The organism is Kitasatospora sp. NPDC004289 (assembly GCF_053602875.1).
Genome location: NZ_JBSGEL010000045.1, coordinates 1 through 57,102, shown reverse-complemented (window position 1 = coordinate 57,102; position 57,102 = coordinate 1). Strand labels below are relative to the sequence as shown.

The window sequence follows — 57,102 nt, the reverse complement described above, 5'->3', positions numbered from 1 at the left end:
CGGCCATCGCGTCCAGGAGCAGGGCGCCGGTCTCGCTCCCCGGGCTGGCGGCCAGGCCGGCCACCACCGACTCCCGCTCGGGGCGGCCCCGGGCCAGCGAGCGGGCCAGCGGCTCGGCCCCGCCGTCCAGGATCGCCACCGCCCACTTCTTGGTCAGGAGCAGGTCGCCCAGGAAGCGGGACTCGCGGTGCAGCGAGAGCGCGACCAGCGGCGGGTCGAGCGAGACCGAGGTCAGCGAGTTGAGCGTCACCGCGTCGTGGCGGCGGGTGCCGTCGCGGTCGGCGTAGGTGGTCGCGACGCAGACCCCGGTGGCGAAGTCGCGCATCACGCCGCGCAGATCGGGTGACATGGCGGGTGCTCCTCTCCCGTCGTCTCAGACGGCCTGGGGGTGGGTGAAGACCCGGTCGGGGTCGTAGCGGCGCTTGACCTCCTGGAGACGGGCCAGGTTGGGGCCGTGGTAGGCGGCCAGGGCCTGGCCGGGGGGCAGGTCGGGGTCGGCGAAGTTGAGGTAGGAGGCGTCCCGGGCGTGTTCGCCCATCGCGGCGTGCAGGTCGGTGAGCCAGTCGAGGTTGGCCCGCCGCAGCTCCTCCGGGTCCTCAGGGCTCCAGGAGGTGTCCATGGAGACCAGGAAGAGCACGTCCCGGTGCGGGAAGGCGGTCTCGGTGACCGGCACCCGGTTGATCGCCCCGCCCCAGGTGAACAGGGCCACGCCGGCCCCGTCCGGGTTCCCGCTGCCGGGCCACTTCTGCAGCGCCGTCAGCACGGTATCGATGGCGGCCCGCCCGATCGGCTCGGTCACCGTCCTGGTGCGGACGGCGAACGGGTCGCCGGAGGTCTCGTGGTGCAGGAAGTCCTTCGCCTCCCAGTAGCCCATGTCCTCCACCAGCACCCGCTCGGGTTCGGCCGCGGCCAGCACCGGGGCGAGCAGCTCGCGCAGCTCGCTCGCCGGGCCCAGGTGCTGGCCGATCACGGAGACCGAACCGCCGTCCGCCCCGGTGCGGTTGACCCCGATCCGGGCGGCGAACTCGTCCGGCGCGGCGGCCATGATCCGCTGCATCACCGTCAGCACCACCGGCGCGTCCGCCAGCGGCCAGAGCAGCAGGCAGGTGGAGCTGGGCACGGTGGGGCGGGCCTGGAAGGTGAAGGAGGTGTTGACCCCGAAGGTGCCGCCGCCCCCGCCCTTGCAGGCCCAGAACAGGTCGGGGTGCTCGGTCTCGTTGCACCGCACCAAGGAGCCATCGGCCAGCACCAGTTCGGTCTCCACCAGGGAGTCGCAGGTGAGCCCGAAGGCCCGGGAGACGGCGGCCACGCCGCCGCCCAGGGTCAGGCCGCCGATGCCGACCTGGTCGGAGTTGCCGAGCGGCACCGCCAGGTCGTGGCGCTGGAGCTCGGCGTAGAGGTCACCGGAGCGCACTCCCCCGCCGACGGTCACCAACTCCCGCTCCCGGTCCACCCGGACGGTGTCCAGCCCCTGGAGGTCGAGCACCAGGCCGCCGGCGGTGGTGCCCCGGCCCGAGTAGCCGTGCCCGCCGCCGCGGGCCACCACCGGCAGCCCCTCGGCGCGGGCCCAGGCGATGCCCCGGGCCACGTCGGCGACGCTGCCGACCGAGAGCACCCCGGCGGGGACCACCTCGGCGTAGCGGCGGTTGAAGGCGGAGCTGCGCTCCTCGAAGCCCTCCTCGCCGGGCAGCCGGACCGCTCCGTCCACCCGGGCCCGCAGTGCCTCCCAGTCAGGCATCGTCCTCGCCCCCGTCCGCTCCGCCCGGGTTCCCGCCGGCGCCGGTGACCTCGGTCAGGAAGGAGGTGCCGCTCTGCGCGTGCGGGCCGTAGCGCTCCCACTCCTCGCGGATCAGCAGGTCCCCGCCCGGGCCGGTGTAGGGGGTGTTGACGGTCCGTCCGGCGATCACCTCGCCGTCGTCCAGCACCATCGTGTAGGCCAGCTCCAGGACGCCGTCCGGCCCGCAGACCCCGGCCACGTTGCCCCGGCGGACCGGGCCGCCGGCGAAGTCGGCCCAGACCAGGTCGTCCTCCTGGTGGTAGCGGGCCACCACCCCGTCCGCGGACTCCAGCTTGCGGAACTGCCGTCCGTCGTAGTCGATCCTCATGACCGCGCCTCCACCGCGTCGGTGTCCAGCAGGCCGGCCGGCATCTCCAGCACCGCGTCGATCCCCTTCCGGGCCAGCGGCTCGGCGTCCAGCTCCACGGCGGCCAGGGCGGCCTCCAGCCGCTCCTCGCACTCCTCGGGGCCGTCCGCCGTGCAGACCACGAAGGAGTACCGGGCCAGGTAGCCGCCGGGCGGCAGCCGCAGCTCGGTGCCCGGGGAGACCATCGGCTCGGCGCCGGCCAGCCCCGGCAGCGCGCCCGGCATCCGCACCTCCCGCACCGTGCAGTCCTCGGCCGGGTAGCCGAAGCGGATGCCCGCCACGCCCCGGTGACGCGGGGTCAGGTCGGAGCGCACCCCGAGGGCGGTCTCCACCAGCACCTCGCCCGGGTCGATCCCGGTGGCCAGCCTGCCCAGGTAGGGGATCAGGTCCCCGCCGAGCCGGCCGTTGACCTCGATCACCACCGGGCCGTACGGGGTGAGCTTGAGCTCGGCGTGGGTCATGCCGTCCTCCACCCCCAGCACCTGGTGGGTCTTGGCCAGCACGTCCAGCAGCACCTGGTCCTGGAGCAGCGGGTCGTCCGCGTCCACCAGGTGGCCGAGCTCCTCGAAGTACGGGTGCAGCCCGGTCCGCTTGCGGGCGACCACCACCGCGCGGTACTCGCCGCGCTGCACCACGCCGTCCACGCTGATCTCCGGCCCGCCGGCGTAGCCCTCGACCATCGCCCCGCCCCGGTACGGCTCGTCGCCGACCATCCCGGCGTTGGCGGCGACCAGGTACGCCTCGTCCAACCGGCCCTCGTCCGGCGCCAGGACGACGCCCATCGAGGCGCCGAGCGCGCGCGGTTTGACCACCACGGGGTAGCCGATGGCGGCCGCGGCGGCCCGGGCCGCCTCCGGGGTGTCGACCAGCTCGAAGCCGGGCTGCGGGAGTCCGGCCGCGGTCAGCAGGGTGCGGGTGGTGTGCTTGTCGCGGCAGCCGACCACCCCGGCCAGGCCGAGGCCGGGCAGGCCGAACTCGGCGGCCAGTTCGGCGGTGGGCATCACCAGCGGCTCGTCGTAGCAGAGGATGCCCTCCACCCTCCGCCGTGCGGCGATCTCCCGTGCGGCGGCCTTGAGTTGCCCGTGGTCGAAGACGTTGACCACGGTGATCTCGTCGAAGTACGGGGTCTGCCAGGTCGGGTGCAGGTTGTTCACCAGCACCAGTTTCAGGCCGAGTTCGGCGGCCCGGCGGGCGGCCGATTCGATCAGGTACTCGCGGTAGTACCGCAGACCGCTGCCGATCACCAGCAGCACGCGGTCCTCGTCACCGCTCATGGCGTCTCCTCTCGGTGCGGGGATGGGCTCTCGTGGGATTCGGGCTCCTCCAGCGCCGCCACGATCCGGTCGGCGACCAGGGGGGCGGTGCGGAAGCCGTCGCCCCCGCTGGCCGTCCTGGCCCAGGTGCCGGGGCCGATCCGGACCAGGTGGGCGGCGCCGGTGCCGGCGTCCACCAGGTAGTGGCAGCGCTTGACCGCCAGCACCTGGTAGCGGTCGGGTTCGGTGAGGATCGGCTCGGCCAACACCTGCTCGGCCCACCGGACTTCCTCCTCCGGGGTGCCCTCGGTGGCCAGCTCGGCCTCCCGGCAGACGGCCGCCGAGCTGACCTTGAGCAGCGTCCCGTCGCCGGGCGGCAGCAGCCAGGCCAGGCCCTCGCTGCCGATCCTCCCGACGCCGGGGGTGCGCTCCCAGGCCGCCGCGAGCTCCTCGGGCGGCTTGAGGTAGACCAGGGTCTGACGGTGCAGCAGCATCGGCAGGTCGACCAGGTCCTTGGACCACGGGCCGGTGGCGATCAGGGTCAGGTCCCCGGTCAGGGTGCGGGCGTCGGGCAGGTGCACCTCCCCGGTCCGCGGGTCGACGGCCTTGACCTCCTGCCAGGGCATCAGGGTGACGCCCGGACGGGCGGCCAGCCAGCGGGCCACCGCCTGGAGCGCGTGGTCGGCCAGCAGCACCCCGCCGTGGTGCTCCCGCACGCCCACCGTCCCCTCGGGGAAGCGGACGTGCGGCAGCTGCCCGGGCTCCAGCAGGCTGACCGGCAGCCCGGCCTCCGCGGCGACCGCCGCGACCTGCTCCGCCTCCTCCGCCGGCCAGGCCGTGACCATCCCCACCCGGCGGTAGAACCGGGTGCCCAGCATCGCCTCCAGGGCCAGCCAGCGCCGGTGGGCGACGGCGGTGCGCCGGGAGGCCGCCGGATCGGCCGGGTCCAGCGCGCGGACGGCCCGGTGCTGGTCGAAGGAGGTGGAGCCGGGGTTGGGGATGGCGCCCCGGTCGATGACGGTGACCCGGTGGCCGGCCAGGGAGCACCGCACCGCGGTCAGCAGGCCGGTCACCCCGGCGCCGACCACCAGCACCCGGCGGCTCTCGGCCGCCACCTCAGTCGCCCCCGACCGGGATCCGCGGCAGCGGACGGACCGTCACCTCGGTGGTGGTGTCCGGCCCGCCGACGGCCAGGGAGTCCAGTGCCCCGCCCGCCACCGCCTCCGCCGCCAGGTCCACCAGGACCGGCGCCGCGCAGCGCAGCACCGTGCGCACCTGGTGCGCGAAGTCGCCCGCCCGCCGCTCCGTCACCTCCCAGCGGTCCAGCCGGCCGAGCTGCTCGGCCAGGGTCTCGGCCGCCCGGTTGAGGCTGAAGCCCTCGGTGTCGTACGCGGCGGCGAACCGGGCGGTGATCCGGTCGGCTGCCCGGCGCGAGGCCGCCGAGACCGGCAGGGTGCGCCCGGCGAGCGCGGCGTCCTTCTCGACGATCCGGTTCCACGGCGCGACCAGACGGGCACCGGTGACGGCGGCCAGCTGCTCCCAGCCGAAGTTGGTGCGCTGGTACTCGGGGCTGGTGGCGGCCAGGTGGTAGCGGCCGACGTCCCGGGGCAGCCGGTCGGCCAGCTCCTGCCCCCAGACCAGGTGGCCCCGGCTGGTGGAGAACTTCTGGTGGTCCAGCTCGTAGAACTCGTTGGTGACGAAGCGCGCGGGCAGCGCGTAGCGGCCCTCCAGCGCCATCAGCATGGCCACGCCCGCGACGGCGAACGGGAAGGTGTTGTCGAAGCCGAGGAAGTAGACCACCTCCGTCTCCGCCTCCGGCCACCACAACTGGTCGTCGGCCTGCAGCACTTCGCCTCGCCGCTCGGCGCCGAGCGCGGTGGTGTACATCGACCAGGCCATGGTCTCCGCGTTCGGGTTGATCACCTGACCGGGCACCTCGGGGAACGGCGCGGGGATGCCCCAGGCCCCCGGATAGGTCACCGGGAAGTCCGGCAGCGGGGCGGCCAGCATCTCCCGGACGGCCTGCGCCATGTGCGGGCGCAGGGCGGCGCCGGTCCGCTCGAAGTACTCCCGCAGCCGCTCCCGGTACTGCTCCAACGGCAGCACCAGCACCGGGAGTTCGCGCAGCTCCAGCTCCTCCTGCGGGTCCTCGGTGGAGCGCGGGTCGATCAGGTCCCCGGCGGCCAGCGGGTGGCCGCAGCTCTCGCAGAGCCCGGCGCAGCCCTCGGTGAGGCAGACCGGGCAGCCGCCCTTCACGAAGCCGTCGACCAGGTACTCGCCGGTGCTCGGCCGGTAGGGGAAGCGCACCGGCTTCAACTCCAGCTTCCCGGCGGCGTGCAGGCGGCCGTGGAAGTCCAGCACCAGTTTGGTGAAGCGCTCCTCGTCCCGGCTGAAGCCGTCCACCGCGATGCCCAGGGCGGCCAGGGTGGCCTCGATCCTGGCGGTGGAGTCGGCCACCAGGTGCTCGGGCTCGGTGCCCAGGCGGCGGGCGGTGGTGACCACGAAGGTGGAGGTGTCCTGGGCGCCGGTGCCGAGCACGGCCTCGCGGCCGGCGGCCCGCTGATGGCGGGTGAAGACGTCGGCGGCCAGGAAGGGCCCGGCCAGGTGGCCGAGGTGCAGGTCGCCGTTGGCGGTCGGCGCGGGCGAGACCACGGCGATCCGGCCGCGCCGCTGACCGGCCGTCACGACGCCGCCCCCGCCCCGGCGTCCGCCCCTGCCGCGGCTCCCAGGTGACGGGCCAGGAAGTCGGCCGCCATCGGGGCGTCCCACCAGATGCCGTAGTACTCGAAGTCGGCGTCCGAGCGGTTGACCACCCGGTGGGTGGAGCCCGGCGGCAGGTGGACGATGTCGCCCGCCTTGAACTCGCGCTCCGCCCCGTCCACCTCCAGGGCGCCGTCGCCGCTGAGCGCGATGAAGATCTCGTACTCGTGGTGGCTGTGCGGATCGGAGGCGCCGCCCGCTCTGACCACGCACCAGGCGCCCTCGAACGGGGAGTTGAGCGGGGCCCAGGGCTTGAGCCGCTCGCCCTCGATGCCGTAGGCCGGGGTCAGGTTGGCCCGGTCCAGTCTGCGGATCTCCGGCTCCATCAGTTGCCTCCGATCGTGGCGGCGACGCTGCGCCGGTCGAGCAGGTCGGTGGTGATCTCGTGGGAGCGCTGGGCCAGCACGCTGAGCAGCGAGTCCGAGATCCCGTGGGTGGCCTCGTTGAAGCCCTGGAGGTAGAGGCCGCCGCGTCCGGCGCCGGTGCCGAGCTCCACCCGGTAGCGGCGGTTGACCTCGACCTCCTCGACGCCGAGCCGTCCGGCCAGCTGACGGACCATCGCGGGCATCCGCTGGTCGTAGCCGGTGCCGAGCAGCACCAGGTCGCAGCGGAGCGGCTCGACCTTGCCGGTGCGGCGGTCGCGCAGCTCCAGCACCACCTCGCCGTCCTCCTCGCGGGCGGCCACCACCTCGGTCATCGGGCGGACGGCGGAGCGCGGGGTGCCGTCGAGCTTCTGGCGGTAGAGCATCGCGTAGGTGTCGTCGAGGAAGGGCGCGGCCAGGCCCGCGTAGTTGGTCAGCCGCAGCTCGTCCAGGATCTGCTTCCTGGCCCCCGGGTCGGTGTCGTGGAACTCGTCGACGAAGGACGGGAAGAAGAGCTCGTTGACGAACTTGCTGGTCTGGTAGTTCATCAGGCCGATCGAGCGGTGCACCAGGGTCGGGGTGCTCAGCGGCAGGTCGTCGTGGACCGCGACGAACATCTCCGCGGCGCTCTGCGCGGCGCCTATCACCACCACCCTGGCCGGCCGGTCCACCGGGTGGCGGGCTATCCGGGTGGCGTACTGGGAGCTGTGGATCACCCGGTCGGCCGGCAGGCCGGCGAAGACCTCGGGCACGTGGGCGTCCCGGCCGGTGCCGACCACCAGGTCACGGGCGTCCACCGTGTCGCCGTCGGCCAGCGTGACCCGCCAGCCGGCCACGGTGCCGTCGTCGGCCAGGCGCGGCGCGACGGAGGTGGCCGCGGCGTTGTGCCGCACCCGGACGTGGTCCAGGGAGTTCGCCACCCACTCCAGGTAGTCGGAGAGTTCGCGGCGGTAGGGGTTGAAGGTGCCGAGGTTGACGAACTCGTCCAGCCGGCCCTGCTGGTGGAGGAAGGCCAGGAAGGAGAAGCGGCTCTGCGGGTTGCGGAGGGTGACCAGGTCCTTGAGGAAGGAGACCTGGCTGCGGGCGAACGGCAGCAGCAGGTTGCGCTGCCACTTCACGTCCGGGTGCTGCTCCAGGATGAGGGTGCCGGAGGCCAGCCCGGCCGAGCCGGACTCCTCGATCGCCACGGCCAGTGCCAGGTTGGAGGGCCCGGCGCCGATCGCCAGCACCTCGACCTCGTGGTCGGTCATGCTCTGTCACCACCTCACTGCTCGTCCCGCCGCCCGTGGGGAAGCGGTTGGGGTGAACCGCCGTCCGGTGTCCGGGCGGTTCGTTGGGACGAGTGAAGCGAGGGGCGGAATTGGTCGGCAGCCTTGTCCGGGAGCGCCGATCAACCCCGCCGGAGCGGGAGTTGATCGGCCGGCGGCGCCTGGTGCCCGCTCAGAGCCTCGACGCGATCGCGGTGGCCAGCGTGACGAGGCCGGTGCGGATCCGGGCGGAGCTCTCGTCGGGCACCCCCTTGTCGGCGAGCGGGTCGAAGGCGTAGTTGACGGCGAAGTTCACCGAGCCCTTACGCACGTACAGGTGGGCACCGATCTTGGCCTGGTCGTACAGGGCCAGGTCACCCACGCCGGGCACCGGCGTCCCGGGCTTGGTGGCCTGGCTGACCTCGTAGGGCAGCAGGTTGACGATGACGAACCGGCCCTTGGCAGCATACCGGTAGCTGCACTGCGTGAGGCTGGGCAAGGGAGTGTCGTCCCGCTGCCCCTCGACCACCTGCCCGAGGAGCGCCCCGACCTCCTCCTTCGTCGCCAACGCGCAGACGTCCAGCGCCGGTTTCGTGGGTTCGGCCTGCGCGGACCCGCCGGTGCTCCCCGCACAGCCGCTCAGCGCGACCAGGAGCACCAGCCCCAGCACCCCCCGCGGCGAGCCCTTCCGCACCGACTTCCCAGACCACACCATGACCGGCCCCTCCCGCCCGTTCCGTCGTCGCGGCGCTCCGGGCACAGAAGGCCTTCACCAAGAGCGACATGACGATCCGTCAGATGCGAGCCAGCGTAGTACGGCCACTGAACCGTTTCTTTCAGATCACCGGATCGTTGGATCGCGACGCGCCGGAGTCCGAGAACGTCATGGCTCGCATCCGCACCCACCTGCGAAGGCGCCGCACCACCCTCAGCCCCTGGGGCTGCCGGCCCAGGGCATCTCCGTCGACCCGGACGCCGTGAATCCGGTGGCGCCCCACTCGGCGCCCCAATCCCTGCCGGTCCAGTCACGGCGGGGCGACCAGAGCGGCCGGGGCGTTGCGGGGCCCCACACCGCGGGGTCCGCACGCACCAGGAGTTCCGCCTCGGCGGCGTACCCACCCGTCAGCACGGTCACCAGGAAGTCCGCGAAGCCACCGCCGAAGTGATCGAGCCGGTCCTCGAAGAACACCGTCACCGGCCACTTGTCGGGATCCGGTCCGATCGTCCGCCAACAGCACTGGTCGTGGTTGCTGTTCCAGCCCCAGGGCAGCAGGCCGCCCGGGTCCGGGAAGATCGGCGTGGGGCCCGGTTGCCCCCACCGGTGTTCCTCGCCCTCGACCTGATCGCGAAAGCTGATATCGGTGTCGTAGCGCCACCAGGCCAGACCACTCGGTTCGATGCCGTGCGATTCCGCTGTCGGGGTGTCCACACCCCACTCGCCATTCAGCACCACCCCGCCGTACAGGTCGATGAACGCTCGGTAATCCGAGGGAAGTTGGACACCCATCTCAACGGGTGCCAGCTCCCACGGAACCCGGGCCGGGACGTAGAGCGGCTCCCCCATGATCGCCCGAAGTCGATCCCACGCCTCCGTCATCCCCTTGCCTTCCTGCCGACCAGTCGGACACGCCGTTGCGCACCCTAGAGGACGACTCGGACAGGCAGCTCATGAAGGTGGTGGTTCCTGAGGCTCGACGATCCGGAAGAGAGGGCCTAACCCGACGCCGGGCGGATCTGCGGGAAGGGGCGGGTGCGGCGGGGCAGCAGGTTGTGCGCCGGGTCGCGGTCCAGGACGAAGGCGCGGACCAGCGGGTCGAGCCGGTGGCCGCCGGGGCGTTCGCCGTGCCGGAGCACGCCGGCCTCCACCAGCTCCTGCACCGGCTCCTCGTGCTCCGCCAGCAGCGGCTCCTGGGCCCAGAGTTCGCGCACCGGGATCCGGGCCAGGCGGTCGAGCAGTTCGGCCGCGGCGGTGCCGAGGGCGAGGTGGGCGGAGTTGAGCGACTCCCGCATGGAGAGGTCCCCGACGGCCAACCAGTCCAGCAGCGCGGCCGGTTCGGCCAGTCGTGCCACCGCCCAGCGCAGCGGCAGCTCGGGGCGGGGCAGCAGTTTGCGGGTGGCGATGTCCAGGGCCAGCGGGAGGTCGCCGCAGAGCTCCGCCAGCCGGTCGGCGGCGATCGGATCGGCCCCGGCCCGCTCCGGCAGCACGGCGGCGATCAGGCGCAGCGACTCGGCGCGGTCCAGCGGGTCCAGTCGCAGCCGCCGGACGTCGCGCAGGCCGAGCAGGGCGGAGCGGCTGACGACCAGGGTGGTGCTGGTCGCGCTGTCGGTGAGCAGCGGCCGCACCTGGCGCTCGCAGTGCACGTTCTCCAGCAGCACCAGCACCCGGCGGCGGGCGATCAACGAGCGGTAGAGCGCCGCGCGTTGGTCGGCCGCCACGGGGACCCGCGGCCACTCGACGCCGAGCGCGGCCAGGAAGGAGCCGAGCAGTCCGGACAGGTCGTAGTCCTGCTCGGCCAGCGGCCCGAGGTCGGCGTAGAGCTGACCGTCCACCATGGCGGGGGCCAGGTCGTGCGCGTGCCGCAGCGCCAGCCCGCTCTTGCCGACCCCGACCGGCCCGCTGATCACCACCGGGCTCCCGCCGGGGCCGCCGAGCCGTCCGAGCTCGGCCTCGCGACCGACCAACCCGTGCGGGCGGAGCGGTAGTTGGACGGGCACGGACGGGCCGCCGGGCGGCGCCGCGTGGTCCGGGGCCACCGGCAGCACGTACGGGCTCGCGCCTGCGGCCTCGTCCGCGCCCGTTCCGGGCAGGTCGGTACGCTCCCGCCCGGGCGCCCGGCCGTTCATCCACGAGGTCAACCCGGAGGCGCCGGGCTCCTCCTGCACCGCGTCGGCGGGTGCCGCCGGCCGGCTGCCGATCACCGGCACGCCGCCCCGCGCCGCGGCCTCCAGCCAGCGCCGCCGCCACTCCTCCCGCTCGCCGCCGCAGGCGGCGACGTAGGCCAGCGCGACCTGGAGGGTGGGCAGGCGGTGTCCGTTCGCCGCGCTGGAGAGCACCGAGGCGGAGTACATGGCGGTGCGCGCCATGTCCCGGTAGGTCGGGCTGCCCGCCTCGGTACGCAGACGGCGGAGCCGGTCGGCGAACTCCGCCACCGCTCCGCCCGAGGCGTCCACCGGTCTCTCGGGTCTCCCCATGTGCCCATCCCCTTCCCTCGTCCTGATCAAGGAGGAAGTACGCAGACGGGGGAGTGGACCGCCGGGTGTCTCCCCGCGGTCCACTCCCCCGTGTGTCGGTGCGTCAGGCGGCGTTCGCCCCCCGCATGCCCAGGTGGGCGCAGAGCGCGGCCACCAGGCCGACGACCCCGCAGACCCACCAGATCCCGTTCCCGAGCGTGCTCCAGGCGAGCACCCCCAGGGTCGGGCCGAGCGCCAGCCCGACCCCGAACCCGGCCTGGTGCGCCGCGATGTAACGGGCCTTCACCGCCGCCGGGTAGGTGGCCGGGTGGGCGAACATCGTCGGCCCGCTGATCATCACGCCGAACACGAACACCACCGTGCAGAGCACGATCGTCACCGCGGAGCCGAACGGCAGGCCGTACCCGGCCACCCCGAGGGCCATCAGCGCGGTGCCGACGCCGCCCGCCAGGTACGGCGGCCAGCGCTTCACGTAGCTGGTGAGCTTGAGCTCGCAGCTGATCAGGATCACCGAGGAGGCGGTCAGCACCGTGCTGTAGAGCGCGGTCGGGTGCCCCTCGGAGCTGATCTTCAGCGGCAGCGCCACCGTGTACTGGACGTAGATCACCGAGCCCAGCAGCACCGAGGCGAGGAAGGCCAGGTACTTGCGGTCGCGCAGCAGCGTCCCGTAGCCGCCCTTCGGCCCCTTCTCCTCCTCGTCCTCGTCCACCGGCGCCGCCACCTTCGGCAGCAGGGTGAGCGCGAGCAGCGCGTAGACCAGTGCGGTGGCCGCGTCCAGGTAGAACAGCAGGTCCCAGTCGAGCAGGATCAGCCCGGCCGCGATCAGCGGGCTGAGCGCGGCGCCGCCGTTCAGGGCGATCCGCATCATCGAGAAGCCCATCACCCGGTGCTCGGCCGGGATCAGGTCGCTCAGCAGCACCGAGGCCGCCGGGCGGTAGCTCTGGGTGGCCAGGCCGGCCAGCGCCACGGCCACCAGCAGCAGCGGGAACCGGCCCGCACCGCTGAGGGTCGGGATCAGCACCAGGATCACCGCCGAGGTGGCCATCGCCCCGGTGATGGTGGCCCTGGGGCCGTACCGCTGGACCAGTTCGCCGCCCAGGATGGTGCCGAGCACCGCTCCGACGCTGTAGGCGGTCAGGGCCAGTCCGGCGTGCCCGACCGACAGCCCACGGGCCGTCAGGTAGAGCACCAGGAAGGTCTGGACGAAGGCGCCCATCTGGTTGATCAGGACACCGCCCAGCAGGTACCGGACGGAGACCGGCGTCTGCCGCAGCGTGGCGAACACCCCCGGTGGGGGTGGTGCCGGTTTCGTCGTGCCGCTCTCGGCCGTGGTGGTCACTGGCTCGTCCTCGCTCCCTGCCGGCTGTGCTCGGATGTGGTGCGCGGGCGGGCGGCTCCCTGGCCACCCACCCGCCTCAACTTCCGGTCATTGCAGCGGAGTCGGCGATTGACCGACAGGGTTGACCGGCCCGGCCGATCAACCCTGCCGATCAACCCGGTCATCCAACCCGGTCGTCCACCGGGCCGCCGGCCGGCCGGCCGTCAGCCGGGTCAGCGGCTGAAGGCGCCGTTCACCGTGCCGAAGTCCAGCGCCCCGGCCAGCTCGTTGTAGCTGCCGTGGGTCACCAGCTCCTCGGCCGCGCGCTGCGCCAGCGTGTACGCGGCCTGCGCCACGGCGGTGCCCACGCTCACCCGGCGGACCCCGGCGGCCTCGAACTCGGCCACCGTCGGCGCCCCCGGCCCGGCCATCACGTTGACCGGGAGCGGCTGGCCCTCGACCAGCTCCGCGATCACCGCGAGGTCCAGCAGCCCCGGTACGAAGAGGCCGTCCGCCCCGGCCTCGGCGTAGACGGCGGCCCGAGCCAGCACGTCGTCCGCGCGGCCCGCCTCCTCACCGATCCCGAACAGGAACACGTCGGTGCGCAGGTTCACCACCAGCTCCGGCAGCCCGGCCCGCTCGGCCGCCGCGCGGGCCGCCCGGATCCGCTCGGCCTGCTCCTCGGCGGAGAACAGCGTGAAATCCGGCTTGGAGTCCTCCAGGTTGATCCCGACCGCACCGGCCGCGATCACCGCCTCCACGGTGGCCGCCACGTCCTCCGGCGCGGGCCCGTACCCACCCTCGACGTCCGCCGTCACCGGCAGCTCCACCGCCGCCGCGATCCGGCGCACCTGCTCCACCATCTCGTCCCGGCTCAGCGCCTGCTGGTCCGGCTTCCCCTGCGACCACGACACCCCGCCGCTGGTGGTGGCGATCGCCTTGACCCCCGCCCGCGCGATCAACGCCGCACTTCCGGCGTCCCAGGCGTTCGGCAGCACCAGCACGCCGTCCTTGTGCAACTCCCGCAGCACGACGGCCCTGGACTGCTGACTATCCGTCACGATGAACACACCTCTCCCTGGAGCATTTGGGCGGTATCGTCCCGAGGCGGTCATGTGACGGTCAACACAGGCGAACGCACTCCATCACGTTCGATTGCGTTCACCGGCCCGCTGTGCCCGGCCGCCTATCAAGAACGGCGCACCAGCACGAACAGGGTCACGAACAGCGCCCAGATGAACCCGCCACCCACAAGCAGAGCCAAGCCGAACATGAGCAGCAATGCCCGTCGTGCCGCGCGCACGGGCGTCACCGCTTGCCCAGTGCTATAGAACACAAACGCGAGGGCGACGAAACTGCGAGCGATGAACCTCTTCCATCCACCTTTGAGGCCCAACAGGTCGAGCACAGAGTCGCCGAGCTGCTCGACCACCTTGAGTCCGCTCTCGTTGGAAGTAGCCTTGTGCAGAAGGGTGTTGTCGGCCTGCCCTCGCAACTGGGTCAGATGGTCCAGCATCCACTGACGCGGCTCCGCCCCGGCAGGCGCCTCGGCGAGCAGGACGGCCTCATGCAGCTCCCGCTCCAGTTGGCGGAACTCCTCGTCCTCGGTGCGCAGGAAGAGATGCAGCAGATGGTGAGCCGCGTCCAGCCGCCCCCAGGCGAAGTCGTTGTGGCGCCACTTTCCGTTGAAGAAGGCTGCGAAGTGCTGGAACCGGATTCCGTAGAGCTTGCGGTCACCGAGCCCGGCGTACTGCTGTTCGTTGAAGAGCCGACTCATCTTGTCCGGCCCGAGCCGGAGGAACTCGAACTCGGGCATAAGCGGGTCGAGCAGCTTCCACGGGGGAGCATAGGCCCGAGTGACCACCTCGATCGCCAGGCAGGTCGCGACGGTCTTCTCCGGAGTTTGCCGGCTCGGCAGTCCAGCCAAGGACAAGGCCTTCGTGTAATCGATGGCCGCCAGACGGATCAGATTGAGCAGCTGGTCCGGGACGTCCAGGTCCTCGAAGACCGCATGGATCAGATCCGCCGTCTCCTCGTCCGAGAGCTCCCGGTCCGAACTCCGCCGACGCAACTCGGTGAGGTAGGCACGCTGAATCGCCATCAGCTTGCGCAAACGGTCCGTCACCTGCCGAGCTCCCGTGGCCAGGCTTTCCAGGGCCCCGGCGTGCTGCTCGGAATCCTTGCGCTCGTCGATCTCGTTGAGCCGGAGGTGCAGCTGAACGCTGAGGTACTGCAGGACACGCTCGGCCGTAACCAGACCCCAGCGCCACTGGTTGTCGAACGGGCGGAAGATCGACACCGAGTCCTTAGAGGGCACCCAGTTCGGGGCCGGGATCCCGGCCTCAGGATCCACTGCTGGCCTGGACGCACCGCGCGGCACCGGTGCCCGGTCGATGATCCGGTCGAGCTGGGCGGCATCCGCTTCCGGAGTGACTACCAACGAGACCTCCGCCCGCTCGTCCGCGAGCTGCCTTCGCACCTCGAAGAGGACGGCCCTGGCGCGGTTGCGGCGGTACTCGCCCAAGAGCTTGTCCGCAATCAGATCAAGCTCCTTGGCGAGGACGTCATCCTTCCCGACACGGTCGAGGAGGTCGAGCTGAATGTCCCTGGTGCTGTTGGCAAGACGGTTGCACAACTCCTCGGTACTGGTCCGGAAGTCCACCTCCTGCGGATATCGTGCCGCGCTGAGCGCCGTCCGGAACCACTTGTCTTCCCGAGGCGGCTCCTCGTCGTCGTGCCGCTCACGCAGGCCCGACGAAGGGACGACGTAGACCACAACCCGGCGCACCGGATTCTCGAAGGTCCGCTGGGAGATCGTCTCCAGCACCGGGCTGAAGGGGGCGTTGTTGAGCACCCCGGCATCCATCACATCGCTTGCGGGGTCGTCCAGGGACGCGCGCGGCTGCAACCGGAAATCCATCAGCGGGTACTCGCTCACGGGCGGGAAGGCCCCCGGAAAGCTGCCGCTCGCCCGTGCGGCCTGCACCAAGGCCATGTCCTTGTCGGTTCGGAAGTCCGCCCGCTCGGCGTTGACGAACTTCCAACTGCCGTCCCTCTGCTGCACGTAGTCGACAGCCTTGACATCGTGCCGGAAGCAGTAGAGCCGCCGGTGATCGTGCACCTCGAACTGGTTGCCGAACCCGTCCAGGTACGACCGTGGGCGGCCGTCCACGGAGGTGGCCGGCAGGTACAGGGTGACAGGGGTCTGGGTGCAGTCCGCGCCAAGGCCGATCCTGTTGACCGCCTCGGTCAGCTTGGACTGGAAGGCCTCGCCACTGAGCACACTGTTGCCCGACCGAGGCTCCAGCAACTTACCGAGGGATGCCGACTCGTCCCAGACCTCGCGCAGGTACGGCAGGCGGGCCCCCCGGCCGAGCGCGGTGGCCAGCATCATCCCGTTGATCCCCCCTGCCGAGGAGCCAGCCACCACATCGATGACCACACGCGTCCGAGCCGCCGCCGCAAGCCGCTTCCAGATCCGGAACACCGGCTGGTCTTCCGGCCGGACGGTGTCCTCGCTGGCACCGCTGGTTGCATGCCGAAGCAGATCCAGCTCGTGAACAACTCCTCCCATCCAAACGGCGAGGCTGACCCCACCGTTGAGGACGAGGGCGAGGCGGGTCTCGTGCCTGACGGGGTAATCATCTGCCATATCGGCACGCTAGGGCGGAAGTTGGCTACTCCGCGCGCTATAGGAAGCGTGTCCTTCGCATCGGAACCGATTGTTCATCCGATCGGGTCAAGAGAGCAGCAGCGGCATGTCCCAGCCCGAGTCCGTGCCCCGGGTGGCGTAGGAGTCCAGGGCGAGGGCGACGCCGGCCGCGCCGTCCAGGTAGCCGGAGACGTCGCTGCCGTAGTCGGCCTTGGTCATGGTGAAGCGGTAGCCGAAGGGGAGGGCGGGGTCGAAGGAGGAGACCAGGCGGGCGGCCAGCTGGTCGCGGACGCGTTCGATCCGCTCCTCGCCGAACTCCTCGTTCAGCCGGCCGAGTTGGTGCAGGGCTCCGGCCCAGCCGTGGCAGAGGGCGTGGTCGTGCAGGCCCCAGGTGTCCAGGGGTGTGGTGAGCAGGCGCTCCACCGAGCGGCGGGCCAGGCCGGTCCATTCCGGGCGGTCGAGGGCCAGGCCGGCGAGCTGGACGGCGCGGGAGACGCCCGGGGCGCCGTAACACCAGGACGGCCAGCCGGGCGGGGCGTCGAAGGCCTCGGGGCCGGCCAGGTACTGGCGCAGCGTCAGGTGCGGCGGCCAGTACGGCCCCCGGGCGTCGCGGACCGCCCATCGGGCGAGCAGCGCGGCGTCCGCCTCGATCGCCTCCGCCTGGCCGGGCAGCCGCACGCCCTGCCGCCAGGCCAGTGCGAGCAGCGCGAGCGGGCCGGCCACGCCGTGCGAGATGCCGAGGTTGAGGTGACCGTCGGGGAACTCGGCCTCGGAGCCGGTCCGGGGCGCGTCCAGCGACCACCAGCGCGGCACCCGGTGGCCTCGGTGCTCCACCTCGCCGAGGGAGAGCCCGATCAGGTAGCCGAGCACCGCCTCCAGCTCCGGCCCGCAGACCTCCGCCCTAGCCAGCAGGTACCGGCCGACCCCGGTCATGCCGCGGACCACCTCGTAGTGGCCGATGGTGGTGAGCGGGGCGTCGGTCACGGCGGGCAGCGCGGTGCGGACCAACTCCCGCTGGTAGTCGTCGAGTCGGTGCAGTGCGGAGACGTAGCCTCCGGTGGCCCGGTGCGCCAGCAGCACCGCGAAGGCCAGCGCTCCCGGCCCCTTGAAGATCCCGCTGGCCACCGTGCCGCCCTCCGCGACCGCCCTGGTCGCCTGCCCCAGGTACGCGTGCGCCCGGGCAGCGCGCGCCTCGGCCGGCCAGGCCCCGCCGCTGAACGCGATGGCCAGCCCGGGGCTCCCGCTCCCCAGGGTCAGCTCGGCCCAGACGTTCTCCCCCCGTCCGCCCTCCGCCGCCTCGTCCGGGATCGCGGTCGCGGCGGCGGTCGCCACCGGATCGGCCAGCCGGTCGAGCACGGCCGCCGACACGGCCCCGGCCCGCTCGCGCAGATCGGCACGGTCAGGAGTGGTCATCGGGCTTTCCTTCCAAGGGAGTTGGGATCCGGAGCAAAACCGAACGGAACCGCCGTGCGGTGCGGCGCAGGCACAGCCGGGGCGGCGCGGAAGCGCGCGGCGGACACGGCCCGTGTCCGCCTCACCCCGCGCCCGCGCCCGTACGGCGACGGCCCAGTACCGTCCGCGCGGCACCGCGCAGCACCGCGTAGCCGCGCGCCTCCGCCGCGGGGTCGGTACCGAACAGGCGGTTGTGCCGCATGTGCAGCAGGGAGTGCAGCGCCTCGTCCCGGTCGGCCGTCGGGGCCGCGAGGATCGACTCCCCGTAGGTGCGCGGCGCGTCCGAGCCCCACACCGCCGTCAGCTGCGGCATCCCCAACCGCTCGCAGGCCTCCGCGAAGCCGCCCGGCCGCAGCAGCCCGTCGGCCAGCGCCCGGTGGCGCTGGTACAGCTCGTGGTCCGGGCCCTTGGTGAAGGCGTGGTCGACCCAGGAGCACCAGTCCCAGTCCCCCAGGGAGGCGAGCAACAGCCCGTGCCCGAAGGCCGCCAGGACTTCGTCCGGCACGGCCGCCGCGCCGGCCCGCCGGGCCCCGAGCTGCACCAGCGCCGAGCGGCTGTCCGTCTGGAAGAGCCGCTCCACCGCCTCCTGGAGCGCCTCGCCCCCGTACCGGTCGCTCTCCGGCCGGTAGCCGTCGAGCAGGACGGTGCGCACCGCCCCGGCCTCGACCAGCCGCCGGACGCCGCGCGCCAGCGCGGGCAGCACCCGCCCGTGCAGCGCCACCGGGTCGGCGCTGTGCAGCCGCAGCCTCAGGTGCGGCTGCGGGTCGCGGTAGCGCAGGAAGAACCAGCGGTCGACGTCCTCCTCCACCTCGGCCAGCAGGGCGGGCAGGTGCGCGGCCAACAGCGCGTCGTGGGAGGCCGGTTCGGCGTACAGCTTGAGGTGCAGCCACTCCTCCCCCGGCAGGAACACCGCGCTCGGCGCGCGCCGCAGCGGCGCCCGCTCCTCGGCCGGCGGACGGGGGACGGGCGCACCGGCCCGGGCCAGCGGGACCACGATCTCGGTGGCGTGCCCGGAGTTCCACCCCAGCCGCGCCGGATCGGCCGTCAGGTCCTCGTACAGCACGAACCTCGGCTGGGCGGCGGTCAGTTCGGAGCGCAGCAGCTCCCGGTCCCAGGGTTCGCGCAGGTCGACGGGGTACATCTGGTCGTTGCGGGCGATCTGCAGCCGGTCCGGCACCCGGTACCGCCGCCGCCACTCCCCCAGCTCGCCCTCCCAGGCGGCCGTCCCGGCGGTCCCGGCCGCCTCCCGCAGCCGCCGCCCGGCCAGCCAGCGGGCCGGGGAGACCAGCACCCGCCCGTAGCGGACGGCCGGCAGGTACGGCAGGGTGTCCAGCCCGGCCCAGTCCCAGCCGGTCCAGACCCGGGGCCGGGCGGCGGCCAGCTCGACCAGGAAGCGGGCCACCGGCGGGGCCTGGGCGTCCAGGGCCAGCATGTGCGGCAGCACGGGGACCACCTGACGGCCCGTCGGGCCGTGCAGCAGCCGCAGGCCGTCGGCCCCGGCGGCGACCAGCAGGGTGCGCCAGTCCAGGCAGTGCGGGTCCGTCCGGTCGTCCGGCAGTCCGACGGGTATCCGGTGCGGGAGCAGCCGCGGCACCTGGACGATGTTGAGCGAGCGCGGGTCGGTCGGGGCGATCTCCAGCTGCGCCAACAGCGCGTCCTGGTCCGCCGGTTCGGCCACCAGCCGGGCGAGCGAGTCGGTCAGCCCGGCGGCCTCGGCGAAGCGCCCGGCCGTCGCGCCCGCCGTCCAGGAGCCGATGTGTGGGCTGCCGAGCAGCAGGTACTCGCCCCGGTCCAGGGCGTCGGTGCCCTCGGCGAGCAGCTGGAAGCAGAGCTCCAGGGTGCGCGGCGGCCGGGCGGACGGGTCGTGCTCGGCCAGCCGCCCGATCCGCCGCACGTCGGCGTCGGTGAGCACCAGGTCACCGCCCTCCAGCACGGCCTGCTGCACGAGTTCGGCGATCGCGGCCCGGCGCGGCCGGTCGGCCTCGGCACCGGGGCCGGTGCGGGGGTACGGGTCCTCGGCGGTGTACTCGGGCGGCAGGCCCAGGCCCCGGTGCGGGTCGATCAGGTCCGCCAGCGGGACGGCCGAGGCGGTGCCGTAGCGCTCGACGAAGCGGTCGCGGTAGTCCCGCAGGTGGGCCAGGCTGCCCCACTCCGGGGTCATCGCCCAGACCGCGGCGGCGTAGCGGCGCACCTCCTCGCCCACCGAGGCGGGCAGCACCGTCTCCCCGGGAAAGGTCAGGTCGACCTGGACGGGCGGCCGTTGGTGCTCGTCGGCGGCCGGGTCGGCCGGGTCGAGGGCGCGGACGGCCGCCACCAGCGCCCGCCAGGAGTCCCGGCCCTCCCCCGGCAGGTCGCGTTCGTGCGCGGCGGCCGCGCGACGGACGGCCCGCAGGCCCTCGGCCGCGCCGGGCACCGCGCCATCGACCGCCGCCTCGATCCGGTCCAGGTGGGCCGTGTCGATCCGGTGCGGGGTGAGCGAGGTCCGCAGGAAGCCGTGCTGGACCAGCCCGGCCAGCAGTCCGTCCAGCCGCTCGGCGCCGACGGCGGGGAAACGCTCCGTCAGGTGCGCCAGCAGCGCCGCGTAGCCGACCGGGGCGGCGCCCGCCCGCTCGCGCACGGCGGCGACCACGGCGTTGTCCCGGACGGAGACCTCGCGGCCCTCGGCGTCCCGGGTGAGGCGGCCGTCGCGGAGCACGGCCAGGTCGTCCAGCACCACGTCCACCCGGCGGCGCACCTCGGGCACGGCCAGCCAGTCCAGCACCCGCCGGTGCAGCCAGCCGCCGTCCACCCGGACCGAGACCCGTCCCGGACCGACCGGGCCGGCCTTGGCCACCTCGCCGAAGCGGGCCCGGCCGACGCCGGCGAACAGGCCGAAGGGGGTCGGGCGTCCGCCGGAGCGACGGGCGTAGCGGGTGAGGGTGCGGGCCGCGCTGAGCGTGCGTCTGCGGCCGAGCGCTGCGGCGCCCTCGTCCTCCGCCAGCCGCCGCAGGCTCGACTCCAGGCTTCCGCTGGCCACTTCGACCGCCTGCCGGAGCAGCGGCCGGCCGGCCAGTTCCCGTATCCCGGCCAGCGGTGCCGTCGGGTCGATCCGGGCCTCGGCCTCGGCGCGCGGCGTGCTCGCCGTCCGCACCAGCACCGGCTCCCGCACCTCGAAGATGTCCCACTCAGCTCGCACCGCGTCCGTCCCCGTCCTGGCTGCCGTTCACCCCGTACACGCGGACGCGGAGCGGGCCGGGGGCCCGCTCCGCGTCCGTCACTCAGTCACTCAGCAACAGACCGGGCAGCGGGTGCCGATCGCGTAGCTGCTGGGCGAGGTGTAGGTGCCCTGGCCGAACTGCTGGGTCCCCTCCGAGACCTCGGAGATCCGCAGGTCCAGGTCCAGGTCGGCCGCGTCGTCCTGGAACATGATCTCGTCGCGCATGATCCCTCCCAAGGGATGTGTGGGGGCTGCGGGCCCTCGACGAAACGTTCGGTAGTTCGTCCCCGCAGTCACACCATTCCCCGCACACTTTCCCCACGGTGAGTCCCGTACCGGCCAAGCTGACACACCTTCACCACCCGCCCCGGACCAGCACCGGAGCCCCACCAGCACCGTCCGCACCACCCGTCGCCGTGGTGACCGGCCCGAACGTTTGGCGGTCCACCATCAGGCCGTAAACGCACCACCGTCCCTTTCCTGCGGCACATGCCACCGTTGGCCGGAACCGGTCGGGTCAGAGGGCGGGGATCACCTCCCGGCCGTAGGCGTCGATGGTCCCCTCGATCGCGTCGTGCATCGCGTAGACCGCGAACTGGTCGACGCCGAGCTCGCGCAGCTGCCGGAGCTTGGCCAGGTGCGCCTCGGGCGGGCCGATCAGGCAGAAGCGGTCCACGATGGCGTCGGGGACGAAGGCGGTGTCGGGGTTGTCCGCGCGGCCGTGGTGGGAGTAGTCGTAGCCCTTGCGGTCGCGGATGTAGTCGGTGAGCTCGTCGGGCACCAGCCCCGAGTGCTCGCCGTAGCGCCCGACCAGGTCGGCCACGTGGTTGCCGACCATGCCGCCGAACCAGCGGCACTGTTCGCGGGCGTGGGCCAGCGCCTGCGGCGAGTCGTCCTCGGTGACGTAGGCGGGCGCCGCCACGCAGACCGTGATGCCCGCCGGGTCCCGGCCCGCCTTCTCGGCTGCCGAGCGCACCGCCTTGACCATCCACTCCGTCAGGAAGGGATCGGCCAGCTGCAGGATGAAGCCGTCCGCCTGACGGCCCGCCAGGTCCAGCGCCCTGGGCCCGTACGCACCCATCCAGACCGGCAGCTCGGCGCCCTCCTCGACCCAGGGGATCCGCAGCGGGCTGCCGTCCACCTCGGCCTCCCGGCCCTCGGCGAGCTCCTTGATCGCGTGCATCGCGGCCGACAGCCGGTCCAGGGTGGCGGGCCGGCGGCCGGCCACCCGCATCGCGGAGTCGCCGCGCCCGATGCCGCAGACGGTGCGGTTGCCGTACATCGAGTTGAGGGTGGCGAACAGCGAGGCCGTCACCTCCCAGGTCCGGGTGCCCGGGTTGGTCACCATCGGGCCGACGGTCAGGCGGGAGGTCTCGGCCAGGATCCGGCTGTAGATGACGAACGGCTCCTGCCAGAGCACCACCGAGTCGAAGGTCCACCCGTGGGTGAAGCCGGCCGCCTCGGCCCGCTTCATCCGCTCCACCAGGAGCCGGGCCGGCGGGTCGGTCTGCAGGACGAGTCCGATGTCCAAGGTCACGCTCCTCTAGAGGTACTGACAGGTCGAGCGCGGCTGGTACCGGCCGTGGCCGGGCCGCCCGAGGTACACGCCGTCGTCCACCACGACCGTCCCCCGGGAGAGCACGGTGCGGGCCCGGCCGGTGAGCCGGCGGCCCTCGTAGGCCGAGTAGTCCACGTTCATGTGGTGGGTGGCGGCCGAGACCGTCTGCTCGGCCGCCGGGTCGTAGACCACCAGGTCGGCGTCGGCCCCCGGGGCGACGGTGCCCTTGCGCGGGTAGAGGCCGAACATCCGGGCCGGGGTGGCGCAGGCGATCTCGATCCACCGACGCCGCGTCAGGTGGCCGTCCAGCACCGCCTGGTGCAGCAGGTCCATCCGGTTCTCCACGCCCGGCAGCCCGTTCGGGATCTTGGAGAAGTCCCCGCGCCCGAGCTCCTTCTGCCCGACGAAGCAGAACGGGCAGTGGTCGGTGGAGACCACCTGGAGATCGTTGGTGCGCAGGCCCCGCCAGAGCGCGGCCTGGTGCTCGCGCGGGCGCAGCGGCGTGGAGCAGACGTACTTGGCGCCCTCGAAGCCCGGTTCGGCCAGGTTGTCCGTGGAGAGGTAGAGGTACTGCGGGCAGGTCTCGCCGAAGACCGGCAGCCCCTCGTCCCGGGCCTTCGCCAGCTCGGCCACCGCCGAGGCGGCCGAGACGTGCACCACGTAGAGCGGGGAGCCCGCCACCTGCGAGAGCTTGACCGCCCGGTGGGTGGCCTCGGCCTCCAGCAGCTCCCGCCGCACCTCGCCGTGGTAGCGCGGGTCGGTCCGGCCGGCCGCCAGCGCCTGCTCCACCAGCACGTCGATGGCGATGCCGTTCTCGGCGTGCATCATGATCAGCCCGCCGTTGGCCGCGCCGCGCTGCATGGCCCGCAGGATCTGGCCGTCGTCGCTGTAGAAGACGCCGGGGTAGGCCATGAAGAGCTTGAACGAGGTGACGCCCTCGTCCACCAGCAGGTCCATCTCCTTGAGGCTGGCGTCGTTGACGTCGCCCAGGATCATGTGGAAGGAGTAGTCGATCGCGCAGACCCCGGCCGCCTTCTCGTGCCAGGCGTCCAGCCCGGCCCGCAGCGAGGAGCCGACCGACTGCACCGCGAAGTCCACGATGGTGGTGGTGCCGCCGAAGGCGGCGGCCCGGGTGCCGGTCTCGAAGGTGTCGCTGGCCTCGGTGCCGCCGAACGGCAGCTGCATGTGGGTGTGGGCGTCCACCCCGCCCGGGATCACGTACAGTCCGGTGGCGTCGATCACCCGGTCCGCCGTCCAGGCGTCGGCGGCGTCGCTCCCGGTGGCGGCCAGGGCCACCACCTGCTCGCCCTCCACCAGGACGTCCGCGTGCATCTCCTCGGCGGCGGTGATCACCAGGCCGCCGCGGATGACCGTCCTGCTCATCCGACGCCCCCTCAGGCTTCCGTCAGCGGGCCGTAGGCGTCCGGACGGCGGTCCCGGTAGAACGCCCACTGCTGGCGGACCTGCTCGATCAGCCCCATGTCCAGGTCGCGGACCACCAGCTCCTCGTCCTTGTCGGACGCCACGTCACCGACGAACTGCCCGCGCGGGTCGACGAAGTAGGAGGTGCCGTAGAAGTCGTTGTCGCCGTACTCCTCGGTGCCGACCCGGTTGATCGCGGCCACGAAGTACTCGTTGGCCACCGCGGCGGCCGGCTGCTCCAGCTGCCAGAGGTAGGCCGACAGCCCGCGGCTGGTGGCCGAGGGGTTGTAGACGATCTCCGCCCCGGCCAGGCCCAGCGCCCGCCAGCCCTCCGGGAAGTGCCGGTCGTAGCAGATGTACACCCCGACCTTCCCGACGGCGGTGTCGAAGACCGGCCAGCCGAGGTTCCCGGGCTTGAAGTAGTACTTCTCCCAGAATCCCTTCACCTGCGGGATGTGGTGCTTGCGGTACTTGCCGAGGTACGACCCGTCGGCGTCGATCACCGCGGCGGTGTTGTAGTAGAAGCCCGCCTGCTCCACCTCGTACACCGGCACCACGATCACCAGGCCGAGCTCCTTGGCCAGCGCCTGCATCCGGCGCACCGTCGGGCCGTCCGGCACCGGCTCCGCCCAGCGGTAGTGCTCGGGCTCCTGGACCTGGCAGAAGTAGGGGGAGTTGAAGACCTCCTGGAACCCGATGACCTGCGCGCCCTGCGCGGCGGCGTCCCGCGCCGCCTGCTCGTGGACCGCCAGCATCGCCTCCTGGTCACCCGCCCAGGAGGTCTGGAACAGGGCAGCGCGTACCACTCGACTCATCGTCCGCTCCTCGCTGTAGAGAGCTGAGGCTAGGAGTTCTTCCACTCGCACCCGGGGATTACGCGCCCGACGCCGCCGGGATTCCCCCACCTGATCCGCTTCCGATCCCCTCCCCCGCCCCTTTGCCCAAGACGATCTCGACCAGGCAAGATGTCCCGGTGACCCTCCTGGACCTGATGCCGAAGCCCGCCACCCCCGACGCGCTGTACGAGACCTTCGCCGAATGGGCGCAGGACCGCGGCATCACGCTCTACCCCGCCCAGGAGGAGGCGCTGATCGAGCTGGTCTCGGGGAACAACGTCATCCTCGCCACCCCCACCGGCTCCGGAAAGAGCCTGGTGGCGGCCGGTGCGCACTTCGCCGCGCTGGCCGAGGGCAAGCGGACCTTCTACACCGCGCCGATCAAGGCGCTGGTCTCGGAGAAGTTCTTCGACCTGGTGAAGGTCTTCGGCACCGAGCAGGTCGGCATGATGACGGGTGACGCCAGCGTCAACCCGACCGCCCCGATCATCTGCTGCACCGCCGAGGTGCTGGCCAACATCGCGCTGCGCGACGGCGACCGGGCCGACATCGGCCAGGTGGTGATGGACGAGTTCCACTTCTACGCCGAGCCGGACCGCGGCTGGGCCTGGCAGATCCCGATCCTGGAGCTGCCGCAGGTGCAGTTCCTGCTGATGTCCGCCACCCTCGGCGACGTCCGTCGCTTCGAGGAGGACCTGACCCGCCGCACCGGCCGCCCGACCACCGTGGTCCGCTCGGCCACCCGCCCGGTCCCGCTGTTCTACGAGTACCGCCGCACCAACATCCACGACACCCTGGAGGAGCTGCTGAAGACCGGTCAGGCGCCGGTCTACGTGGTGCACTTCACCCAGAAGGAAGCCGTCGAGCGGGCACAGTCGTTGATGAGCATCAACATGTGTTCCAAGGCGGAGAAGGACGCCATCGCCGACCTGATCGGCGGCTTCCGTTTCACCACCAAGTTCGGCCGCAACCTCTCGCGCTACGTGCGGCACGGCATCGGCGTGCACCACGCGGGCATGCTGCCCAAGTACCGGCGCCTGGTCGAGCGCCTCGCCCAGGCCGGTCTGCTGAAGGTGATCTGCGGCACCGACACGCTCGGCGTCGGCGTCAACGTGCCGATCCGCACGGTGCTGTTCACCGCGCTCTCCAAGTACGACGGCCAGCGGGTCCGGATGCTCCGGGCCCGGGAGTTCCACCAGATCGCCGGCCGGGCCGGCCGGGCCGGGTTCGACACCGTCGGCCAGGTGGTGGCCCAGGCCCCCGAGCACGTGATCGAGAACGACAAGGCCGTCGCCAAGGCCGGTGACGACCCGAAGAAGAAGCGCAAGGTGGTCCGGAAGAAGGCCCCGGACGGCTTCGTCTCCTGGTCCGAGGAGACCTTCGAGAAGCTGATCGCGGCCGACCCGGAGCCGCTGGTCTCCCGCTTCAAGGTCAGCCACGCCATGCTGCTCTCGGTCATCGGCCGCCCCGGCAACGCCTTCGAGGCGATGCGCAAGCTGCTGACGGACAACCACGAGGACAAGGCCGCCCAGCGCCGCCACATCCGCACGGCGATCGCCATCTACCGCTCGCTGCTGGACGGCGGCGTGGTCGAGCGGCTGCCGGAGCCGGACGCCGAGGGCCGGATCGTCCGCCTCACCGTGGACCTCCAGGAGAACTTCGCGCTCAACCAGCCGCTCTCCACCTTCGCGCTGGCCTCCTTCGAGCTGCTCGACCAGGAGTCCCCCGCCTACGCGATGGACGTGGTCTCGGTGGTCGAGGCCACGCTCGACGACCCGCGCCAGATCCTCGCCGCCCAGCAGAACAAGGCGCGCGGCGAGGCGATCGGCGAGATGAAGCGGGACGGCATCGAGTACGAGGAGCGGATGGAGCGGCTCCAGGAGGTCACCTACCCCAAGCCGCTGGAGGAGCTGCTCACCCACGCCTACGAGGTCTACCGCCGGGCCCACCCGTGGATCGGCGACCACCAGCTGGCCCCCAAGTCGGTGGTCCGCGACCTGTACGAGCGGGCCATGACCTTCTCGGACTACGTCGGCTTCTACGAGCTGGCCCGGACCGAGGGCATCGTGCTGCGGTACCTGGCCGGCGCCTTCAAGGCGCTGGAGCAGACCGTCCCCGACGACCTGAAGACCGACGACCTCAAGGACGTCATCGCCTGGCTCGGCGAGCTGGTCCGCCAGGTCGACTCCAGCCTGCTGGACGAGTGGGAGCAGCTGGCCAACCCGACCGACCCGGCCACCCCCGAGGTCCGCCTCGACGAAAAGCCCGCTCCGGTCACCGCCAACGCCCGGGCCTTCCGGGTGCTGGTGCGCAACGAGATGTTCCGCCGGGTGGAGCTCTGCGCCCTCGAACGCTGGTCCGAGCTGGGCGAGTTGGACGACGAGTACGGCTGGGACGCGGACCGCTGGGCGGACGCCATGGACCCGTACTGGGACGAGCACGACGACCTGGGCACCGGCCCGGACGCCCGCGGCCCCAAGATGCTGCTGATCGAGGAGGACCCGGAGGAGGGCTCCTGGCGGGTGCGGCAGATCTTCGACGACCCGGCCGGGGACCACGACTGGGGCATCAGCGCCGAGGTCGACCTCTACGGCTCGGACGAGGAGGGCCGCGCCGTCCTGCGCGTCACCGCCGTCAACCGCCTGGACGGCTGACGACTGACGGCCGACGGGGCACGAGGGGCTGCCCGAACGGGCAGCCCCCTGCCCGAACGTAACCATCGCACACGCCCGAAGCGTCCTTGTGACTGATCGTCAGTTCACGAGCGAGGACATCCAGGGGCGGTAGCGGTGGCAGGAATCGGGCGGACCGGACGGGTACGACTCTCGGTGGGGGCGGTGGCGGCCGCCGTGACGGTGGTCCTGGCGGTGACCACCGCCGGCGGCGGCAGACCCGCCGTCACGACGGTGGGCGCCACGGCCTCCGCCACCACCACTCCACCCGCTCCCGCCCCTACCCCGTCCCCCTCCCCGTCCCCCTCGCCCAGCTGGGACGGGCAGGTCCGGGTGATCGGCGACGGCTCCACCTCCTACACCGGGCCGCAGCCCGGCCAGCCGGCGGTGGAGAAGCTGGCGCCCGGTCAGAAGCCGCCGCAGTTCGTGGTGTTCTCCTGGGACGGGGCGCTCGAGAACGACGACCACCTGTTCTCCCGCTTCCGCAAGGTGGCCCGGGAGAACAACGCGGACATGACCTTCTTCCTCACCGGCATCTACCTGGTGCCCAAGAGCAAACGCACCCTCTACCGCCCGCCGCAGCACGCCCCGGGCGAGGCGGCGATCTCCTTCCCCACCGACGGCCACATCGAGGAGACCCTGCACGAGCTGGGCGAGGCCTGGCGCGAGGGCAACGAGATCGGCACCCACTTCAACGGCCACTTCTGCGAGGCCAAGGGCGGCGGCCAGTGGAGCGTCGAGGAGTGGCGCTCGGAGATCGACCAGGCCTACTCCTTCGTGGAGAACTGGAAGACCAACACCGGCCTGGCCTCCGTACCGCCGCTGCCCTTCGACTTCCGCAAGGACCTGGCCGGCGGCCGGGCCCCCTGTCTGGAGGGCCAGAAGAACCTGCTGGCCGCCGCAAAGAACTACGGCTGGCGCTACGACGCCAGCTCCACCGGGGAGTTCCAGGTCTGGCCGGTCAAGAAGGAGGGCATCTGGAACTTCCCGCTCCAACTGCTCCCCTACCCCGGGCGCGCCACCCAGGTGCTCTCGATGGACTTCAACTTCCTGGCCAACCAGTCCGGCGACACCACCGAGGGCGACCCGCGCAAGTACCCCACCTGGCTGAAGGAGACCCGGGACGGCTACCTGAACGGCTTCGAGCGGGTCTACAACGGCAGCCGGGCACCGCTGTTCATCGGCAACCACTTCGAGACCTGGAACGGCGGCATCTACATGCAGGCCATCGAGGACGTGGTGAAGTCGGTCTGCCGCCGCGAGGGCGTGCGCTGCGTCTCCTTCCGCCAACTGGCCGACTGGCTCGACGCCCAGGACCCGAAGGTCCTGGACCAGCTCCGCCAGCTCGACCCGGCGCAGCCCCTGGACTGGGCCAAGTAGGGGTCACACCGGGGGCGCGAGGCTCTGCTGATTTGCGGCTCCGCCGCGTGGGCGCGCAGCGGTAGGAGGCGACCCAAGTGCCGGGTACGGGGATTCACTTGCACGTGAGCGTCCGTACCCGGCAGACGGGCCAGCTCCTTCCGCCTCGCGCAGTTCCTCGCGCCCCTGGGCTCACGCGTTCACGCGTTCACGCGTTCACGTACCCGGCCCAGACCGCCGCCGGATAGCTCCAGTCCGGGGTGTCCGGGCCGGCCCCGGCCAGCCCCTCCAGGCTCGACAGCTGCATGGTCTTCGGGTCCATCCGGAACACCGTCACGGCGGTGGACACCCCGCCCGCGTAACCGACGAACCAACCTGCCGTCCGGTCCTGGGTGGTGCCGGTCTTGCCCGCCACCTGCGGCCCGGCGGCCCGCGCCGCCCCCGCCGTGCCCTCCCGCACCGCCCCCTTGAGCGCCTCGTCCACCTGCCGCGCCACCTCCGGCTTCAACACCCGTGCGGCAGCCGGGAGTCGGAGCGCCACCGGCTCCCCGCCCCGGGTCACCGAGCTGACCGAGTACGGGTCCGTCCGCAGGCCCTCGTCGGCGAAAGCGGTGTAGGCCCCGGCCGTCCGGATCGCGCTCGGCCGGGAGTTGCCGAGGGCGAAGGCCGGGACCGCCTCGCCCAGGGTGGCGGGCAGGATGCCGAGGTCGAGCGCGGTGCGGCGGACGAGGTCCAGGCCGACGTCCAGGCCGAGTTGGGCCATCGGGCCGTTGACGGACTGCTCGACGGCGGTGCGCAGCGCGATGGTGCCGTAGGAGCGCCGCCCGTCGTTGACGGCGGTCACGATCTTGCCGTTGCGACCCCAGTACGGCCCCTCCGGCGTCATCACGTTGATGCCGTCGTTGCCGTCGTACGGCGTCCCGGGGGTGACGGGCGTCCTGGCCGCACCGCGCTTGCGCTGCGCCCCGTGGTCGAGGCCGGCCGCGTAGACGATCGGCCCGAAGGCCGAACCGGCGGGCACGTTCGAGGTGTTGGCGTTGTTGAACCCCTGTTTGAGGTAGTCAGGACCGCCGTACAGCGCGAGGATCCGGCCGTCGTTGGCCACGCTCGCCGCCCCCACCCGGACGTTGACGTCGGCGGGGCGTTGGGCGGCGTCCAGCTTCTTCCCCTGCTCCTCGACCGCCCGGCCGAGCGCGGCGGTCCGCTCCCGCTCGAAGGTGGTGCGGATCTGGTAGCCGCCGAGGTCGAGCTGGGCCGCCGAGGGCCCGCCGTTGGCCTCCAGGTAGGAGCGGGCCAGGTCGACCAGGTAGCCGGTCTGCCCGCTCAGCCCGGTCTGCGGCTGACGCTCCTTCGGCTCGGGGAACTCGGTGTACCGGGCCCGCTCCTCCCGGCTCAGGTGGCCCGTCTCCACCATCCGGTCCAGCGTCCAGGACCACCGGTCCACCGCCCGCTTGCGGTTCTCCGGGCTCAGCACCGGGTCGTAGAGCCCCGCCCCCTTCAACACCGCCGCCAGGAAGGCGCCTTCGCTCGGGCCGAGCTCGGAGGCGTGCTTGCCGTAGTAGGCGAGCGCGGCCCGCTCGATGCCGTAACTCCCGCGCCCGAACCAGCTGGTGTTGAGGTAGCCGGCCAGGATCTCGTCCTTGCTCAGCCTGCGGTCGAGCTTCACCGCGATGAAGGCCTCGTCGACCTTGCGGCCCAGGCTCTGCTCCTGGTTGAGGTAGATGTTCTTCACGTACTGCTGGGTGATGGTCGACCCGCCCTGGGTGTCGCCACCGGTCACCAGCGTGAGCGCCGCCCGGCCGATCCCCTTCACCGAGATCCCCGGATCCGAGTAGAACGACGCGTTCTCGGCCGACAGCACCGCCCACCGCACCGACTCCGGCACCGTCTCCAGCGGCACCTCCTGACGGTTCACCAGCCCCGTGCGGGCCATCTCGGTGCCGTCCGCCCAGAAGTAGACGTTGTTCTGCTGGGTGGCGAAGGAGTTGAGGTCCTTCGGTATGTCGGTCACCGCGTACCGCCAGCACACCGCCCCGCCCACCAGGGCCGTCCCCAGCGCCGCGGTTCCGAGCACCTGCCGCCAGGACGGTAACCAGCGGCGCACCCCGCGCCGCCCCCGCCGTGGGTACTCCGGTCGCCATCGCACAGTCGTCTCCCCGTTCGTCGGTAGTCGCACCAGTCGTCCCTACCAACACACGCACCGCACACCCGTTCAGGTCCCGACGCCGCCACGTGATCGCGCTCACATCCCGGGAGTGGCTCCCGGGAAGCCGGGTAGGCGAGGCCGCAGAGCGCGCCCCGGCGACCGGCCGCGGCGCGGGAACGAGAGGAGACAGAGCCATGAGCCACGACGCCACCGGCCTCTGGCAGTTCAGCGACGCCTCGGGCCTCGTCTCGGGCGCCGACCTGGTCGGCTACGCGGTCGACGCCGGCGACGGCCACATCGGCAAGGTCCACCGCCTCTCCGAAGAGGTCGACGCCAGCCACCTGGTGGTCGACACCGGCCCCTGGATCTTCGGCAAGCACGTGCTCCTCCCCGCCGGCACCGTCCTGCGCATCGACCACGAGGAGGAACGCATCCAGGTCGCCCGCACCAAGGACGAGATCAAGCACGCCCCCGAGTACGTCCCCGACCCCCCGGCCGGCACCGACTACCGCGACCAGTACACCCACTACTACGCCCCGTTCGGCGGCGGCCCGCTGCTCTGATCCGAGCCTGCCGGTCACGCCGGTGACCGAACGTCAGAACTGACCGGGGTGGGGTCCGACGCGCACCGTCGGACCCCACCCCGCTTCCACCGCGAGCTCACCGCTCCGTTCTCAGTAGTCGCCGCCCTTGCCACCGGCGCCGTTCTCCGCCCCGGCCGCACCGGGATTGCCCTTCTTGCTGGCGCCGCCCGCACCGCCCTGGGCGATGAGCTCGACGGCGGCGGTGGCGGACGCATCGCCCGACTCGCCGCCGGCCGCGCCGGTCTTCCATCGGCTGTCGCCGGCGCCTCCTCCTCCGCCACCGACTGCGGCTCCCCCACCGCCGCCGCCCCCACCGCCCCGAGAACCCTTGCCACCGCCCTTGCCGCCGTCACCGCCGGTGAGCGTGAGGGTCCCGCCGGACACCCGGCTCGCGCCGCCGGCCTCGCCGGTGCCGAGGTTCGTGCTCCCGCTCCCGTAGCCACCGCGGCCGCCGACGGCCGCGCCCCCACCGCCGCCTCCGACTCCAGCGCTGCCGCCCAGGCCACCCCGGCCACCGGTCACCGTGATGTCCGAGGCGTCGCCACCCGTCACCACGCCTCCGTCCGCGACGCCCGCACCGCCCCCACCCGCGAAGTCGAAGGGCCCTCCGTAGGGGCCGTCCGCGCCGGAGATGCCGATGGTCGCGCTACTGGCGCCCGTGGTGTCGACCGTGCCTCCCGACACCCCCGCTCCGCCCCGGACACCCCCACGTTCGCCGTCGAAGGCCAGGAGCGCCGTTCCACCGTCGACGGTGACCGAGCCGCGCGAGCCCGGCCCGCCGGCCGCAACGTCACCCTGGCCGCCCCTGGCCTCCAGCACGAGGTCCCCGTGGGCGGTGACGCTCCCCCCGGACTCGATGCCCGTTCCGCCCGCCCCTCCCGGACCTCCTCGGAGGGAGACGGCGGTGCTGCCGCCCTCAGCGGTGATGCTGCCGCCCTTGCCGATCCCCGGGCCTCCGGTGGTCCCCTGGCCGCCGTGGGCCACGACGGTCGCCGTTCCGCCGCCGACGGTCACGCGGCCGCTCTCCCCGATCGCCGCCGCCCCCGAGCTGACGTTGTCTCCCCCGGAACTGCCCATCAGGCCGATGACGGCGGTGCCTCCGTGGGTGGTGATGCTGCCGCCGCCCAGCAGGGCTGCCCTGGCACTGGGAAACCCTCCCTGCGGAACGGCCAGCACGATCAGGGTGTCCTCGGCTCCGTTCCCGGCGAGGTCCACCGCGGCCCTGACGCTGCCGCCGCGCACCAGCACCTTGTGGTCGGTCCCGTCCTGGAGGGTCAGCGGTGAGGTCAGGTCGCCGTCGCAGACGATGACGGCCTCGCCCTGATCGATCGTCACCGGACCGACCGACGCCGCCTGCGAGAGGGTGCCGGCGGAGCAGTTGCCCGGCAGGACGTCGGCGGTGCCTTCGGCGGTGGCCGGCGGGGCCGAGGTGAGTTGGAGGCCGGCGGTGGCCAGCAGTGCGGCGGCGGCCAGCGCGGCGCGGCGCGCAGCCGGTGCGGGACGTGCGGGACGTGCGGCGAACATGGGCGCCTCTCGATCCGGGGGTCGCAGGAGCATCGCGGCGGAAGCCCGGTGACGACCCCTCAGATCCGGTCGACCACTGACCCGCCGGTCACATTAGGTCACGAACGACCCTTGCCCTGCCTACTCTCCGCATCCAGGCGGGTGATGGCACCGCCCGCGATCCCGGGCGCCCGGGATCAGCCGCGACGGGGCGGGCGGTCGCCGTACTCGGTGGCCCAGCGGTCGGCGGGCAGGAGGAGGTCGGCGGTCTCGACCGGGCGGCCGGTGACGGCGTCGTGGTGGGTGCGTTCGATGCCGAGGGCCGGGGTGCCCGGGGTGGTGGTGAGGGTCTGGGCCTCGGCGCGGGTGAGGACGCGGGCGGTGACGCGCTCGACCGGCGGGCCGGCCTCGATGCCGATGGCGGCCATCCGGGCGACGACGCCGATGCCGCCGTAGGGGCCGGCTTCGGGGAGGACGACCAGGGTGCCGCCGGTGACGGCCATCGGCTCCCAGCTCTCCATCAGGTAGGAGGGGGCGCCGTCGAGCAGGTGGACGTACTTGGTGTGCATGACCGGGTCGCCGGCCTCGATCTCCAGGCGGGCCGCGACGGTCTCGGTGGCCCGGGCGGTGGCGGATTCGGAGCGCCAGGAGCCCGTGACGCCCTCGCCCTGACGGCGGATCAGCAGGGCGGGTGCGTCCTGCGAGCTGACGAAGTAGCCGCGCCCGTGGTGCGCGACCACCAGCCCCTCCTGCTCCAGCAGGCCGTACGCCTTCTGGCCGACGCTGATGCTGAAGCCGTAGTCGGCCATCAGCTGCGTGAGGGACGGGAGCCTGTCGCCCGAGCCGAACTCCCCTCCGACGATGCGTTCGCGGATCCGCTCCGCGACGTGGAGGTAAGGGGATGGCTCGTCACTCATGGGGCGCGTCCTCCCAGTTGTCGCAGGTTGGTGACAGAGTATCCACTCACCCTTACTCTATGCATATAGTGAAGCCCTACGCATAGAGGGGGGCGAGTGCACGGCGCACGCGTGTCCGAGGTCCAGGCGGCGATCAAGGAGGCCACCGGTCTCCTGGCCGAGGCCACCCGCCACGGCACCCGGATCCATCTCTCCCTCCCGCTCGCCGACGTCCCGCCGGAGCGCTGGCCCGGCCTGCTGGCCGTCCTCGGCGGCTCCCACGTCACCGGGTACGGCACCACCGACCCCGGCGACGGCGGCAGGCCGTCCGTCTGGGCCGAGGTCGCGGACGACTGACCACCCCACCCGAGAGGACCGAACTCCCGTGTCCAGCTGGACCTTCGCTCCCGACCCGGAGCCCGACGCGCTGCCCTCGCTGCACCTGTTCCAGTGCGCCAGCGAGAACGAGGAGGGTGCCCCGTGCGGCTGGAACACCCTGCCGTCCACCCACTTCGAGGACGCCCGCGGCGCGGCCTTCGCCCACCTCACCACCCACCCCGAGCACCGCACCTTCCAACACGTCACCTCTCTCCCCTGGCGGATGACCCCCGATGCCTGACCGCTACGAACCCCGCCCCCTCCCCCGCGAGGGCGACGCCCCCCAACTCTGGGGCGCCTGGGACACCCTCCACTCCGACTGGCTCCGCCGCCTCGGCACCGGCTGCCTGGCCGGCACCCCGGAGCCGTTCACCTCCCCCCAGCGCGTCCAGCTCTGGGCGGCCCGCACCGGCGGGCGACCGCCGCGAGGGCGCTGCGCCTGATCAGCCCGACCCCCGGGCGGATCAGCCACCAGTACGCGGCGAACAGCCCCGCGGAGCGGGCGTCCGTGCCGCGCACCCGGGTCTCGGTCACCAGCCGGGAGCCGTCGCCGTGCGGCCGCACCTCGTGCGAGATCACGGCCTTGGCGTACCCCGGCACCTCGAAGGCCAGGAACCCCGCCGCGTCCCGGAGCGGCGGCGAACCCTCCGGCACCGGGCGCCAGAACCGCGCGGCCCGGCCGAGCACCAGCGCCCGGCCCGGCTCCTCCGCCAGGGTCACCCAGCGGCCGTCCCTCCGGAACAGCTCGGCCAGCGGAACGCCGCTCTCCACTGGCCCGGGCCCCGCACCGCGCAGCCGGGCGGGCAGCATGCGCAGCCTCAACAGGGCACGCGGCAGCGGCAGTTCGGCCAGGGTGACGGCGTACAGGGCGGCCCAGACCTGCTCCGGCGACGCCGCGACGGTGATGTGGTGCACCGCCCGGCAGTGGTACCGGGACAGGAAGCGGTCGAGCGTCTCGTCCATCATCGGCAGCCCCTCGGTCAACAGTTCCCCGCACGACAGCCCCAGCGTCCCCGTCCCGCCACCACCCGCACCAGCCCCCTGAGGGGGACTCCCTGGGGGGACGGCAGGACCGGCGAAATCCCTTTGGCGCGCCGACCGTTGGTGTGGGACAACGGCCTGATGACCCTCACCTGGCGCAGGCTGACCACCGCCGACTTCCCGCTGCTCGCGGAGTGGCTGGCCCGGCCGCACGTCGCCCGCTGGTGGAACCACGAGACCTCACCCGAGGCGGTCGAGCGGGACTTCGGGCCGGCCAGCCGGGGCGAGGAGCCGTCGGAGGACCTCCTGGTGGCGGTGGACGGGGAGCCGGTCGCGCTGGTGCAGCGCTGCTGGATCGCCGACTACCCGCAGTACATGGGCGAGTTGGCCGACCAGGCCGAGATCCCGGAACGGGCCATGACCCTCGACTACCTCATCGGCGGCCCCGAACGGACCGGCCAGGGCCTCGGCACCCGCATCCTGCGCGCCGTCGCCGAGGCCACCTGGACCGACCACCCCACCGCGACCGCCCTCGTCATCCCCGTCCACGCCGACAACCGCGCCTCCTGGCGCGCCCTGGAGAAGGCCGGCTTCCACCGCTACGTCGAGGCCGACCTGGAGCCCGACAACCCCGCCGACGACCGCCGCCACTACGTCTACCGCCTCGACCGTCCTCAGGGGCCGTGACCTCTCGGTCGGCCTGCGCCATCCGGGGCAACCCGGGCGCGTCGCCCTGAACGGCGCAGGGGCCCGCTACCTAATCTGACGATCATTCAGGCCGGATGACGTCGGACGACGGGATGCGCATGGTCGGGTTGGACTTCGGGCGCCGGGCCGGACGGCCGCTGCGCGGGTTGGCGGCCGCGGCGGTGGCGCTCGGCCTGGCGGCCGCGCTCGTCGGGGCGCCGCCGGCTCACGCGGCGGGGCCGGTGATGTCGCTGACCAAGGCGGTGGAGGGGGCGCCGGACCCGCTGATCCCCGGGTCCGCGTTCTCGTACAAGCTGACGCTCTCCTGCTCCTCGCTCTCGGTCTCCTGCGTGAACGCGTACCTGGAGGACGTCCTCCCGCCCGAGTTCGACATGACCTCGCTGCCGCCCTCCACGCCGACCCAGACGGTGACGTACGACCCGGCGACGCGCAGGCTGCGGATCGACTTCAGGAGCCCGCTCGCCTCGCCGCCCAACCCCGCCGGCTCGGTCGGCCTGCCGGCCGGGACCACCGCGGACGTGTCGGTCGGGATGAAGGTGCCCGCCACCGGGCCGCTGGAGGACGGCGACACCGTCACCAACACCGCCACCGCGAAGGCCGACAACGCCACCGAGGTGGTCGGCAGCGTCACCCAGACCGTGACCGTCCCGAAGATGCTGGACGCCAAGGCCACCAAGAAGTGGCAGCCCACCTCGGACGTGGCGCAGAGCGACGGCGTCTCCACCGTCACCCTCGGCGCGGCCAACACCTCGGCCACCCCGGACGGGATCAGCCGCCTCGACGTCCAGGACGACACCGCCGAGCTGTACGAGAACTTCGACCTGGTCTCGGTCGGCCCGGTGAGCCGGATGCCCGCCGGGGCGGACCGGGTCACCGTGCTGGTGTGCACCAAGCCGCCCGGCAGCCGCTGCGCGGAGAACGAGTGGGTGCGCGGCACCGCCGTCCCCGGCCCGGACCTCACCCTGCCCGCCGGGGTGACGGCCGATCAGGTCACCGGCGTGCGCTACGAGTTCACCAACTCCACCGGTGCCACGCTCCCGTACGACAGCACCGGCGCCACCGTGCCGATGCAGGTGAAGCTGCGCCGCACCGAGCGCACCAGCGGCGCCCAGATCAGCCCGGCGGCCCGCAAGACCGTGCGCAACTGCGCCGACTCGGCCGTGAAGGACGCGGGCAGCCGGTTCACCGTGATCGGCCTGCCGGCCTGCTCGGACCACGACATCCTGCCGAACATCGCCACCGTCGACCTGGACAAGCGCTTCTTCCCGGACGCCCGGGGCGACTTCACCCAGAACGGCACCGCCGTCCGGGGCGAGAACGCGAGCGTCACCGCCCAGCTGAACGCCAAGAACACCTCGCCCTTCGCGGTCTCCGAGCTCACCGTCACCGAGCCCTCCGACTCCGCCACCGCCGGCAGCGAGTTCGACAAGTTCGACGCCGCCAAGCTGAAGGTCGACTTCCCGCCCGGTGCCACCACCGCGACGCTGACCGTCACCTGCCGGGACGGCTCCACCCCGGCGCCGGTCACCCTCACCAACCCGCCCGCCTCCCAGGTGCGCGCCTCCACCGGCTGCCCGGCCGGCAGCCCGCCGCAGCGGATCTCCATCACCTTCAAGGGCGAGCAGGGCGGCAAGGGCACCATCCAGCCCGGTGCGGTCGCCAAGCTGTCGGTCAACGGCACGCTCAACTCCAAGGTGACCGCCGAGGACACCAGGGACGGCGTGCAGGACTGCGCCGACGCCTCGGCCTCCAACCCGGCCAACGGCTCCGGCTCGGCCGCCGTCACCGACTGCGCCGTGCTCAAGGTCGAGGAGCGCAACCCCGACGGCAACGGCTTCAAGTCCTCCTCCTGGACGGAGGTCCCGCCCGGCCAGGACCTCACCTTCAGCCTCGGCTACACCAACTCGGGCAACGTCACCCAGCCCAAGGTCCAGGTCACCGACCCGGCCGACCCACTGGCGCCGAACAACCCCTTCGACCAGCTGGAGATCGTCGGCGTCTCCACCGACGGCAGCCCGCGCACCCTGCACATCGGCGTCGAACTCTGGGACCCGACCGTCAGCTCCTGGGTGGCCTACGTCCCGCCGGACAGCGCGCTGCTGGCCCGGGCCAAGGGCGTCCGGATCACCGAGCCGGACGGCATTCCGCCCAAGGGCTTCATGCGGGCCACCCTCACCGTCCGGCTCCGCCCGGGCGTCACCTCCGGGCGGATCGACAACTGCGCCGCGGTCACGATCGACGGCAAGGCGGAGGGCAATCCGAGCTGCTCCCCCGCCGTCGACGTGAAGCCCGCCAAGGCGGCCGCCTCGCTGCAGAAGACGCTGGCGCCGAGCACCGTGCTGCGCCCCGTCACCGGTGTCGCCCCGCAGGACGTCACGCTCCGGCTCACCACCGTCAACACCGGGAACCTGGGCCTGAAGCGACTGGTCGTCAGCGACACCGACCCGGACTTCTTCGACGCCGTGACGGTGACCGCCCTGGCCGGGGTCACCTTCCCCAACGGCGCCGACCGGGTGCAGGTGGACGTCTGCACCACCGGCTGCCGGAGCAACCCGCCGGTCTTCGTGACCGGCACCCCGACCTCCTCCACCAAGCCCGGCTTCCCCGCCGGGGTGGACCCGGCGGACATCCAGGGCCTCCGGGTCACCTTCAGCAGCTCCACCGGCGGCTACGGCATCCTGCCCGCCACCTCCGCGCCCAACTACCAGGACTGCCCGGGCAGCAGCGTCTGCCTGACGGTCCGTCCGCGCGAGGGCCTGCGCTCCGCGCCCGGCACCCCGGTCCCGGACCTGCTGGAGGACACCGCGACCGCGGCCGGCGAGAGCCGGCTGCAGCCCGACGGCGGCACCTTCCCGGTGCCGGACTCCACCGCCTCGCTCAGCGTGCGCGAGGGCAGCAACCTGCTCCGGGTGGAGAAGGAGCCGGCCACCACGGTGCTCAGCCCCGGCTCGGTCGCCCCGTTCAACCTGCACGTCAGGAACACCGGCACCGCACCGGTGCCCGACCTGGTGGTGGTGGACGAGGTCCCCTCCGGCCTGCGCTTCGACGACGCCTTCCAGGGCGACCAGGGCCGCCCGTACACCGTGAAGGTGTCGGTGCCGCTCGGCGGGACCCAGCCGTCCGAGGTCCTGTTCGAGCCCGAGCGGGACGCGGGCGGCCGGATCACCAAGCTGCGCTGGCGCTTCCCCGGCTGGACCTTCTACCCCGGCAGCGAGGTGGTGCTCGGCTACCAGGTGAAGCTGAACGGCGGCGTCGCGGCCGGGACCACCATCACCAACGTCTTCGGCGCGGGTTCGGAGAAGGTCGCCAAGGTCAACTGCGACCCGTCCTCGCCCCGGCTCGGCACCGTCACCGACGACCCCCGGTACGGCACCGGCACCTTCTGCACCTCCTCGGCCCAGGTCACCTCCCGCTCCGGCGTCTCCTTCGACGCCGCCAAGTGGGTGACCGGTGACCGCTCGCTCGGGTACCAGGACGCCAACACCGGCAAGCCCGTCCCGGCCGGCGACCCGCGCTGCCCCGAGCTGACGGTCGGCGGCACGGTCTACACCCGCTACCCGTGCGTCGCGCTGACCCGGCCCGGGCAGGACTTCTCCTTCCTGGTCCGGATCGAGAACACCGGCACCGAACCGGCCCGTTCGCTCCAGCTGCTGGACGTCTTCCCGGCGCCCAAGGACACCGGGGTGCTGCTCGGCGACGAACAGCGCGGCACCCAGTGGGACACCGTGCCGACCCTCACCGGCCCGGTCCGCTACGACGGCGCCGGCACGGCGGCCATCACCTACACCGGCACCGCGAACCCCTGCGGCCGCAAGGTCGAGACCCCCAAGCGCGCCTGCGCGGCCGCCACCTGGGGAGCCGACACCACGCACGCCACCGCCTTCGAGACCGAGGTGGAGTTCCCGTCCGGCATGGCCCCCGGCAGCGCGGTCACCTTCACCCTGCCGTTCCGGGCCCCGGCCGACCTGACCGTGCCCGGCTACGCCTCGGTGGCCTGGAACTCCTTCGCCCACACCGAGACCGTCCGGGTCGGCGGGACCACCACCCGGCTGCCGGTCACCGAGCCCCCGAAGGCGGGCATCGGCCTGGTCTTCGGCAACGTGCGGATCCTCAAGAACGTGGTCGACCCGCCGTCCGGGGTGCCGGTCGGGCCGTTCCGGATCGCCTACTCCTGCCTGCTCACCACGGCCGGCGGGGAGAACGTCGAAGTCCGGTCGGGCGAGACCGAGTTCAGCCCCGACAAGCCCTTCGAGCTGGGCGGCGTGCCGGTCGGCGCGGTCTGCCGGTTCTGGGAGACCGAGTCCGCCGGAGCGCAGACCGACCACCAGGGCGAGGCCAACGCGATCGTGGTCACCGTCACCCGGGCGGCCGACGCGACCGCCTGGCAGCAGGAGGAGATCGCCAACCGCTACCCGCGCAAGGACCTGGTGATCGCCAAGCGGATCACCGGGGAGGCCGCGGGCGCGGTCGGCCAGGGCCCGTTCAAGATCACCGCGGACTGCTCCTTCAACGGCACCCGGCTGCCCGGCTTCCCGCAGCAGCTGGTCTTCGACCAGGACGGCTCCCAGGCCGTGACCGGCCTGCCCCAGGGCAGCCGGTGCGAGGTCACCGAGACCGACGACGGCGGTGCCACCCGGGTCTCCTACCAGGTCGTCAGCTCCGGCATCGTGGAGGTGGTCACCCCGGTCTCCGGGCCGACGCCCGCCTCCTTCGGCGACCGCGCCACGGTGATCGTCACCAACGAGTTCGCGGTCGGCTCGCTCCAGGTCACCAAGAAGCTGGCCGGCACCGGCAGCCCGCTGGCCACCGGTCCGTTCCGCTTCGAGGTGGTCTGCGACTTCAACGGGCGGGCCGCGGTGCTCACCCGCGAGCTGGAGCTCACCGGGCCCGACCACCTGACGGGGCGTCTGGACGGCCTGCCGGTCGGCGCGCTGTGCACCGTCACCGAGACCGCGAGCGGCGGCGCGGACGTGCCGGCCGAGCCGGTCCGCCGGGTCGAGGTCAAGGAGGGCCTCACCGACCTGTCCACCGCCGAGCTCACCAACACCTTCCACGCCGGGCGCCTGACCCTCGCCAAGGAGCTCACCGGTCCGCTGGCCGGGGCCGGCTACCTGCGGGAGGCCGAGTTCCAGCTGCGGGTGATCTGCCGCCGGGACGGCAAGGAGGTGCTCGACCGCACCGTCACCGTACGGGCCGGCCGGTCCGTCACCCTGCCGGAGCTGCTGCTCACCGGCACCCGCTGCTGGGCCGCCGAACTGCCGAGCGGCGCGAGCGCGGTGACGGTCTCCCACCCCGACGAGCAGCACGCGGCCGTGGTCACCGCCGAGGCCCCCGACCTGACCGTCACCGCCGCCAACGAGTACCGGCCGGCCGCACTGGCCCTGCTCAAGCGGACCACCGGGACCGGGGCGGCCGCCGCGGCCGACCGGGAGTTCACCGTCGAGCTCAGCTGCACCCTGACCACCGCGCCCGGGACCGCCCCGGTCGTGCTGGCGGACCGGCGGCGCTACCAGCTCCGCCCGGACGCCGTCCGCCCGGTGGACGACCTGCCCGACCCGCTCCCGGCCGGGGCCCGCTGCTGGCTCGGCGAGCCGGACCGGAACGGGGCCGCCGAGGTGACCGTCGAGCACGACTCCGCCGAGCGGGCCCTGCTCCTGACCACCGACCCGGCCTCGCTCGAGGTGACCAACCGCTTCGACACCACCGAGCCGCCGCCCCCGCCGCTGCCGATCACCGGCAGCGTGCCGGGACCGTGGGCGGCCGGATCGCTCGCCCTGCTGCTGCTCGGCCTGGCCGCCCGGTACGCCGCACGACGGTGGTGACCGCCGGGTGACTCCCGGGTGACGCACCCTCACGGCCGGTTCGCCGCAAGCGAACCGGCCGTGAGCGTGTGCGAACCCTGTTAACCTGCACGGAACTTGCACGAACTCCGACCCGCACCCCACCCGAAGCAGGCCTCCGTGTCCGTCCCACCCGGCACCGGTCACCACGCTGTCCCCAGCGTGGTCCGGATCGACTCCGCCCTCGAGGCCGACCAGTTCACCGACGAGGGCCGGAGCGGCTGGTCCCGGCTGCGACACCGGCTGGTGGTGGCGCGGGCCGTCTTCGACAACGGCCGCCCCGGCCTGGTCGCCACCTGGCACGTGGTGGCCCAGTACTGGTCCCCGTGGGAGTACCACGGGGACCCGGAGGCCACCGTCACCGGTTCGCTGCGCCTGCGGGCGGCCGGGGTGCCCGGCTGGATCGGCGTCAGCGAGTTCGAGTTCGAGACCGGCATGCTCGGCCACGGCCTGGTCCGGGCCGAGTTCCCCGACCTCGCGCCGGGCGCCTATCGGGTGGAGCTCGGCCCGGAGACCGAGAAGGACCTCGGCAGGATGTACGGTCACATCCGCGACGAGCGCGACCTCAGCCCCTCGGTCTGGTCGCTGGTCCGCCCCCGGCCCACCGGGCTGGACGTGGACCTCTGACCGGTGCGGGCTCCGCTCAGGGCGTCACGGGGACGTTGGTGAGCCCGGAGACCGCGTTGGTGACGGTGTTGGAGGCGTACACCCGGTTCGGCCTCGCGGTGCAGGCCGAGACCGAGGTGATCTTGATCGCGTAGCCGCCGACGCCCCCGAGGTCGGAGCGGTTGTCGCGCCAGGTGTTGCCGCAGCCGTTCGGGAAGGCGGGGGTGGTGGCCGGGTTGTGGGTCTCGTAGCCGTTGGCGAAGGTGCCGGGGGCGGCGAAGCTGCCGGTGTTCCCCTCGATCAGGTAGTCGAAACCCTTGACGTCCAGCCAGGAGTCGGCGGAGTTCTGCCCGCTGACGCCCCGTCCGTCGAAGGTGTTGCCCCGGATCACCCCGCCCGAGGTGCCCTCCTTGACGTCGATCGCCTCGGCCGCCACGTACGGGCCGATCCGGTTGTTCTCCACCAGCACCCGGTCCGAGCGGTCGACCCCGTCGGTGTTGCCGTGGCACCCCCAGTTGGAGCCCGCCGAGCCGAGGTAGACCCCCTCCCCGTAGCCGGGCTGGACCAGGCCGGTGTACTCGACGACCGAGTTGCGGATCGCCCCGTCGGCGGAGGAGCGGCGGAAGTGCACGCCCTCGTCCTCGGTGTGGTGCACGTACAGCCCGTCGATCGTCACGTGCGGCGAGGCGTCCAGCACCACGCCCTTCTTGGCGTCCTTCACGGTGAACCCGTTGAGGTTCCAGTACGGCGCCCCGTACAGCCAGAGCCCGTACCCCGGGTCCCAGCCGGCCGTCGGCACCGGGCAGTCCGGCGCGTCACCGGCCGGGCCGTCGTTCACCAGCACGGCGGTGCGCGGGCCGGTGAGGGTGATCGGGGCGGCGGCGGTGCCGGGGCGCTGGGCGAGGAAGGCGCCGTGGTACTCCCCCGGAGCCAGCCGGATGGTCCGCCCGGGGGCGGCGGCCGCCAGCGCGGCGGTCAGCTGGGCGGCGGTCGACACCTCCACCACGGGGCCGGTGGAGGTCGGCGTCGGGGTCGGGGTCGGACTGGGGCTCGGGCTCGACGTGGGGGTGGGGGTAGGGGTGGGAGTGGGGGTCGGTGTGGACGTCCCCTGGCAGGACTGCCCGTTGACGGTGCAGTTGAGCGGCTCGCCGAGGCCGCCGCCGACGTTGAAGCCGAAGCTCTGGGTGGCGCCGACCGCCACCGTCCCGTTGAAGCCCGCGTTGACGAAGGTGTAGTGCTGCCCGGTCTGGGAGCGGGTGGAGTTCCAGCTGTTGGAGACGGTGGTGCCGGCCGGGAGGTCGAACTCCACCTTCCAGCCGGTGGCGGCGGCGTCGCCGGAGTTGGCGATGGTGAACTGCGCGCCGTAACCGCTGTTCCAGGACGAGGTCTTGGCGAAGGCCGCGGTCAGCCGCGGCGCCGCCGCGTGGGCGGGCAGGGTGGTCAGCCCGGCACCGACGGCGAGTGCCGCAGTGACCAGGGCGGGAAGGAGTGATCTGCGCATGGGGTCGGACTCCTGTGTGGGGGAGGAGGCTGGACGGGCCGGAAGACCGGAGCCGTTGGGGCGGCCCCGGCCTTCCGGTGGTGCGGGATCGCTTACGGCACCCAGTAGTTGCCGGAGGCGACGATCATCGTCTGGAGCTGCACGCTGCCGCCGTAGTAGACGGACGGGGTGATCTGGGTGGCGACCATCTTGGCCCAGAGCGCGTCCAGCCAGGCCTGCGAGCCCGGGTCGGTCATCGCCGCCACCGCGAACGGGGCGGTGAAGGCCATGTCGTTGCCGGAGTCGAAGGCGGTGCCGTTGAGCTTGTAGCCGGTGACGATCGCGTTGGCGTTGCCGCCGGTCTTCGACTTGATCCAGCTGTTGATCTTCCGCGCCGAGGCCAGCGAGGCGGAGTCACCGCTGGTGACGGCGTCCGCGCCGATCCGCCACGGGTCGCGGCAGGCGTTCCAGCCGAAGTCACCGTCGTTGGCGCTCTCCAGCACCTCGCCGGGGGCCGGCTTCGGGGTGGTGTTGGTGTTCACCACGAAGTCGGCCAGCAGGCCGGTGGAGGCGGCGTACTTGGTCTGCTGCGAGGTGATCAGGTTCTGGTGCGCGGTCCGGATGGTGTCCCAGCTCGCGTCCCCGGTGGCCTTCCGGAAGGCCCGGAAGTGGTCGATCATCCAGTCCGAGGAGCGCGAGATGTAGTAGTACTGGTCACCCGAGCTCGACCAGTCGCCGAGCAGCAGCAGCTTGGTGGTGGGGTTCACCTCGCTCGCCTTGATGGCGTTGATGTGCTTGACCGCCAGGTCCTTGTAGTTGTACGTCCCGGTGCTGCCCCACTGCTTGTCGGCGAGCAGCAGCCCGTAGGCGACGTCCATGTCGCCGTCGGTGGCGGAGTCGGAGCCGTTCACGGACTTGCAGTTGACGTCCTGTTCGGCCGCCAGCAGGTCCTTGTTGTTCACCGAGGGGTGCGCCAGCACGAACTTCAGCAGCCCGTCGAAGGCGGTCCTGGCGTTCGCGTCGGCGCCCGCCATCAGCGCCGTGACGACCAGGCCGTAGCCCTGGGCCTCTGCCACGTACGGGTGGTCGGCGTCCGGCGAGATCACCTGGTACCAGCCGTTGCCGCAGTTCTGCTTGAGGAAGGCGGACTTCCAGGCGTTGTACTTGTCGATCACCTGCTGGTCCAGGGTGCCCTGCGCCCCGGTGGGCTTCAGGGTGCCCGCCGCGTAGGCGAACTGGTGGCTGCCGAACGGGACGGCCGGACCGCCGCCCCCGGGCGGGGTGGACTGCTGGTCGACGTCCAGGTAGTCCAGGTTGGCCAGACCGTTGGCGGAGGTGGCGGTGAGCCGGACCTTGTTGGCGCCGGCCACCAGCTGCACCGACAGCGTGGAGTTCGCCCAGGTGTCCCAGTTGGTGGTCGAGTTGAACGCGCGGGCGGCCGAGACCACGGTGCCGTTCAGCGCCACGTCCGCCGGGCGGGCGGTGGTGGTCCCGTTGGAGTAGCGCACGGTGAGGCTGGCGGTGCCCGCGGCGGCCGCGTTCACCGTGAACTCCACCCAACTGCCGCTCACGTTGTCGCCGTTGACGAACCCGGTGCCGGAGTAGTTGGCGTGGTTGGCCTCCACCACGCCCTGGGAGAGCGCGGCGCTCTCCGCCTCGTAGCGGGTGGCGGCGGCCGAAGCCGTCTGCGGCACCGCGACGATCCCGGCCACCAGGCCGGCCCCGGCCAGGGTGAGGGCTGCCGTTCTGCGGATCTCACTCATCGGTCTCTCCTCAGCCCTTGTACTGGACGACGATCTTGGTGAACGCGTACGGCGACTGCGCGATCCCGCTGCAGGCGTCGGCGTCCGACCCGGAGCCGCAGGCGCGGTCGCGGTTGACGGACCAGAAGGCGAAGCGCGCCAGGTGGTGCTGCTGGGCGTAGGCCAGGATGGTCTTGAAGTCGGCCAGGGTGACGGTCTCCCCCGGCTCGTCGGTGATGCCGTTCATCGAGGAGACCCCGATGTGCCGGTACGCGGCGTCGTCGCTGTAGCCGTAGGCGCTCTTCACCGCCGACTTCAGCCCCTCCAGGGCGCTGACGCTGGCCTGGCCCATGGTCCCGCTGTGCCCGCCGAAGTCGAACGGCATGATGATCCAGCCGTCGTTGGCCAGCCCGGCCGCGGCGCCCCGCTTGATCAGGTCCTTGCCGGTGGCGTCCGGACCGCTCGGCGTGGTGCCCATGGTCACGTAGGTGACGATCCCGGGGTTCTTGGTCTTGACGATCTTCAGGGCGTCGACCACCCGCTGACGGACCGTCGCGTTGGAGAACTCGGTGTCCTCGATGTCGATGTCGAAGGCCTTCAACTGGTAGGCGTCGATGACCTTCTGGTACGCCCCGGCCAGCGCCGACGCGCTGGTGCACTTCTCGCCCAGCTTGTTGCCGCTCCAGCCGCCGACCGAGACCACCACGTCCCCGCCGGCCGCCCGGATCGACTTGATCGCGGCCTCGTCCGAACCGCCCTTCAGCGCCCGGCTCCCGTCCCACTTGGGGTTGCACCCCCCGTCGGACAGGATGAACGCCAGGGTGAACCACTTCACCCCGGTGGCCGCCATGACGTCGGTCGGCTTCTGCGGGCTGCCCCAGCCCAGGTACTCGTACGGAGCGGCGGCCATCCCGGCCGGAGCGGCGGCCGCTCCGGCGGTGGCACTCGGGACCAGCAGCGGCGCGGTCAACGCCAGGGAAGCGGCCATCAGGGCGCGCTTGATTCGTTGCACGTCTACTCGATTCTCTGATCGAAGGGGGGAGGCAGAACGTGCGGACACAGGTGGCCACCGGCGACGCGGTGTTCAGGATGTCCAGCTGACCACCGGCAGTCAAGGACCTTAGTTAGGAAAGTTTCCCATCGGTTATCGGGCGAGACCGCCCCCCGGGGCCCGGCACGGCGGCCCGGACCGGTCGGTCGACAGCGGTGCGACGCACCGTCAGAACCGGCCCTGACCTGCGAACACGGCAGGCCGGGCCGGAAGTTCGGACTCCTCGGAGGGGCCGACGCGGAACCGCCACCCGGAGAGCGCTCCCGCGAGTGGCGGACTTCCGCCACCGCCGCCCCGGTCTCAGAAGGTGGCGAGCAGGTCCTCCGGGGCGGCGTCCAGGACGAGGCCGTTGTCGAAGCGGATCCTGGCGGTCACCCGGGGGCCGTGGGCCTGGTGGGCCGTCCACTCGGGTTCGAGGGCGGCGAGTTGGGACTCCAGGCGCTTGCGGCTCTCCTCCGGCATGGTGTGGCCGTAGTCGTCGAAGAGGTCCTTCAGGCGGCGGTACTCGCGGACCTCCTCGGGCTCGGGGAGCTCGCCGTCGACCCGTTCGACGGTGCCCTCGGCCCCGACCCCCAGGGAGAGGAAGCCGACCAGGGCCTCGCCGGACACCGCCTCGCCGATCCCGAGGTCCGCCACCAGCCGCACCCGCTGACCCGCCGTCAGACCCATCCGTCCGCTCCTGCCCGCTCGCTCACCCGTCCGGCACCGCCCACGGGCCCCGCGACCAGGCCATTATCCGGCGTCAGCTCCAGCGGTAGCGCCGCCGGAGCGCCTCGACCACCCGGTCGAAGCGGGCCCGGTCCAGGGCACAGGCCTCCCGCCGCATCCCGTCGTCGTGGACCCGCATCACCCGGTCCAGCGCCACCCAGGAGTCCCGCCCCGAGCGGTCCCACGGGCCGGCGCCGATCGGCACCCAGTCGGGATCGTGGTCGTGGCCCTTGCTGGAGAGCATCACCGTGAGCACCGTGCCGCCGGGCTCCCGCGCGACGACCAGGACCGGGCGGTCCTTGCCGCGGCCGTCCCGCTCCTCGTACGGCACCCAGGTCCAGACGATCTCGCCGGGGTCCGGATCGCCGTCGTGGTCCGGGGCGTACTCGGTCCGCACCCGGCCGACCTGGTGCGCCTCGACCTCCACGGTGGCGGACGGGCCGGAACGGCCCGGGGTCTGCTGGTCCTGCTCGGTGGTCTCGGCCATGCCCGCAGGCTAGCCACCCCGGCCGACACCGATCAAGCCTCCCGAGGCCCGGCCCGTCCCCCCGTCAGCCGCCCGCCGGCCCGTCCGTCACCCCGTCAGCTCGGGGCACCGCCCTGCCCGGCCAGGAAGGCGTCCAGCTCGGCCCGGGTGGGCATCGCCGCCTGCGCGCCCCGCCCCGTGGTGGCCAGCGCCCCGACCGCGCAGGCCCGGCGGACCGCCTCGCCGAGTCCGGCCACGCCCTCGGCCCGGGCCACCGCCAGCGCCGCACAGAACGCGTCCCCCGCCCCGACCGCGTCCACCGCCGCCACCGCGAAGGCCGGGACGTGGGCACCGCCCCCGTCCGGGCCGGTGTGCACCACACCCCTCGCCCCGAGCGTCACCACCACCTCCGCCGGGCCCAACCTTCCCAGCGCCGCGGGGAGTTCGAGCAGGTCGAGCCCCCCTCCGCCACCCAGCAGGTCCGCCGCCTCCACCTCGTTCACCACCAACACGTCCGCCATCGCGATCAGTTCGCTCAACTCGGCGCCGATCACCCCCGGCAGTGGAGCGGCGTTCAGCACCACCGGCACCCCTGCGGCCTTCGCCAGCCCGGCCGCCGTCAGACAGGTCGCCACCGGGACCTCCAGTTGCAGCAGCATCGCCCCCGCCCCGGCCAGCCGACCGGCCTCGGCCTCGGCCTCCACGCTCTCCGGGTCCAACTCCGCGTTGGCGCCCGGGGAGACGGTGATGGTGTTCTCCCCCTCCGGGTCGATCACGATCAGCGCCGTCCCGGTGGCGGTCGCCGCCGCCGTCACCGCCGCGACCCCGACCCCGGCCGCCGCCAGCCCCTCCCGCGCGCGGCGGCCGAACGCGTCGTCCCCCACCCGGGCGATCAGCACCGTGGTCGCCCCGAGCCGCGCGGCGGCCACCGCCTGGTTGGCACCCTTGCCGCCGGCGCTCTCCTCCAGCCCGCCACCCGTGACGGTCTCCCCCGGCCGGGGCAGGTGCGGCACCCGCACCGCGAGGTCCACGTTCACGCTTCCGACCACGACGAGCTTCGCCGGCATGTCCGTCCTCCCGGTGTCCCTGCGCTGCTTCCCCGCCCTCCATCGTCCACGGAGCGGCGCCCTTCACGGCACCCGGGTGGCCTCGATCACGCACATCGGCCCGCCGGTCTCCCGGATCCGGTCCAGCCGGAAGCCCGCCCCCTCCAGCAGCACCCGCCACTCCTCGCCGGAACGTTCACGGCCCGTCAGCATCCCGAGCATGGTGAGGTCCAGCAGCGCGGCCACCTCGGGGGCCTCGCCCCGGTCGAGCACCGTCTCCACCAGCACCAGCCGGGCGTGCGGCACGGCGGCCGCCTCGTGCACCCGGGAGAGGATCCGCGCGGCCTCCCCGTCGGACCAGTCGTGCAGGATGAAGCCCGCCACGTAGCAGTCCGCGGACGGCACCCCGACGAAGAAGTCACCACCCACCGCCGTGATCCGGTCGTCCACCCCGGCGGCCCGGAGCAGCGGCGGTGCGGCCGCCACCACGTGCGGCAGGTCGAAGACGGTGCCCCGCAGGCGCGGGTACCGCCGGGCCAGCGCCGCGAGCACCGCCCCGTCCGCGCCACCGACGTCGACCACCGTGCGGGCGCCGTCCAACTCGACCGCCGAGAAGGCGTCCTGACGGATCGCCCGGGCGAAGTCGGTCATGGCCGCGGTGAAGGTGGCGACCTTCTCCGGATCCTGCGCCAGCCACGCGAAGTACGGCATCCCGAACAGGTGGTCCGCGGCCGGCCCGCCCGTCTCCGCCGTGTGCCACAGCTCGGCGAACGCGGGGTAGTGGGTCTCCATCCACATCACCGCGATGCTGCGCACCGACTCCGGCGCCCCGGTGACCAACGTACGGCCGAGCGACCCGAGGCCGACCAGCCCGGTGGCCGCGTCCAGGGTGAACACGCCCTGGCCGGCCAGCACCCGGACGATCCTGGCCAGCGGATCCGCCCGGAGCCCGGTGGCGGCCGCCAGCTGCGCCACCGTCCGTTCTCCGTCGAGGAGTTGGTCGGCCAGCCCGGCCCGGGCCACGACGTAGACCGCCTGGGAGAGCTGGAACCCACCGAGCAGCCGGAGCATGGCCAGGGCGGGGGTGGCCGCAGTGTGCATGCCTCAAGCTAGCCAGCCGATGCCCCGTCAGGACGTGGACGCACCAAGGGATCCGCTCCTGTGGCCCGGACAGACCAACCTCGCTTGAGTTAGGTTAGGCTAACCGAACTTCAGCGATCGGAGACAGGGAGCACCCTCATGGGCCACGGTTGGGAAGGCGTCGTCCTCAAGCTGCTGCGCGGCCGGGACTTCACGTTCACGGTGACCGGTGCGGAGCAGGTCACCCCGCACTGCCGCCGCCTCCACCTCACCGACGGCGGCATGCTCGCCGCCACCGGCGTCCACCCCACCATGTGGGTGCGCCTCTGGTTCGACAACGCCGGCCGACCGCACCAGCGCGCCTACACCCTGGTCGACCCCGACCCGGCGGCCGGCACCTTCAGCATCGAGTTCGCCCTCCACGACGGCCCCGCCAGCGACTGGGCCCGCGGCGCCGCCCCCGGCGACACCGTCCACGCCACCCTCCAGGGCTCCGCCTTCACCCTCCCCGACCCGGCGCCCCGTCACCTCTTCCTGATCGGCGACGCCGCCTCCGCCCCCGCCCTCGGCTCCCTCCTCACCGCACTGCCCGACACCCCCGCCACCATCTGGCTGGAGACCCAGCACCCTTCCGACCGCAGCCTCCCCCTCCGCACCCGCCCGGACCACCACGAGGTCCGCCACGTCCCCCGCGAGGACGCCGGCGCGGCCCTCGCCACCGAGGTCCGCCGCACCCTCCCCACCCTGCTCGGCGACCCCACCGACGCCTACCTCTGGATCGCCTGCGACACCACCACCACCCGCACCCTCGCCACCTTCGCCCGCAAGGAACTCACCCTCCCCAAACCCCGCCTCCACGCCCAGGGCTACTGGCGCCCGTGACCGGACCCTCCTGCTGACCCCACCTACGGCGACCAGGGGCGCGAGGAACTGCGCGAATCGGAAGACGGCGACCCAAGTGCCGGGTACGGAGAACCACTTGCACGTGAACCTCCGCACCCGGCACACGGGTCTCGTCCTTCCGATGCGCGCCCACGCGGCGGAGCCGCAGATCACCAGAGCCCCGCGCCCCCGGTATGACCGCCTACCCCGCGCCCTGATGACGTGCCATACCCCCGTCCTCCCCCGCCGTGATATCCAGACCGGGTGACCTCATCCCCCTTCGACGCCGTCCTCTGCGACTTCGACGGCGTGATCCGCCACTTCGACCAGACCGAGGTCGTCGCCCTCGAACGCGCGGCAGGCCTCCCGGAGGGCAGCACCTACGCCGCCGCCTTCTCCCCCGACCTCGCCCAACCCCTCATCCTCGGCCGCCTCACCAAAGCCGAGTGGGCCGACCTCATCGCCCAGGCCCTCGCGCCCCACACCGCCGCACCGACGGCCCGCGCCCTCGCCACCGCCTTCACCACCACGCCCGTCCACGCCGACGCGGCCGTGGTGGCCCTGCTCCGCGAGGTCCGCCTCCACCGTCCCCTGGTCCTGGTGACCAACGGCACCACCTGGACCGACCAGGGCCTCGCCGACCTCGGTCTCACCGACCTCGCCCACCACGTGGTCAACAGCGCCACCTTCGGCACCGCCAAGCCCGAACCCGCCATCTACCACCACGCCGCCGCCCGGGCCGGCGCCACCCCCGACCGCTGTCTCTTCATCGACGACAGCCCCAAGAACGTCACCGCCGCGATCGCCCTCGGCATGACGGGCCACCACTACACGACCCCCGACGGCCTCCGCACCGCCCTCGCCCCGCTCCTCCTCGGATGACCACCCACCCCCTCCCCTACGTCGGCCCGCCCGAGCTGCTCCGCCTCCTCCACCCTGCCGCCGAAGGAGCAGCGATACGCTCCCCGGCCGACCTCGACACCTGGCTCGCCTCCCGCCCCGCCGCCGAGCTCGCCGAGCCCTTCACCCACGTCGTCGACCTGGCCGGCCGGCTCCGCCTGGCCGCCCGCCGCAGCGAGCACGTGGTCTGCGCGGGCGGTGCCCCCGTGCTCTGCGCCGGCGAGATCACCTTCGCCCGTCGGCCGGAGGGCAGTTGGGCGGTCGAGGAGGTGACCAACCAGTCCACCGGCTACTGCCCGGACCCCGCCACCGCCTGGCCGCCCCTGACCGCCGCCCTCGACCGCGCCGGGATCGCCCACCCGCCGGACTTCACCCACGCGTTCGTCTTCCGCCGCTGCCCCGCCTGCCGCGAGCTCAACGTCGTCCGCGAGGGCGAGTTCTTCTGCGCCCTCTGTGAGACGCCGCTCCCCACGGAGTGGAACGTCTCCTGCCGCGCCGACCGCTGACGAGCTCGGCTACCCGAGGGCGCGGGCGCGGGCCACCACCTCCGGGGTGGCCTTCGCCACCGAGCCGGAGTCGTACGGGGGTTGGGGGTCGTACTCGGTGTAGAGCTGGATCGCCTGCGCGGTCACCTCGTCGGTCAGCAGCGCCGCCAGCTGCACCGCCATGTCGATCCCCGAGGACACCCCCGCCGAGGTGATCACCCGGCCCTGGCGGACCACCCGCTCGGCGGTGTAGGTCGCACCGTACGCCTCCAGGTCGGCCACCGCCGCCCAGTGCGTGGTGGCCGTCAGTCCGTCCAGCAGGCCCACCGCGCCGAGCACCAGCGAACCGGTGCAGACCGAGGTGGTGAAGAGGCTGCCCTCGTGCATCCGCCGCACCCACCCCAGGAACTCCTGGTCGGCCGCCATCCGCAGGAAGCTCCCACCACCCGGCACCAGCAGCACGTCGCACCGCTCGACCTCCCCGTACGCGGTCGGCACGTGCACCGGCATCGATCCCAACACGTCCTTCACCAGGCCCGGTTCGGCCGTGACGAAGCGCACGGTCGCCCCTGGCACGTACGCCAGGATCTCGTACGGTCCGACGGCGTCGAGCGGTTCGAAGTCCTCGAAGAGCGGGATCACGATGTCCATGCCGTGCAGCATAGACACCGCGACCTCCGTGGCCTCCCACCCCTGCGGTCCGGGCACTGGCAGGATGGGACGCATGGAACGTGTGCTTGGCATCGGCGGGTACTTCCTGCGCGCCAACGACCCCGCCGGCCTCAGCGCCTGGTACCGCGACCACCTCGGCCTGGACTCCGACGAGCACGGCCTCTGGCAGCAGCAGCCCGGCCCCACCGTCTTCGCCCCCTTCGAGGCCGACACCGAGTACTTCGGCTCCCGCTCCCAGCAGACCATGCTCAACTTCCGGGTCCGCGACCTGGAGGCGATGCTCGCCCAGCTCCGTGCCAAGGGCGACGACGTCTCCGAGGAGACCCAGTCCATGGACGGCGTCGGCCACTTCGGCTGGGTCACCGACCCCGAGGGCAACCGCATCGAACTCTGGCAGCCCGCCTGACGCCTGCGGCGACGGACACCGTCCACGGCCTGCCCTCATTCCTGGCGGCGCGTCAGGGCGACGACGGCAGTGAGCAGCAGGGCCGAGCCGGCCGCCACCGTCCAGGTGAGCGGCTCGCCGAAGCAGGCGATGCCGAGGAGCGCGGCGGTGGCCGGTTCGAGCAGGACCAGGACGGCGGCGGTCGCGCCCGGGACGGTGGCGAGGCCCGCGAAGTACCAGCGGTAGGCGATCAGGGTCGGGACGGTCCCCAGGAAGAGGAGTGCGGCGGCCGTCGGCGCCGGCTGCCCCGCGCTCGGCAGCACACCGCCTTCCAGCAGCAGCGCCACCGGCAGCAGACAGGCCAGCCCCGTCCCGAACGCCCCCGCCGAGGCACGGGCGGTGCCGCCGCCCCGGGCCCAGAGGGTGAGTCCGCTGTGCGCGGCACCGGACAGCACCGCGAGCCCGACGCCGAGCAGCGGGCGCGGCCCCGCCGCCGGGGCGGCGGTGAGCAGCACCAGCCCGCCGAGCGCCAGCCCGTTGGCGGCCAGCGCCCGGCGGGTGAGGCGTTCGCCGAGCAGCAGGTGGGCGCCGAGGCTGGTGAACACGGGTCCGGCGCCGATGGTGATCAGGGTGCCCAGCCCCAGGCCCGCGTACCGGACCGAGGCGAAGTAGGCGCACTGACCCAGCATCAGCCCGATCCCGGTGAGCACGGCGGCCCGCCAGCCGCCGGACCTCTCCCGGGCGGGGAGCAGCAGCAGGCAGCCGGCCGCGACGGCGAACCGCCAGGCGCAGACGGCGACGGGGCCGAGTCCGGCGGTGTTCATCAGCAGGGCCGCGACGGCCCCGCCCGCGCCCCAGGCGGCGGCGGCGGCGGAAATGGACAGCACACCGTGCCGGTACGGCACGGTGGCGGCATGCGTGGTCATGGCGTTCGTTCTCCACGGAAGAGGCGCCGGGCTCGGCCCGGCCGGATCAGGTCCACCCCGTGCGGGCGCCACTCACCGGCCCGACGGCCTTCCACGGCCGTCCGGCACCTGTCAGGGAGTCAGCCGCCCGCTAGCGGACGGGCGGCGGCAGGATCCGGGAACGCATGGGCCACACCGTACACGGCCCGCCCCACCGCCCGGCCTCGCTGTCACCGCCCGCTGCCAGACTTCCGGTCATGCCCCTCACCGACCTCACCTTCGAGGAGTGGCGGTCCTTCGACCTGCCCACCGCCCTGCGCACCGCCCGCGAGGCCGCCGCCCTGACCGGCAGTCACCTGGTCTCCGTGGAGACCGTCCACCACCTCGGCCGCCCCTTCCACCGCGCGCTGATGGAACGCGCCGACCAGGCCTTCGCCCTCGTCCCCGGCGGCGAGGTCACCCTCGGCCTGGCCCTCGACGCGTGGCAGCCCGCGCCGGGGCAGGAGGAGGACTACCAGGCCAGCGTGGACCAGGGCTTCGGCCACGCGGACGACCTGCGGGGCCACCTCGCCCACATGCTCAGCCCGTACCGGCGGGTGACCGTCCCGACCGTGCTGATGGCCGTCGAGGACGAGGAGTTCGGCGAGGAGCCGGAGGGCGCCGGCGAGGTCCTGGCCGCCCGCGGCCTGCGGCTCCCGACCCCCGACGAGTGGGAGCACGCCTGCGGCGCCGGTGCCCGCACCCTCTTCCGCTGGGGCGACACCTGCCCCCTCGACCGCATCCCGTACCACTCCCCCGACGGCCCCCAGCACCGCCCCAACGCCCTCGGTCTGCACATCGCCTACGACCCCTACCGCACCGAACTCACCACCGACCCCGCCTCGGTGTACGGCGGCGACGGCGGCGAAGCCACCTGCGGCGGCTACGGCACCCTCCTCGCCTGGCTCCCCCTCGCCACCTCCCACCGCAACCCCGACTACGCCGCCTGGCTGCACAACCCCGACGGCGACGCCTTCTACGAGGACACCTCCACCCGGCCGGTGCTCCCGCTCTGAGGCACCAGATGGTGCCAGTCGTGCGAGCAGCCGCCCACGCAGTACAGCGCCCGCCGCCGCTCGTCGGCCACGGCCAGCAGCGCCACCAACAGCCGGAAGGACTTGACCCGTTCGTCCTGCGGCAGCCCGACGATCTTCGCCAACTGCTCCGGCAGGCGCCCCCGCACCACCAGCACCGCGGGCGTGTGGGTGGGTTTGATCCCCGCCCTGCGGATGCTCTCCGGCCCGTCCTCGGTGACCGCGCGCGCCTGCAGGCAGTACTCCGTCAGCAGCCGCAACACCCCCACCTGCTCGGGCCCCGCCATCGCCCCGAACCACCCGACGCCCTCCTCCTGCGTCCGAGCCCCCTGCGCCAACTCGTTCACCATGACCGAGCGTTCGTCCATCCCACCCACCTCCACGTCTTCGCCCGCACACTCCGACGGAGCCCCGTCACTCCGCCCTCCGGGACCCGGACGGTACGTGCGCCGCGGCGGCGGCCGCAATCGACTTGTCGCGCGGGGCCTCGGGAGTGGGCCCGTCCTCCGCGACCAGTGTTCGGATTACGGCCGCGTGCCCCGGCCGTGGGTCGTACGGTGGTGGGCGGCTGCACCGAGCAGTGAGCCGATGACGACCGAGTGACCGGGCGAGGGACGGGTGTCCCCGTTCCGGTCGCGTGCCGGTCGGGCCTGCGGACGGGGTCCGCAGCGGGGGAACGACGACGTGCCGGGGGGCGGGTTGCCGTAGACGCGCGTGGTGGTGAGGGGGCCTGTCCCTCACACCGCCACGCCGCGCACGGCTGCCCCGACCACCGACCACCGGACGCCGGAGCCGCTCGGTGCGGGCCGCAGGGATCACCGTCGGCGCGTTCGTCCGGAAGGGACATGATGAGCACCCACACCCCGCCCGCCCCGTACCCGTACCTGCTCGGCTGGTTCACCGCGGGTGCGCCCGACGCCGCCCTGCTCGCCGAGGAGCTCGAGCTCATGGCGCAGGGGCCGCACTACGAGCGGCTGCTGACGGCCCTCCGCCTCCACGACGAGCTGGACCACTTCCGGGCCGCCCTGCTGGTGGCCTTCCCCGAACTCGACCTGGCCGTGCCGCAGTTCCTCGCGTCCCAGCAGCCGCTGGCCGCCCTGGCGAGCCCCGGGTTGAAGGCCGTCGGCGTGGCCTGTCTGACCGCGATCGCGCTCGGCCTGCCGGAGCCGGCCTTCGACCCCAAGCTCTTCACCTCGACCGAGGCGGGCCTGTTCTACGACAAGGTGCCCGTCTTCGGCACGGTCGACGGCGACCGCCGCCGCGTGTTCGTCTCCGCCAAGGGGAAGCTCTACGTCGTCAGCGACGACCACGACTTGAAGGGCTGGCTGCAGCGGGCGAAGACCGACCTGGCCGTGAAGGACATCCTCGGCGTGGCGCCCGATCCGCACGAGAGCGGGTACAACGCCCTGGAGGCGGTCGGCAAGGTGACCTGGGACGTCTCGCACGGGGATTTCAGCACGCCCGTGTTGCTGCTGCAGGCGATCGCGAAGAGCGAGGCGTTCGCGAAGGTGGCCTGGGGAGCCCCGACCTGCCACTCCGGATGGGTGGCCTCGCTGATGCCGACGCTCGTCACCTGGGGCACCATCCGGACCCCGGGGAAGACGCTGACGATCGGTCAGAACGTCCACAGCGCCGCGCTGATCGGCAGCGCCTGGATCAAGGGCCTGACCGGGGCCGACTGCAAGCAGGCGCAGTTCCCCCCTCACTGGGCGGACGGGGTCAGGGCCACGCTGCTCCCGCAGGCCGCAGCGAGCACCGACCTCACGACCGTCGCCGTCTTCTGCACCTACCTGAAGCAGAAGAACTTCAAGCCTGCGGGCCAGGCCCCGAAGGCGGAGCGGGAGAAGCGGATCGCCTTCCTCATCGCCAACCGTTCGGTGGCGGAGAAGGAGGCCCTGCGGAAGCTGCCCAATATCGACGCCTACTACGGTCACCTGTTCTGATCCTCGGCGCAGGCGGCGGACCGCGCACCGGATAGGGTCGCGGCCATGGACGCACCGCCCCGGCCCGACCTCACCACCGCGCTCTCCGGTGCCGAGCTGCGCCGTTGGTACTGGACGCTGGACGAACTCGCGTCCCTCGCCCGGGCGATGGGCGTCGCCCGCGGCGGCGGCAAGGCCGCGCTCACCGAGCGCCTTGCCGCCGCCCTGGACGGACGGCCC

General features: G+C 72.9%; 49 protein-coding genes (1 of these 49 only partly in view). 15 read left to right on the top strand and 34 right to left on the bottom strand.

What is annotated here, in order from left to right:
- From ACWEPF_RS26830 to ACWEPF_RS26735, 20 genes are all read right to left on the bottom strand, one after another.
- Positions 1-349, bottom strand: the 5' portion of a protein-coding gene (locus ACWEPF_RS26830; RefSeq protein WP_452174528.1) for a flavin reductase family protein. It extends 167 nt beyond the left edge of the window; 349 of the gene's 516 nt are visible here — the first part of the coding sequence; the start codon lies at positions 347-349; its stop codon lies beyond the left edge, outside the window.
- Positions 350-373: 24 nt separating this feature from the next.
- The gene (locus ACWEPF_RS26825; RefSeq protein ID WP_452174527.1) at positions 374-1,738 is read right to left on the bottom strand and encodes an FAD-binding oxidoreductase; all 1,365 of its coding nucleotides are present in this window, start codon (positions 1,736-1,738) and stop codon (positions 374-376) included.
- Positions 1,731-2,105, bottom strand: coding sequence for a hypothetical protein (locus ACWEPF_RS26820; RefSeq protein WP_345289666.1), 375 nt, complete (start codon positions 2,103-2,105; stop codon positions 1,731-1,733). Before ACWEPF_RS26820 ends, ACWEPF_RS26825 begins: the two co-directional genes overlap by 8 nt.
- Positions 2,102-3,418, bottom strand: coding sequence for an ATP-grasp domain-containing protein (locus tag ACWEPF_RS26815; RefSeq protein ID WP_452174526.1), 1,317 nt, complete (start codon positions 3,416-3,418; stop codon positions 2,102-2,104). Before ACWEPF_RS26815 ends, ACWEPF_RS26820 begins: the two co-directional genes overlap by 4 nt.
- Positions 3,415-4,512, bottom strand: a complete 1,098-nt coding sequence (locus ACWEPF_RS26810; RefSeq protein WP_452174525.1) for an NAD(P)/FAD-dependent oxidoreductase — start codon at positions 4,510-4,512, stop codon at positions 3,415-3,417. Before ACWEPF_RS26810 ends, ACWEPF_RS26815 begins: the two co-directional genes overlap by 4 nt.
- A gap of 1 nt (position 4,513) precedes the next feature.
- Complete coding sequence (locus tag ACWEPF_RS26805) at positions 4,514-6,082, bottom strand: class I tRNA ligase family protein (protein ID WP_452174524.1); 1,569 nt, start codon at positions 6,080-6,082, stop codon at positions 4,514-4,516.
- Entirely contained in the window at positions 6,079-6,483 is a 405-nt protein-coding gene (locus tag ACWEPF_RS26800) for a cupin domain-containing protein (RefSeq protein WP_345289671.1), read from the bottom strand. Before ACWEPF_RS26800 ends, ACWEPF_RS26805 begins: the two co-directional genes overlap by 4 nt.
- Positions 6,483-7,769, bottom strand: a complete 1,287-nt coding sequence (locus ACWEPF_RS26795; protein WP_452174523.1) for a lysine N(6)-hydroxylase/L-ornithine N(5)-oxygenase family protein — start codon at positions 7,767-7,769, stop codon at positions 6,483-6,485. The genes ACWEPF_RS26800 and ACWEPF_RS26795 overlap by 1 nt, the downstream gene beginning before the upstream one ends.
- 190 nt (positions 7,770-7,959) lie before the next feature.
- Entirely contained in the window at positions 7,960-8,481 is a 522-nt protein-coding gene (locus ACWEPF_RS26790) for a hypothetical protein (RefSeq protein WP_452174522.1), read from the bottom strand.
- A 213-nt stretch (positions 8,482-8,694) separates the two neighbouring features.
- A complete protein-coding gene (locus tag ACWEPF_RS26785) occupies positions 8,695-9,363 on the bottom strand; it encodes a hypothetical protein (protein WP_452174521.1) in 669 nt (222 codons plus the stop codon).
- A gap of 116 nt (positions 9,364-9,479) precedes the next feature.
- The gene (locus ACWEPF_RS26780) at positions 9,480-10,958 is read right to left on the bottom strand and encodes an XRE family transcriptional regulator (RefSeq protein ID WP_452174520.1); all 1,479 of its coding nucleotides are present in this window, start codon (positions 10,956-10,958) and stop codon (positions 9,480-9,482) included.
- Positions 10,959-11,061: 103 nt separating this feature from the next.
- A complete protein-coding gene (locus ACWEPF_RS26775) occupies positions 11,062-12,297 on the bottom strand; it encodes an MFS transporter (RefSeq protein WP_452174519.1) in 1,236 nt (411 codons plus the stop codon).
- Positions 12,298-12,509: 212 nt separating this feature from the next.
- The gene (locus ACWEPF_RS26770) at positions 12,510-13,337 is read right to left on the bottom strand and encodes an isocitrate lyase/PEP mutase family protein (protein WP_449797422.1); all 828 of its coding nucleotides are present in this window, start codon (positions 13,335-13,337) and stop codon (positions 12,510-12,512) included.
- 128 nt (positions 13,338-13,465) lie between these two features.
- Positions 13,466-15,928, bottom strand: coding sequence for a DUF3376 domain-containing protein (locus ACWEPF_RS26765; protein ID WP_452174518.1), 2,463 nt, complete (start codon positions 15,926-15,928; stop codon positions 13,466-13,468).
- 87 nt (positions 15,929-16,015) lie between these two features.
- Positions 16,016-17,341 (bottom strand): lanthionine synthetase C family protein, encoded by a 1,326-nt coding sequence (locus ACWEPF_RS26760; protein WP_452174517.1) that lies wholly within the window; start codon positions 17,339-17,341, stop codon positions 16,016-16,018.
- 121 nt (positions 17,342-17,462) lie between these two features.
- Positions 17,463-20,555, bottom strand: a complete 3,093-nt coding sequence (locus ACWEPF_RS26755) for a lantibiotic dehydratase (protein ID WP_452174516.1) — start codon at positions 20,553-20,555, stop codon at positions 17,463-17,465.
- A gap of 90 nt (positions 20,556-20,645) precedes the next feature.
- The gene (gene lanA / locus ACWEPF_RS26750) at positions 20,646-20,801 is read right to left on the bottom strand and encodes an SCO0268 family class II lanthipeptide (RefSeq protein ID WP_345289681.1); all 156 of its coding nucleotides are present in this window, start codon (positions 20,799-20,801) and stop codon (positions 20,646-20,648) included.
- A gap of 292 nt (positions 20,802-21,093) precedes the next feature.
- On the bottom strand, positions 21,094-22,107 hold the full coding sequence (locus tag ACWEPF_RS26745; RefSeq protein WP_449797419.1) for a TIGR03842 family LLM class F420-dependent oxidoreductase: 1,014 nt from the start codon (positions 22,105-22,107) through the stop codon (positions 21,094-21,096).
- Between the two features lie 12 nt (positions 22,108-22,119).
- Positions 22,120-23,517 (bottom strand): dihydropyrimidinase, encoded by a 1,398-nt coding sequence (gene hydA, locus ACWEPF_RS26740; RefSeq protein ID WP_452174515.1) that lies wholly within the window; start codon positions 23,515-23,517, stop codon positions 22,120-22,122.
- Positions 23,518-23,528: 11 nt separating this feature from the next.
- Positions 23,529-24,371 carry a nitrilase-related carbon-nitrogen hydrolase gene (locus ACWEPF_RS26735; protein WP_449797417.1) on the bottom strand — a complete coding sequence of 281 codons (843 nt, stop codon included), beginning with the start codon at positions 24,369-24,371 and terminating at the stop codon, positions 23,529-23,531.
- A 176-nt stretch (positions 24,372-24,547) separates the two neighbouring features.
- Between ACWEPF_RS26735 and ACWEPF_RS26730 the strand changes: the two genes are divergently transcribed.
- Entirely contained in the window at positions 24,548-27,046 is a 2,499-nt protein-coding gene (locus ACWEPF_RS26730) for a DEAD/DEAH box helicase (protein WP_452174539.1), read from the top strand.
- Between the two features lie 135 nt (positions 27,047-27,181).
- Complete coding sequence (locus ACWEPF_RS26725) at positions 27,182-28,444, top strand: hypothetical protein (protein ID WP_452174514.1); 1,263 nt, start codon at positions 27,182-27,184, stop codon at positions 28,442-28,444.
- 187 nt (positions 28,445-28,631) lie between these two features.
- On the opposite strand, the gene ACWEPF_RS26720 is transcribed toward ACWEPF_RS26725, so the two are convergent.
- Positions 28,632-30,497 carry a transglycosylase domain-containing protein gene (locus tag ACWEPF_RS26720; protein ID WP_452174513.1) on the bottom strand — a complete coding sequence of 622 codons (1,866 nt, stop codon included), beginning with the start codon at positions 30,495-30,497 and terminating at the stop codon, positions 28,632-28,634.
- 266 nt (positions 30,498-30,763) lie between these two features.
- Between ACWEPF_RS26720 and ACWEPF_RS26715 the strand changes: the two genes are divergently transcribed.
- Entirely contained in the window at positions 30,764-31,132 is a 369-nt protein-coding gene (locus ACWEPF_RS26715; protein WP_452174512.1) for a PRC-barrel domain-containing protein, read from the top strand.
- A 111-nt stretch (positions 31,133-31,243) separates the two neighbouring features.
- On the opposite strand, the gene ACWEPF_RS26710 is transcribed toward ACWEPF_RS26715, so the two are convergent.
- Together ACWEPF_RS26710 and ACWEPF_RS26705 are read right to left on the bottom strand one after the other, a co-directional pair.
- Positions 31,244-32,677, bottom strand: a complete 1,434-nt coding sequence (locus ACWEPF_RS26710) for a hypothetical protein (RefSeq protein WP_452174511.1) — start codon at positions 32,675-32,677, stop codon at positions 31,244-31,246.
- Between the two features lie 176 nt (positions 32,678-32,853).
- Positions 32,854-33,573 (bottom strand): GntR family transcriptional regulator, encoded by a 720-nt coding sequence (locus ACWEPF_RS26705; RefSeq protein WP_452174510.1) that lies wholly within the window; start codon positions 33,571-33,573, stop codon positions 32,854-32,856.
- 111 nt (positions 33,574-33,684) lie between these two features.
- On the opposite strand from ACWEPF_RS26705, the gene ACWEPF_RS26700 reads away from it, so the two are divergent.
- On the top strand, positions 33,685-33,909 hold the full coding sequence (locus ACWEPF_RS26700; RefSeq protein WP_452174509.1) for a hypothetical protein: 225 nt from the start codon (positions 33,685-33,687) through the stop codon (positions 33,907-33,909).
- Between the two features lie 28 nt (positions 33,910-33,937).
- Positions 33,938-34,171, top strand: coding sequence for a DUF7848 domain-containing protein (locus tag ACWEPF_RS26695; RefSeq protein WP_345289693.1), 234 nt, complete (start codon positions 33,938-33,940; stop codon positions 34,169-34,171).
- Between the two features lie 128 nt (positions 34,172-34,299).
- On the opposite strand, the gene ACWEPF_RS26690 is transcribed toward ACWEPF_RS26695, so the two are convergent.
- Positions 34,300-34,896 carry a hypothetical protein gene (locus tag ACWEPF_RS26690; protein ID WP_452174508.1) on the bottom strand — a complete coding sequence of 199 codons (597 nt, stop codon included), beginning with the start codon at positions 34,894-34,896 and terminating at the stop codon, positions 34,300-34,302.
- A gap of 156 nt (positions 34,897-35,052) precedes the next feature.
- Between ACWEPF_RS26690 and ACWEPF_RS26685 the strand changes: the two genes are divergently transcribed.
- From ACWEPF_RS26685 to ACWEPF_RS26675, 3 genes are all read left to right on the top strand, one after another.
- A complete protein-coding gene (locus tag ACWEPF_RS26685) occupies positions 35,053-35,598 on the top strand; it encodes a GNAT family N-acetyltransferase (protein WP_452174507.1) in 546 nt (181 codons plus the stop codon).
- 95 nt (positions 35,599-35,693) lie between these two features.
- Entirely contained in the window at positions 35,694-41,441 is a 5,748-nt protein-coding gene (locus tag ACWEPF_RS26680; RefSeq protein ID WP_452174506.1) for a DUF5979 domain-containing protein, read from the top strand.
- A gap of 138 nt (positions 41,442-41,579) precedes the next feature.
- A complete protein-coding gene (locus ACWEPF_RS26675) occupies positions 41,580-42,086 on the top strand; it encodes a hypothetical protein (protein ID WP_380149158.1) in 507 nt (168 codons plus the stop codon).
- A 16-nt stretch (positions 42,087-42,102) separates the two neighbouring features.
- Here the strand turns inward: ACWEPF_RS26675 and ACWEPF_RS26670 are convergent, their stop codons facing one another.
- The 7 genes from ACWEPF_RS26670 to ACWEPF_RS26640 form a co-directional block, all read right to left on the bottom strand.
- Complete coding sequence (locus ACWEPF_RS26670; RefSeq protein WP_452174505.1) at positions 42,103-43,566, bottom strand: cellulose binding domain-containing protein; 1,464 nt, start codon at positions 43,564-43,566, stop codon at positions 42,103-42,105.
- A 92-nt stretch (positions 43,567-43,658) separates the two neighbouring features.
- Positions 43,659-45,308, bottom strand: coding sequence for a glycosyl hydrolase family 8 (locus tag ACWEPF_RS26665; RefSeq protein WP_452174504.1), 1,650 nt, complete (start codon positions 45,306-45,308; stop codon positions 43,659-43,661).
- 10 nt (positions 45,309-45,318) lie between these two features.
- Complete coding sequence (locus tag ACWEPF_RS26660) at positions 45,319-46,299, bottom strand: chitinase (RefSeq protein ID WP_345289702.1); 981 nt, start codon at positions 46,297-46,299, stop codon at positions 45,319-45,321.
- 339 nt (positions 46,300-46,638) lie between these two features.
- On the bottom strand, positions 46,639-47,007 hold the full coding sequence (locus ACWEPF_RS26655; RefSeq protein WP_452174503.1) for a hypothetical protein: 369 nt from the start codon (positions 47,005-47,007) through the stop codon (positions 46,639-46,641).
- 73 nt (positions 47,008-47,080) lie between these two features.
- Positions 47,081-47,533: a type II toxin-antitoxin system PemK/MazF family toxin gene (locus tag ACWEPF_RS26650; RefSeq protein ID WP_380149151.1), complete on the bottom strand. Its 453-nt coding sequence runs from the start codon at positions 47,531-47,533 to the stop codon at positions 47,081-47,083.
- A gap of 95 nt (positions 47,534-47,628) precedes the next feature.
- The gene (locus ACWEPF_RS26645) at positions 47,629-48,579 is read right to left on the bottom strand and encodes a ribokinase (RefSeq protein WP_452174502.1); all 951 of its coding nucleotides are present in this window, start codon (positions 48,577-48,579) and stop codon (positions 47,629-47,631) included.
- Between the two features lie 63 nt (positions 48,580-48,642).
- Positions 48,643-49,659, bottom strand: a complete 1,017-nt coding sequence (locus ACWEPF_RS26640; protein WP_452174501.1) for a methyltransferase — start codon at positions 49,657-49,659, stop codon at positions 48,643-48,645.
- 138 nt (positions 49,660-49,797) lie between these two features.
- Here ACWEPF_RS26640 and ACWEPF_RS26635 point away from each other — a divergent pair, with 138 nt between their 5' ends.
- From ACWEPF_RS26635 to ACWEPF_RS26625, 3 genes are all read left to right on the top strand, one after another.
- The gene (locus ACWEPF_RS26635) at positions 49,798-50,520 is read left to right on the top strand and encodes a siderophore-interacting protein (protein ID WP_452174500.1); all 723 of its coding nucleotides are present in this window, start codon (positions 49,798-49,800) and stop codon (positions 50,518-50,520) included.
- A gap of 264 nt (positions 50,521-50,784) precedes the next feature.
- Positions 50,785-51,402: an HAD family hydrolase gene (locus ACWEPF_RS26630; protein ID WP_452174499.1), complete on the top strand. Its 618-nt coding sequence runs from the start codon at positions 50,785-50,787 to the stop codon at positions 51,400-51,402.
- Positions 51,399-51,926, top strand: a complete 528-nt coding sequence (locus ACWEPF_RS26625; RefSeq protein ID WP_452174498.1) for a hypothetical protein — start codon at positions 51,399-51,401, stop codon at positions 51,924-51,926. The genes ACWEPF_RS26630 and ACWEPF_RS26625 overlap by 4 nt, the downstream gene beginning before the upstream one ends.
- Before the next feature lie 9 nt (positions 51,927-51,935).
- Here ACWEPF_RS26625 and ACWEPF_RS26620 read toward each other — a convergent pair whose 3' ends face one another.
- A complete protein-coding gene (locus ACWEPF_RS26620) occupies positions 51,936-52,556 on the bottom strand; it encodes a DJ-1/PfpI family protein (protein ID WP_452174497.1) in 621 nt (206 codons plus the stop codon).
- A 73-nt stretch (positions 52,557-52,629) separates the two neighbouring features.
- On the opposite strand from ACWEPF_RS26620, the gene ACWEPF_RS26615 reads away from it, so the two are divergent.
- Positions 52,630-52,983, top strand: a complete 354-nt coding sequence (locus ACWEPF_RS26615; RefSeq protein ID WP_452174496.1) for a VOC family protein — start codon at positions 52,630-52,632, stop codon at positions 52,981-52,983.
- Between the two features lie 35 nt (positions 52,984-53,018).
- Here ACWEPF_RS26615 and ACWEPF_RS26610 read toward each other — a convergent pair whose 3' ends face one another.
- Positions 53,019-53,888, bottom strand: a complete 870-nt coding sequence (locus ACWEPF_RS26610; RefSeq protein ID WP_452174495.1) for a DMT family transporter — start codon at positions 53,886-53,888, stop codon at positions 53,019-53,021.
- 236 nt (positions 53,889-54,124) lie between these two features.
- Here ACWEPF_RS26610 and ACWEPF_RS26605 point away from each other — a divergent pair, with 236 nt between their 5' ends.
- Complete coding sequence (locus tag ACWEPF_RS26605) at positions 54,125-54,922, top strand: hypothetical protein (protein ID WP_452174494.1); 798 nt, start codon at positions 54,125-54,127, stop codon at positions 54,920-54,922.
- Here the strand turns inward: ACWEPF_RS26605 and ACWEPF_RS26600 are convergent.
- Positions 54,883-55,308, bottom strand: coding sequence for a DUF5958 family protein (locus ACWEPF_RS26600; RefSeq protein ID WP_452174493.1), 426 nt, complete (start codon positions 55,306-55,308; stop codon positions 54,883-54,885). The two genes, ACWEPF_RS26605 and ACWEPF_RS26600, sit on opposite strands and share 40 nt — an antisense overlap.
- A gap of 480 nt (positions 55,309-55,788) precedes the next feature.
- Between ACWEPF_RS26600 and ACWEPF_RS26595 the strand changes: the two genes are divergently transcribed.
- Both ACWEPF_RS26595 and ACWEPF_RS26590 read left to right on the top strand, forming a co-directional pair.
- Positions 55,789-56,883 (top strand): hypothetical protein, encoded by a 1,095-nt coding sequence (locus tag ACWEPF_RS26595; protein ID WP_452174492.1) that lies wholly within the window; start codon positions 55,789-55,791, stop codon positions 56,881-56,883.
- Positions 56,884-56,928: 45 nt separating this feature from the next.
- Positions 56,929-57,102, top strand: a 174-nt coding sequence (locus tag ACWEPF_RS26590; RefSeq protein ID WP_452174538.1) for an SAP domain-containing protein, incomplete at its 3' end; no start/stop codon positions are given.

Excerpts from the sequence above, each read along its gene's own strand:
- ACWEPF_RS26825 (WP_452174527.1), bottom strand. The coding sequence starts at position 1,738 with ATGCCTGACTGGGAGGCACTGCGGGCCCGGGTGGACGGAGCGGTCCGG.
- ACWEPF_RS26820 (WP_345289666.1), bottom strand. The coding sequence starts at position 2,105 with ATGAGGATCGACTACGACGGACGGCAGTTCCGCAAGCTGGAGTCCGCG.
- ACWEPF_RS26815 (WP_452174526.1), bottom strand. The coding sequence starts at position 3,418 with ATGAGCGGTGACGAGGACCGCGTGCTGCTGGTGATCGGCAGCGGTCTG.
- ACWEPF_RS26800 (WP_345289671.1), bottom strand. The coding sequence starts at position 6,483 with ATGGAGCCGGAGATCCGCAGACTGGACCGGGCCAACCTGACCCCGGCC.
- ACWEPF_RS26795 (WP_452174523.1), bottom strand. The coding sequence starts at position 7,769 with ATGACCGACCACGAGGTCGAGGTGCTGGCGATCGGCGCCGGGCCCTCC.
- ACWEPF_RS26790 (WP_452174522.1), bottom strand. The coding sequence starts at position 8,481 with ATGGTGTGGTCTGGGAAGTCGGTGCGGAAGGGCTCGCCGCGGGGGGTG.
- ACWEPF_RS26785 (WP_452174521.1), bottom strand. The coding sequence starts at position 9,363 with ATGACGGAGGCGTGGGATCGACTTCGGGCGATCATGGGGGAGCCGCTC.
- ACWEPF_RS26780 (WP_452174520.1), bottom strand. The coding sequence starts at position 10,958 with ATGGGGAGACCCGAGAGACCGGTGGACGCCTCGGGCGGAGCGGTGGCG.
- ACWEPF_RS26765 (WP_452174518.1), bottom strand. The coding sequence starts at position 15,928 with ATGGCAGATGATTACCCCGTCAGGCACGAGACCCGCCTCGCCCTCGTC.
- ACWEPF_RS26760 (WP_452174517.1), bottom strand. The coding sequence starts at position 17,341 with ATGACCACTCCTGACCGTGCCGATCTGCGCGAGCGGGCCGGGGCCGTG.
- lanA (WP_345289681.1), bottom strand. The coding sequence starts at position 20,801 with ATGCGCGACGAGATCATGTTCCAGGACGACGCGGCCGACCTGGACCTG.
- hydA (WP_452174515.1), bottom strand. The coding sequence starts at position 23,517 with ATGAGCAGGACGGTCATCCGCGGCGGCCTGGTGATCACCGCCGCCGAG.
- ACWEPF_RS26735 (WP_449797417.1), bottom strand. The coding sequence starts at position 24,371 with ATGAGTCGAGTGGTACGCGCTGCCCTGTTCCAGACCTCCTGGGCGGGT.
- ACWEPF_RS26730 (WP_452174539.1), top strand. The coding sequence starts at position 24,548 with ATGCCGAAGCCCGCCACCCCCGACGCGCTGTACGAGACCTTCGCCGAA.
- ACWEPF_RS26715 (WP_452174512.1), top strand. The coding sequence starts at position 30,764 with ATGAGCCACGACGCCACCGGCCTCTGGCAGTTCAGCGACGCCTCGGGC.
- ACWEPF_RS26710 (WP_452174511.1), bottom strand. The coding sequence starts at position 32,677 with ATGTTCGCCGCACGTCCCGCACGTCCCGCACCGGCTGCGCGCCGCGCC.
- ACWEPF_RS26705 (WP_452174510.1), bottom strand. The coding sequence starts at position 33,573 with ATGAGTGACGAGCCATCCCCTTACCTCCACGTCGCGGAGCGGATCCGC.
- ACWEPF_RS26690 (WP_452174508.1), bottom strand. The coding sequence starts at position 34,896 with ATGATGGACGAGACGCTCGACCGCTTCCTGTCCCGGTACCACTGCCGG.
- ACWEPF_RS26685 (WP_452174507.1), top strand. The coding sequence starts at position 35,053 with ATGACCCTCACCTGGCGCAGGCTGACCACCGCCGACTTCCCGCTGCTC.
- ACWEPF_RS26680 (WP_452174506.1), top strand. The coding sequence starts at position 35,694 with ATGACGTCGGACGACGGGATGCGCATGGTCGGGTTGGACTTCGGGCGC.
- ACWEPF_RS26670 (WP_452174505.1), bottom strand. The coding sequence starts at position 43,566 with ATGCGCAGATCACTCCTTCCCGCCCTGGTCACTGCGGCACTCGCCGTC.
- ACWEPF_RS26665 (WP_452174504.1), bottom strand. The coding sequence starts at position 45,308 with ATGAGTGAGATCCGCAGAACGGCAGCCCTCACCCTGGCCGGGGCCGGC.
- ACWEPF_RS26655 (WP_452174503.1), bottom strand. The coding sequence starts at position 47,007 with ATGGGTCTGACGGCGGGTCAGCGGGTGCGGCTGGTGGCGGACCTCGGG.
- ACWEPF_RS26650 (WP_380149151.1), bottom strand. The coding sequence starts at position 47,533 with ATGGCCGAGACCACCGAGCAGGACCAGCAGACCCCGGGCCGTTCCGGC.
- ACWEPF_RS26645 (WP_452174502.1), bottom strand. The coding sequence starts at position 48,579 with ATGCCGGCGAAGCTCGTCGTGGTCGGAAGCGTGAACGTGGACCTCGCG.
- ACWEPF_RS26640 (WP_452174501.1), bottom strand. The coding sequence starts at position 49,659 with ATGCACACTGCGGCCACCCCCGCCCTGGCCATGCTCCGGCTGCTCGGT.
- ACWEPF_RS26635 (WP_452174500.1), top strand. The coding sequence starts at position 49,798 with ATGGGCCACGGTTGGGAAGGCGTCGTCCTCAAGCTGCTGCGCGGCCGG.
- ACWEPF_RS26625 (WP_452174498.1), top strand. The coding sequence starts at position 51,399 with ATGACCACCCACCCCCTCCCCTACGTCGGCCCGCCCGAGCTGCTCCGC.
- ACWEPF_RS26620 (WP_452174497.1), bottom strand. The coding sequence starts at position 52,556 with ATGGACATCGTGATCCCGCTCTTCGAGGACTTCGAACCGCTCGACGCC.
- ACWEPF_RS26615 (WP_452174496.1), top strand. The coding sequence starts at position 52,630 with ATGGAACGTGTGCTTGGCATCGGCGGGTACTTCCTGCGCGCCAACGAC.
- ACWEPF_RS26610 (WP_452174495.1), bottom strand. The coding sequence starts at position 53,888 with ATGACCACGCATGCCGCCACCGTGCCGTACCGGCACGGTGTGCTGTCC.
- ACWEPF_RS26605 (WP_452174494.1), top strand. The coding sequence starts at position 54,125 with ATGCCCCTCACCGACCTCACCTTCGAGGAGTGGCGGTCCTTCGACCTG.
- ACWEPF_RS26600 (WP_452174493.1), bottom strand. The coding sequence starts at position 55,308 with ATGGACGAACGCTCGGTCATGGTGAACGAGTTGGCGCAGGGGGCTCGG.
- ACWEPF_RS26595 (WP_452174492.1), top strand. The coding sequence starts at position 55,789 with ATGAGCACCCACACCCCGCCCGCCCCGTACCCGTACCTGCTCGGCTGG.